Source organism: Paenibacillus sp. FSL H7-0942 (assembly GCF_045040715.1).
Lineage (GTDB): Bacteria > Bacillota > Bacilli > Paenibacillales > Paenibacillaceae > Paenibacillus > Paenibacillus amylolyticus.
Genome location: NZ_CP150279.1, coordinates 1,211,097 through 1,268,767, shown reverse-complemented (window position 1 = coordinate 1,268,767; position 57,671 = coordinate 1,211,097). Strand labels below are relative to the sequence as shown.

The 57,671-nt window shown below is 46.5% G+C and carries 50 protein-coding genes (2 of these 50 cut by a window edge); 14 read left to right on the top strand and 36 right to left on the bottom strand.

The window, feature by feature from the left end; translation table 11 throughout:
- Both MHI48_RS05630 and MHI48_RS05625 read right to left on the bottom strand, forming a co-directional pair.
- Nucleotides 1-184, bottom strand: the start of a protein-coding gene (locus MHI48_RS05630; RefSeq protein ID WP_083677547.1) for a methyl-accepting chemotaxis protein. Its footprint begins 572 nt before the window's first position; 184 of the gene's 756 nt are visible here — the first part of the coding sequence; it begins with the start codon at nt 182-184; the stop codon falls past the left edge of the window.
- Nucleotides 185-334: 150 nt separating this feature from the next.
- Nucleotides 335-1,117: a cache domain-containing protein gene (locus tag MHI48_RS05625; protein ID WP_083677546.1), complete on the bottom strand. Its 783-nt coding sequence runs from the start codon at nt 1,115-1,117 to the stop codon at nt 335-337.
- 509 nt (nt 1,118-1,626) lie between these two features.
- On the opposite strand from MHI48_RS05625, the gene MHI48_RS05620 reads away from it, so the two are divergent.
- Together MHI48_RS05620 and MHI48_RS05615 are read left to right on the top strand one after the other, a co-directional pair.
- Complete coding sequence (locus MHI48_RS05620; protein WP_245838452.1) at nt 1,627-2,127, top strand: MarR family winged helix-turn-helix transcriptional regulator; 501 nt, start codon at nt 1,627-1,629, stop codon at nt 2,125-2,127.
- A gap of 29 nt (nt 2,128-2,156) precedes the next feature.
- The gene (locus tag MHI48_RS05615; RefSeq protein ID WP_083677545.1) at nt 2,157-3,098 is read left to right on the top strand and encodes an NADP-dependent oxidoreductase; all 942 of its coding nucleotides are present in this window, start codon (nt 2,157-2,159) and stop codon (nt 3,096-3,098) included.
- Nucleotides 3,099-3,190: 92 nt separating this feature from the next.
- Here the strand turns inward: MHI48_RS05615 and MHI48_RS05610 are convergent, their stop codons facing one another.
- On the bottom strand, nt 3,191-5,191 hold the full coding sequence (locus MHI48_RS05610) for a CotH kinase family protein (RefSeq protein ID WP_076329429.1): 2,001 nt from the start codon (nt 5,189-5,191) through the stop codon (nt 3,191-3,193).
- Between the two features lie 459 nt (nt 5,192-5,650).
- Here MHI48_RS05610 and MHI48_RS05605 point away from each other — a divergent pair, with 459 nt between their 5' ends.
- Nucleotides 5,651-7,387 carry a methyl-accepting chemotaxis protein gene (locus MHI48_RS05605; RefSeq protein WP_076329480.1) on the top strand — a complete coding sequence of 579 codons (1,737 nt, stop codon included), beginning with the start codon at nt 5,651-5,653 and terminating at the stop codon, nt 7,385-7,387.
- A 131-nt stretch (nt 7,388-7,518) separates the two neighbouring features.
- On the opposite strand, the gene MHI48_RS05600 is transcribed toward MHI48_RS05605, so the two are convergent.
- Nucleotides 7,519-8,031, bottom strand: coding sequence for a hypothetical protein (locus tag MHI48_RS05600; RefSeq protein WP_076253360.1), 513 nt, complete (start codon nt 8,029-8,031; stop codon nt 7,519-7,521).
- Nucleotides 8,032-8,216: 185 nt separating this feature from the next.
- On the opposite strand from MHI48_RS05600, the gene MHI48_RS05595 reads away from it, so the two are divergent.
- The 3 genes from MHI48_RS05595 to MHI48_RS05585 all read left to right on the top strand — a co-directional run bounded on the left by MHI48_RS05595 (nt 8,217) and on the right by MHI48_RS05585 (nt 11,862).
- Nucleotides 8,217-8,705 carry a hypothetical protein gene (locus MHI48_RS05595; RefSeq protein WP_076319415.1) on the top strand — a complete coding sequence of 163 codons (489 nt, stop codon included), beginning with the start codon at nt 8,217-8,219 and terminating at the stop codon, nt 8,703-8,705.
- A gap of 314 nt (nt 8,706-9,019) precedes the next feature.
- A complete protein-coding gene (locus MHI48_RS05590; protein WP_076319414.1) occupies nt 9,020-9,598 on the top strand; it encodes a TetR/AcrR family transcriptional regulator in 579 nt (192 codons plus the stop codon).
- 77 nt (nt 9,599-9,675) lie between these two features.
- Nucleotides 9,676-11,862 (top strand): YhgE/Pip domain-containing protein, encoded by a 2,187-nt coding sequence (locus MHI48_RS05585; protein WP_076329428.1) that lies wholly within the window; start codon nt 9,676-9,678, stop codon nt 11,860-11,862.
- A gap of 130 nt (nt 11,863-11,992) precedes the next feature.
- Here the strand turns inward: MHI48_RS05585 and MHI48_RS05580 are convergent, their stop codons facing one another.
- The 7 genes from MHI48_RS05580 to MHI48_RS05550 all read right to left on the bottom strand — a co-directional run bounded on the left by MHI48_RS05580 (nt 11,993) and on the right by MHI48_RS05550 (nt 16,971).
- Nucleotides 11,993-12,367 carry a DUF4190 domain-containing protein gene (locus tag MHI48_RS05580; protein WP_076329427.1) on the bottom strand — a complete coding sequence of 125 codons (375 nt, stop codon included), beginning with the start codon at nt 12,365-12,367 and terminating at the stop codon, nt 11,993-11,995.
- A gap of 534 nt (nt 12,368-12,901) precedes the next feature.
- Nucleotides 12,902-13,657 (bottom strand): amino acid ABC transporter ATP-binding protein, encoded by a 756-nt coding sequence (locus tag MHI48_RS05575; protein ID WP_076329426.1) that lies wholly within the window; start codon nt 13,655-13,657, stop codon nt 12,902-12,904.
- 33 nt (nt 13,658-13,690) lie between these two features.
- Nucleotides 13,691-14,350 carry an amino acid ABC transporter permease gene (locus MHI48_RS05570; protein ID WP_076329425.1) on the bottom strand — a complete coding sequence of 220 codons (660 nt, stop codon included), beginning with the start codon at nt 14,348-14,350 and terminating at the stop codon, nt 13,691-13,693.
- A 112-nt stretch (nt 14,351-14,462) separates the two neighbouring features.
- The gene (locus MHI48_RS05565; protein WP_076329424.1) at nt 14,463-15,233 is read right to left on the bottom strand and encodes an amino acid ABC transporter substrate-binding protein; all 771 of its coding nucleotides are present in this window, start codon (nt 15,231-15,233) and stop codon (nt 14,463-14,465) included.
- 132 nt (nt 15,234-15,365) lie between these two features.
- Nucleotides 15,366-15,923, bottom strand: a complete 558-nt coding sequence (locus MHI48_RS05560) for a DUF4825 domain-containing protein (RefSeq protein ID WP_076329423.1) — start codon at nt 15,921-15,923, stop codon at nt 15,366-15,368.
- A complete protein-coding gene (locus MHI48_RS05555) occupies nt 15,920-16,615 on the bottom strand; it encodes a permease prefix domain 1-containing protein (protein WP_076329422.1) in 696 nt (231 codons plus the stop codon). The genes MHI48_RS05560 and MHI48_RS05555 overlap by 4 nt, the downstream gene beginning before the upstream one ends.
- Complete coding sequence (locus MHI48_RS05550) at nt 16,612-16,971, bottom strand: PadR family transcriptional regulator (protein ID WP_340027355.1); 360 nt, start codon at nt 16,969-16,971, stop codon at nt 16,612-16,614. The genes MHI48_RS05555 and MHI48_RS05550 overlap by 4 nt, the downstream gene beginning before the upstream one ends.
- Nucleotides 16,972-17,307: 336 nt before the next feature.
- On the opposite strand from MHI48_RS05550, the gene MHI48_RS05545 reads away from it, so the two are divergent.
- Nucleotides 17,308-17,589 (top strand): hypothetical protein, encoded by a 282-nt coding sequence (locus MHI48_RS05545; protein ID WP_405143344.1) that lies wholly within the window; start codon nt 17,308-17,310, stop codon nt 17,587-17,589.
- Between the two features lie 49 nt (nt 17,590-17,638).
- Here the strand turns inward: MHI48_RS05545 and MHI48_RS05540 are convergent, their stop codons facing one another.
- The 10 genes from MHI48_RS05540 to MHI48_RS05495 all read right to left on the bottom strand — a co-directional run bounded on the left by MHI48_RS05540 (nt 17,639) and on the right by MHI48_RS05495 (nt 33,621).
- Entirely contained in the window at nt 17,639-19,144 is a 1,506-nt protein-coding gene (locus tag MHI48_RS05540; protein WP_405143342.1) for an alpha-glucosidase/alpha-galactosidase, read from the bottom strand.
- Nucleotides 19,145-19,333: 189 nt separating this feature from the next.
- Nucleotides 19,334-20,347, bottom strand: a complete 1,014-nt coding sequence (locus MHI48_RS05535) for an AraC family transcriptional regulator (RefSeq protein ID WP_405143340.1) — start codon at nt 20,345-20,347, stop codon at nt 19,334-19,336.
- Between the two features lie 367 nt (nt 20,348-20,714).
- Nucleotides 20,715-23,051, bottom strand: coding sequence for a rhamnogalacturonan lyase (locus tag MHI48_RS05530; RefSeq protein ID WP_076329479.1), 2,337 nt, complete (start codon nt 23,049-23,051; stop codon nt 20,715-20,717).
- Between the two features lie 654 nt (nt 23,052-23,705).
- The gene (locus MHI48_RS05525; RefSeq protein WP_179086583.1) at nt 23,706-26,150 is read right to left on the bottom strand and encodes a glycoside hydrolase family 6 protein; all 2,445 of its coding nucleotides are present in this window, start codon (nt 26,148-26,150) and stop codon (nt 23,706-23,708) included.
- Between the two features lie 570 nt (nt 26,151-26,720).
- A complete protein-coding gene (locus tag MHI48_RS05520) occupies nt 26,721-27,797 on the bottom strand; it encodes an efflux RND transporter periplasmic adaptor subunit (RefSeq protein WP_405143337.1) in 1,077 nt (358 codons plus the stop codon).
- A gap of 28 nt (nt 27,798-27,825) precedes the next feature.
- Entirely contained in the window at nt 27,826-29,196 is a 1,371-nt protein-coding gene (locus tag MHI48_RS05515; protein ID WP_083677543.1) for an ABC transporter permease, read from the bottom strand.
- 18 nt (nt 29,197-29,214) lie between these two features.
- The gene (locus MHI48_RS05510) at nt 29,215-29,898 is read right to left on the bottom strand and encodes an ABC transporter ATP-binding protein (protein WP_036606319.1); all 684 of its coding nucleotides are present in this window, start codon (nt 29,896-29,898) and stop codon (nt 29,215-29,217) included.
- Between the two features lie 386 nt (nt 29,899-30,284).
- Complete coding sequence (locus MHI48_RS05505) at nt 30,285-31,448, bottom strand: hypothetical protein (RefSeq protein ID WP_405143335.1); 1,164 nt, start codon at nt 31,446-31,448, stop codon at nt 30,285-30,287.
- Entirely contained in the window at nt 31,445-32,911 is a 1,467-nt protein-coding gene (locus tag MHI48_RS05500; protein ID WP_076329416.1) for a cell wall metabolism sensor histidine kinase WalK, read from the bottom strand. Before MHI48_RS05500 ends, MHI48_RS05505 begins: the two co-directional genes overlap by 4 nt.
- Nucleotides 32,908-33,621, bottom strand: a complete 714-nt coding sequence (locus tag MHI48_RS05495; RefSeq protein ID WP_036606313.1) for a response regulator transcription factor — start codon at nt 33,619-33,621, stop codon at nt 32,908-32,910. The genes MHI48_RS05500 and MHI48_RS05495 overlap by 4 nt, the downstream gene beginning before the upstream one ends.
- 216 nt (nt 33,622-33,837) lie before the next feature.
- Here MHI48_RS05495 and MHI48_RS05490 point away from each other — a divergent pair, with 216 nt between their 5' ends.
- Together MHI48_RS05490 and MHI48_RS05485 are read left to right on the top strand one after the other, a co-directional pair.
- Complete coding sequence (locus MHI48_RS05490; protein WP_076253376.1) at nt 33,838-34,314, top strand: RNA polymerase sigma factor; 477 nt, start codon at nt 33,838-33,840, stop codon at nt 34,312-34,314.
- 222 nt (nt 34,315-34,536) lie between these two features.
- A complete protein-coding gene (locus MHI48_RS05485) occupies nt 34,537-37,323 on the top strand; it encodes a DUF5689 domain-containing protein (RefSeq protein WP_405144590.1) in 2,787 nt (928 codons plus the stop codon).
- Nucleotides 37,324-37,418: 95 nt separating this feature from the next.
- On the opposite strand, the gene MHI48_RS05480 is transcribed toward MHI48_RS05485, so the two are convergent.
- The 5 genes from MHI48_RS05480 to MHI48_RS05460 form a co-directional block, all read right to left on the bottom strand.
- Complete coding sequence (locus MHI48_RS05480; RefSeq protein ID WP_076329415.1) at nt 37,419-37,679, bottom strand: hypothetical protein; 261 nt, start codon at nt 37,677-37,679, stop codon at nt 37,419-37,421.
- A 318-nt stretch (nt 37,680-37,997) separates the two neighbouring features.
- The gene (gene phnE, locus MHI48_RS05475; RefSeq protein ID WP_405143331.1) at nt 37,998-38,804 is read right to left on the bottom strand and encodes a phosphonate ABC transporter, permease protein PhnE; all 807 of its coding nucleotides are present in this window, start codon (nt 38,802-38,804) and stop codon (nt 37,998-38,000) included.
- Nucleotides 38,801-39,652 (bottom strand): phosphonate ABC transporter, permease protein PhnE, encoded by an 852-nt coding sequence (gene phnE, locus MHI48_RS05470; protein WP_036672541.1) that lies wholly within the window; start codon nt 39,650-39,652, stop codon nt 38,801-38,803. Before phnE (MHI48_RS05470) ends, phnE (MHI48_RS05475) begins: the two co-directional genes overlap by 4 nt.
- On the bottom strand, nt 39,649-40,446 hold the full coding sequence (gene phnC / locus MHI48_RS05465; protein ID WP_076253378.1) for a phosphonate ABC transporter ATP-binding protein: 798 nt from the start codon (nt 40,444-40,446) through the stop codon (nt 39,649-39,651). The genes phnE (MHI48_RS05470) and phnC overlap by 4 nt, the downstream gene beginning before the upstream one ends.
- A gap of 177 nt (nt 40,447-40,623) precedes the next feature.
- Nucleotides 40,624-41,622 (bottom strand): phosphate/phosphite/phosphonate ABC transporter substrate-binding protein, encoded by a 999-nt coding sequence (locus tag MHI48_RS05460; protein ID WP_405143329.1) that lies wholly within the window; start codon nt 41,620-41,622, stop codon nt 40,624-40,626.
- Between the two features lie 258 nt (nt 41,623-41,880).
- Here MHI48_RS05460 and MHI48_RS05455 point away from each other — a divergent pair, with 258 nt between their 5' ends.
- Nucleotides 41,881-43,485: a bifunctional metallophosphatase/5'-nucleotidase gene (locus tag MHI48_RS05455; protein ID WP_405143327.1), complete on the top strand. Its 1,605-nt coding sequence runs from the start codon at nt 41,881-41,883 to the stop codon at nt 43,483-43,485.
- Between the two features lie 92 nt (nt 43,486-43,577).
- On the opposite strand, the gene MHI48_RS05450 is transcribed toward MHI48_RS05455, so the two are convergent.
- The 4 genes from MHI48_RS05450 to MHI48_RS05435 form a co-directional block, all read right to left on the bottom strand.
- Nucleotides 43,578-43,913 (bottom strand): hypothetical protein, encoded by a 336-nt coding sequence (locus MHI48_RS05450; RefSeq protein WP_405143325.1) that lies wholly within the window; start codon nt 43,911-43,913, stop codon nt 43,578-43,580.
- Nucleotides 43,914-44,187: 274 nt separating this feature from the next.
- Nucleotides 44,188-46,026, bottom strand: a complete 1,839-nt coding sequence (locus tag MHI48_RS05445; protein ID WP_405143323.1) for an ABC transporter ATP-binding protein — start codon at nt 46,024-46,026, stop codon at nt 44,188-44,190.
- On the bottom strand, nt 46,007-47,809 hold the full coding sequence (locus tag MHI48_RS05440) for an ABC transporter ATP-binding protein (protein WP_405143321.1): 1,803 nt from the start codon (nt 47,807-47,809) through the stop codon (nt 46,007-46,009). Before MHI48_RS05440 ends, MHI48_RS05445 begins: the two co-directional genes overlap by 20 nt.
- A gap of 245 nt (nt 47,810-48,054) precedes the next feature.
- Entirely contained in the window at nt 48,055-49,113 is a 1,059-nt protein-coding gene (locus MHI48_RS05435) for a CotH kinase family protein (RefSeq protein WP_405143319.1), read from the bottom strand.
- A gap of 338 nt (nt 49,114-49,451) precedes the next feature.
- Between MHI48_RS05435 and MHI48_RS05430 the strand changes: the two genes are divergently transcribed.
- From MHI48_RS05430 to MHI48_RS05415, 4 genes are read left to right on the top strand one after another with little or no spacing between them, the layout of a single operon-like run.
- Complete coding sequence (locus MHI48_RS05430; protein ID WP_405143317.1) at nt 49,452-50,210, top strand: hypothetical protein; 759 nt, start codon at nt 49,452-49,454, stop codon at nt 50,208-50,210.
- Nucleotides 50,211-50,263: 53 nt separating this feature from the next.
- Nucleotides 50,264-50,401 (top strand): hypothetical protein, encoded by a 138-nt coding sequence (locus MHI48_RS05425; protein WP_161799422.1) that lies wholly within the window; start codon nt 50,264-50,266, stop codon nt 50,399-50,401.
- Nucleotides 50,402-51,748 (top strand): arsenic transporter, encoded by a 1,347-nt coding sequence (locus MHI48_RS05420; protein WP_101314696.1) that lies wholly within the window; start codon nt 50,402-50,404, stop codon nt 51,746-51,748.
- A 13-nt stretch (nt 51,749-51,761) separates the two neighbouring features.
- Entirely contained in the window at nt 51,762-52,424 is a 663-nt protein-coding gene (locus tag MHI48_RS05415) for a DUF2642 domain-containing protein (RefSeq protein WP_101314695.1), read from the top strand.
- 64 nt (nt 52,425-52,488) lie between these two features.
- Here MHI48_RS05415 and MHI48_RS05410 read toward each other — a convergent pair whose 3' ends face one another.
- The 6 genes from MHI48_RS05410 to MHI48_RS05385 all read right to left on the bottom strand — a co-directional run.
- Entirely contained in the window at nt 52,489-53,055 is a 567-nt protein-coding gene (locus MHI48_RS05410) for a hypothetical protein (protein WP_405143314.1), read from the bottom strand.
- Between the two features lie 138 nt (nt 53,056-53,193).
- Nucleotides 53,194-54,297 (bottom strand): toxic anion resistance protein, encoded by a 1,104-nt coding sequence (locus tag MHI48_RS05405; RefSeq protein WP_036606281.1) that lies wholly within the window; start codon nt 54,295-54,297, stop codon nt 53,194-53,196.
- A gap of 11 nt (nt 54,298-54,308) precedes the next feature.
- Nucleotides 54,309-55,061, bottom strand: a complete 753-nt coding sequence (locus MHI48_RS05400) for a hypothetical protein (protein WP_340902427.1) — start codon at nt 55,059-55,061, stop codon at nt 54,309-54,311.
- 147 nt (nt 55,062-55,208) lie between these two features.
- Nucleotides 55,209-56,258 (bottom strand): ATP-grasp domain-containing protein, encoded by a 1,050-nt coding sequence (locus MHI48_RS05395; RefSeq protein WP_405143311.1) that lies wholly within the window; start codon nt 56,256-56,258, stop codon nt 55,209-55,211.
- On the bottom strand, nt 56,259-57,107 hold the full coding sequence (locus MHI48_RS05390) for an HAD family hydrolase (RefSeq protein WP_237176922.1): 849 nt from the start codon (nt 57,105-57,107) through the stop codon (nt 56,259-56,261). It lies immediately after the preceding gene.
- Nucleotides 57,107-57,671 carry the final stretch of a cysteine protease StiP family protein gene (locus MHI48_RS05385; RefSeq protein WP_405143309.1) on the bottom strand. The gene runs 587 nt beyond the window's last position, so 565 of the gene's 1,152 nt are visible here — the last part of the coding sequence; the start codon falls outside the window, past its right edge — the gene reads right to left on this strand; the stop codon is at nt 57,107-57,109. Before MHI48_RS05385 ends, MHI48_RS05390 begins: the two co-directional genes overlap by 1 nt.

Sequence of the window (57,671 nt, the reverse complement as noted above, 5' to 3'; positions counted from 1 at the left end):
CTTCCAGCATACGAATAACTTCATCCGTTGTGGTAACGGAAGATTCAATTGTAGACATCTGCTGAACGGTAAGTTGCACCGCTTCACCTCCTGTTTCAGCCTGTTTGCGTGAATACAAAGCAGAATCCGAGATGCTGGAGGCCTTGTCCGCCATGTGTTGTACGGCTATCGCCACTTCTTCCATGGCCTGCAGATTTTCTTCTGTACTAATTGTCTGACTCTCGGCTCCTTGTGCGACTTGTTCAACGGAGGATGCAATCTGCGCCGATTCTTTGGACGTTTGGTCCGCAATCTTCAGTAGCAGCCCAGTCGATTGCTCTGCTTTCTCCGCAGCTTAAAGTCCTCCTTGAATGATGACCTGGAGATTACTTCTCATCTCATTGTATCCCATGCCCAGCATGCCAATCTCGTCTTGGACGTTGTCCACAACTGGCTGTGTGAAATCGCCCGTACCCGCACGTTTAATCGCTACGGATACCCGTTCGATTCTTACTCTCACCCTGCGAACGTACAGCAGGATCAGGGTAATTGCGACTAACATTGCAAGCAGGAATACGATCAGGAATGTCTTAAGGAACGAGGAGATAATCACATCAATTAACGATTGAGAAGCGCCAACATAGAAAATTCCGATAATCTCTCCGGATGCGTTCTTGATTGGTTCATAGGCCGTCTGATATTTCTGACCCACAACCACGGCTTCACCGAAGTATTTTTCCCCTTGCTGCAAAACGGTCTGGGCGACCTCGTCCGATACCTTCGTGCCGACAGCACGCTTTCCGTCCACCATGACATTTGTTGCAACACGTTCGTCACCTCGGAAGATCGTCACTGTGTCCCCAGAAGCTTCTCCAATCTCATCCACCAGTTCGAAATTGCCTTCCAGCGCGGTATCTCCCTTGAATAATTGTCCGTCCTTAATGGTCCAATCTCCTGGATGCTTATATGTAATGATACTATTCGCCATCTTCAAATCTCGCTTTGCCTTCTCTGTAGCAAATGTCGTGATCCCCTGCTTCATCTCCAGGATTACACTTACCGCCACGGCTGAAGAGAAGACGATAAATATACTGATAACGATCAAACTGATTTTGGTACCGATGCTCATGCTTCGCATGTGTGTGAGCCACCCTTTTCCCTATGTAATTGTGGGGATATTCAAGCCAATTTCGATTCCGTTTCGAATATCACTATAGTCTTATCGGTAGGAGAATTCACAATTTTTATAATATTTCAGTGACTTTTATCACAGTAATCGAAATTAAAAATCTAATATTTTACGCATTATCCGTAATCATGTAAGAATGTTCTGCTGTCTGGAAATTTAGAGGAGCTGTATAAGTTGAACTAAAGAATATATACCTGGATACTCCGATGACAGAACAACCTTCCGATCGCTGTTATCCCCAGATTTTTCGATTCCTTTTATAAAGGGGTAGATCCGGGGATAACATATGCTTCCGATGCAGCTTGCTCAGAAAGCTTTTAGGCGAACGTTCCGCTTCTTCAGGTTCTTTCTGTCCTCTACGTTTCATGTAGAAGTGTTTAGTTCAATTTATGTTGCCAACCACATATTCAAGTGTTATATTTATGTTGCCGACAACACAATTAAGAAAGTTGAGGTACATGATGACAGCCAAAGATGATTTCAAAAAGCCTGATAATCTCCAGGAATTAAATAATGAGGAATTCAGTGCAGTAGCGCAGTATCCCATCAGCTTTAGCATTTTTGCTCTGGCACGCTCTCACAAGGGTCTTGCTGCGCAGTTGATTCGGGATACCGGGCTTTTTCCCGGTCAAGAGATTATGCTGATGCAGTTATATGCACAAGACCATCAATCCCAAAACTCATTGGGTCGCACCCTTCGCCTGGATCACTCAACCGTAGCCAAGTCTGTTCGCCGTCTGGAAGATGCCGGTCTCGTTACTCGGAGTCGTTCCAAAACAGATGGACGGGTGACCATTGTATCCCTAACAGAAGCCGGACGCGCACTGGAGGATCAAGTGAATAACGCCTGGCGCCAAGTGGAGCAGATCACCACAGCTGGCCTCTCCGAGGAAGAAAAGAACTTACTGTTATCTCTTTCACAGAAAATTACTGCACAGATTGATTCATCCCTATCCTAAATTTGCTTAACGAATGGAGCGTGTGCACAATGCATACATCTAAAATGAAAGCTATTCAGATTCATCAATACGGAGGACCCGATACATTACAGTTCGAACAGGAAGTCCATAAGCCCCAGCCAGCTGCCGGCGAAGTTCTGGTACGCATTCAGTATGCTGGAGCCATTCCACTGGACTGGAAGATTCGTAACGGCTGGTTGCAAAACGTGTTTGTCAAAGAGCTGCCTTATACACCCGGAACGGCCATGTCAGGCATCGTTGAATCCGTGGGAGAAGGCGTCGATACCTTCAAGCCGGGAGATCGTGTTTTTGGTAATGTGAAGGGTAGTTATGCCGAGTATGGTATGGCTCCTACTACGGATTTGGTGCATATGCCAGACGACCTGAGTTTTGAGGATGCTGCGACCATTAAAGGCGGAGCTGAAGCAGCATGGAAAGCACTGTTCACCGAAGGTGAGTTGGAAGCCGGGCAAACCGTTCTGATCCACGCTGCTGCGGGAGGTGTCGGACAATTCGCAGTGCAGCTGGCAAAATGGAAAGGCGCTCATGTTATTGCTACCGCGTCTGCTGCAAATGTTGATTTTGTTACTTCATTGGGTGCCGATCAAGTGATTGATTACAAGACAGCCTTGTTTGAAGAGCTGGTAAGCAATGTAGATCTGGTTGTTGAAGCTGTTGGTGGAGAGATCGAAGATCGCTCATGGGGTGTTCTGAAACCTGGGGGCAAACTGGTATCATTAACTCAACTGCCTTCTGCCGAAAAAGCAGCGCAGTATGGTGTTACAGCCAAGTTTAATTCCAAATTCCCGACATCAGAGGATCTGTACACAATCGCTCAGCTAATCGCTAACGGTTCCCTCCGCTCAGAGATTGATTCCATCTTCCCTTTAAGTGAAGCGAATCAAGCGCATGCCAAAAGTGAGGCCAGACATGGACGAGGCCGGATTTTGCTGGATGTTCGCTCCGTCTAACCTGAAAAGCAGAACAAAAAGGGGTTCGATCTGACCATCGAATCCCTTTTCTTATTCTCCATACAACAACGTTGATCTGCAGGAGATATTTCTTATTTGGATGTAAGGCTTACTTGTGCAGCGGTTTGATCCCAGTCCACGGTAAGTCCCAGTCCTTCTGAGATGAAGCGTACAGGCACAAGTGTGCGACTGTTTTGAATGATCGCTGGTGCATCAATTTCAAGTGTCTCTCCATTTACGGTTGCGGTGCTGCTCCCGATCTTGAGCACAAGGGTCTGGTCATTCAGAACAGCTGTTACCGACTTCGCCGTTTTGTCCCAAGTCACTTCTGCACCTAGTGCTTCGAGAATTGCGTTCACAGGTACCATCACTCGGCCACTTTGCTGCAGCGGGTCCTGATCCGGGAATGTGATCAATTTACCATCGAGAGTTACGGTAATGGTTTTGTCGGTTGTTCCAGATGAGGTGTTCGAACCTGTCTCTTCCGAAGTCTCAGGCAAAGGCGTTACTTCACGTCCAAGTTGCTCTTGCAGATTCACAAGACGGTTCAGTGCAAATGTCGTCAGTGACCCGGCTGCCATGGAGCCCATGCCTCCGCCCCCACCGCCAAAGTTACCACTAGGGCGTGTCTGGGTATTGTCTGTACCCGTTGTTGCATCTGTTGTACCGTTTCCAGTTGCAGCACCCGGCTGAGTCGGAGGTGTTGTTCCATCTGGAGGAGTCATTCCTTCAAAACCTTCAGGCGGCGTCATGCCTTCCATACCTTCGGGTGGTGTCATGCCTTCAAATCCTTCTGGTGGCGTACCGCCCATACCACCTGCTGCGTCTGCATTTGCAGAATAAGCGATGTTGGATTCGAACTGTTCTGTCGTATAAAATTTCGTGGGATCTGCTTCCACATAAGGACGAATCTCATCGGCAAGGCCAGTGATACGATCCTGAATGCCTTCCATGTAGTCCGTCAGTTCATTGACGTAGCTCAAATATTTTTCCTTATACTCTGGCACAGCAAGCAGGTTGTTAATCATCGGTACATTTTCCATGTTAATGCCCAGTACCGGCTCGTCCACAGATACGTTCGTTGCGTTGGTGTTGGTCGTGGTTGATCCGGTTGTTGTGCCACGTCCACCTCCACCCGAGTACCCGTTGAAGGACATGTTGAAGTCCCAAGGAACAACGGTGAACTTGCCCGCGGCATCACTGTAAAGCATGTAGTTGTGTCCTTTGTCGCCGTTATAGCTGTCATAGTTGCCAAAAACCATGTTGCCTGCAATATATTGAAGCGCTGAATCCACGTCCAGTACACTTTCAATATCACCTTTTTCACCTTCTGGCATCTCGTTAAGCGTTTGGATGAAGGTTTTGAGTTTGGCTTTGTCCTTATCCGTACCCAAATCTTTGGTGATTGTACTGTAGTCACTGTCCTCTTCATATTGAAGATAAGTCTTCTCATCCGTATCATAGAGGACACCTTCTTCGTAATCCTCACCGTAGTTGCGCTCCAGATAGCTATCATCCACCGCTTCAACGCCAGTATAGAAACCAACAAGCTCGCCGTTAACGTACAGATTAACATAGTTCGTCATCGGTACATCCATGCCAATGCTCCGCAGTGCTTCGTAGTGAAGTACCTCACGCATATACGATGGATCGGCGTAGTTATTGTTCAGTACCATTTTGTCCAGTCCAAGTAGGGTTTGTGTTTTGTCGTATTTATCAAACTTCAGTCTGAAGCTGTAACGGTCCGAATCTTCCATTGAGGCTACAGCTTTAAGGGTCAGATTGCCCTTGGTGGAGAAACCGACATTGTCCAGCTTGTTGCCGTCCACTTCCACACTAACATTCTTATAATCCTTATCCAGCGGACTTTCGAGCATGCTCTTCCAGTCTGCATCATCAATCGTTACATTCACATCAATAACGTTATCCGTCTGGAACAACGATTCATAAGCTTGCGTCACACCTGCACTCGTGGTTGTCGCTGTACTCTCTGCTGCAAATGCCGCATTCGGACTTGCAATCAGACCAAAAGATGTCGTTACCATCGTCACGGACAATGCCATTACTGCAGCTTTGCGTAATAAAATATTCAAATGATGAATCCTCCTTCTTGGTTTCTCTGTTAAGCAACTGAGGCTTATGTAACCATGGTAGGGGACGAACCTTTAGTGAATCTTAAACGCGATCAAAAATGATATGTATCACTATGAAATTTTCATGGATATACAAGAAATATAATGAAAAAAAGCGCAATTATAACCTTGGAACCGGTTCATAAGTCCTATTTTGTTGCAAATATCTAATATTAATATGCCTATATAACGATATATCTGAAGAGTAGAACTTACCTGGAGTTCATATACGTGAATAGCAAAACCCATTACGAAAAGCTTTTAGAAACAAAAGAGAATTTGATCAGACAGGATATTAAGGGACGATTTCACAGTTTTTAAGTCAACAATTACATAGCGTGTACAACACCCAGGGTAAGTCCTTCGTCACAATCGTAGAAGGAGTGAACCATCTTGTTTAATAAGCTTCGCTGGAGTACCATGCCTTTCTTTATCAAAAATTTGGTGATTTCATTCGGCAGCATCATGTTGATCGGTGTAATCCTGATTACTGCCGCGTATCAATTGCAAAAAAATATCTTGGTTGAACAGTTGCACGACCAGGCTACCGTCATTACCCAGAAATGGTACGATGATCTCGACACTGCCAAAGTGGCAGAAGCGGCTAAGGAAAAAAGCTACTCCGGTCCTGTACAGCTGGAAATGAAAGCTTATCTCGATTCCATCCATGAATTCTATCCAAACATCGCGCAAGCGTACATTTTTGGTTCAGAACTTGAGCAAGGAAACGGAACGTCCATCATCGCGATTCCAACGAACCTGTTGGAACCATTCGAGGAAGGTAACCTGCCCGCAGGTGCCATGTACCCGTTGCCTCAGAATAACGTCGTAGTGCTGGAACAGATGAAAAAGGACGGAAAGCCTGCCTTCAGTGATTTCTACACGGATGAGTACGGAACCTGGACCACTCTGATCTATCCGATTAATAACGCAGACGGCTCCATGTATGCTGCTCTTTACTTCGATGTAGATGCAAGTGCCGTTCCAAAAGGCCTGAATAAACTGCTTACGTACGGTTTGATGTTCCTGATCGGTTTCCTGATCCTGTTCATGGTGTTGCAATTCATTTTGCTGAAAAGAACGTTGCTTCCGATCCGCAATCTGATGAAAGGGATCGAAGAAGTCAGCACGGGTAATCTGGACGTAACCATCGATACCGGGCGAGATGATCTGGGTATCATCAACGAGAAGTTTAATGCGATGATCCATCGCTTCAATACAACCATCTATAAAGTACAGAATGCTTCACATCACCTCTCGGAATCTTCCAAACAACTACTGGGCATTTCCGAGAAAAATAATGTGAACATTCAATCCATCAGCACCAATATTCGAGAAATATCTACTGGACTGGTGTCACAAGACAAAGCCACTGTGGAGAACGCACGCGCCATGACAGAGATGTCAACGGTAGTGCAGACGATCGCCAGCAGCTCAGCCGATGTGGCAGATGAAGCACTCAGCATGGAGCAGCGCTCCAGCACAGGTAATGTGGTGATGCAACAAGTCATTGAGCAGATGCGCCTGATCTCCGGTGCAGTGCAAAATACGTCAAACTCGATTCAGTCTTTGGAGAATAACTCGAACCAGATTAGCAACATTGTTAACGTGATTACGGAGATTGCTGGACAAACCAACTTGCTTGCACTTAACGCTTCAATCGAGGCAGCCCGCGCAGGTGAAGAAGGAAGAGGTTTTGCCGTGGTTGCAGGTGAGGTACGTAATTTGGCAGAGCAATCTCAGGAATCAGCGAAGCAAATTCGACAGTTAATTGAAGAAATTCAACGGGACATCATGCAGTCTTCCGAAGCGATGCAGTTGGGTTCCAAGGAAGTTACCAAAGGCTTGGAAGTTACCCAAGAGACTGGTGTATTCTTCGAGAATATTCTGACTGCTACGAATAAAGTTGCAAACCAGATTCAGGATATCTCAAGTTCTACTGAAGAAATCTCGGCAAGCACACAGGAAATGTCTGCCACGGCCGATGAACTGTCTGCCAATGTCAGCAAGGCAGCAAGCAGCAGTAAACAAATTGAGCAGTCAATTGATGAGCAGGAAGCCTCCATGGCAGCCATTGTGAGTGCCTCCGATGAGCTCTCGGTTGTATCCGAACAACTGCAAGAACTGATCTCATTCTTTAAAGTACGTGCAGAATAGAATTAATAGGATATAGATAACAAGAATACGACACAGTAAAAACCAAGGTTCATGAGTGACTACACTCAAAGCCTTGGTTTTTTGTTGTTACCAGGGTAGGTGGGTAGGTTCTAGTTCTATACTTCCCGGTATCATTTAACAGACAGTATTTCTTCTGCTCTTATCATCATCTTTTTCTCATCATTGTAGCCGGATTGTTCGGATCGAAATCCAGCATTAAGAATAAGATCGGCCTCACTATTCGATATATATTGAACCTGCTCCGGTGTAAGGGTTATTTCAACTTTTTCTGAATACCAGCTATCTTTCGTTAATTTCGTTACCAATTCTTCACTGGTACTCGACCTCGGCGGGAGAAGCGTCTTGCCATCCATTTGCAGATCGATATCAAAAAGCTGTTTCGAATGGAAAATCTCGTGGTTGACATCTTGTCCTCTATACCTTATTCCCGGTTGAAAAGTGAAGTCGTGATCACCAGATTGTTGGACACTTAATCGGAGTTCATAATCACCCAATTGTCTGGTTGCCGTCATCGTCTGTCCCTCTCTTTGAATCCGGTCTGCTGTATCGTTGCTTTCCAATGATGAATCGGAACAACCGAGTAGGACAAGACACATCATCAGGATGTAGGAGAAATATTTCAAGGTAGACCTCCTCTCATTCTAATATATAATTTGGCTCTTAGATTTTGGACGCAGGGTAAGAGTTGAAAGTTTCAATTTCTATAAATTCAATTTATTTTTATTTATGGAAATAATGATATATTTTAAAACTTTACTATGATATAGTTACTCTACATTTAGCAAATAAAACCAGAAAAGAGGATATCATGAAAAAGACATTTTTGCTCAGTTTAGCTATGTTCCTACTACTTCTCCCTTTTTCCTCAACAACATTTGCGTTCCAAGAAAGACTTACGGTTTCTGAGAACATGACCTTTACAACAAGGTTATTATCAGACAATTCTAGATATTTATTCAATTTCAATGTGCAAGGTGACGTTGAGTTGAGAAATGTTAAGAAAAAAACTTTGATTTGGAGCACCAATCTCAAGGAACGCAGAGTTGTTATGCTTGTTATAGATCAATATAACGGAAGACTGAAATTGACGGACTATAGCAATACTCCCTACTGGACATCCGACAATCAGGCATGGGCCAATGCGTGGTATGGCCCGGGAAATGTACCTGAAAATCTTGTGGGCGACCTGCTAATCATGCAAAATGATGGAAATCTAGTTCTCTATAATACAAAGAATATAGCTAAAGGATGGTATCCTGTCTGGGCCACTAACACAGGTGGAGGAATACACGATTAATCCATCCTATTTGAGCCGTGAACATTAAAGATCACAAGACATCTAACATATCTGTATGTCCACCAAGGCATGTGTGATGACCAATAATATGGTTATCACACATGCCTTTTATTTTTAACAATTTATTTTGAGAAATAATCCCTTGCCCTCTTGACCCGCTTACCATCCCCCATTCATACCATGACAATGATCACATCCATCTCCCCTGTTCAAGTGCTACAGTTGTTAACGACCAACTGACCATAATAGTAAAATAGTCAATACAGGACTTACCTTACCATTATCCTTTCAACCTACAAGGAGGTGTATATGCGATGAAAACGATAGATCGAAGGCAACAGGTGATGGATTCTGCCGAGAAATCCTTTGCCTTGTTTGGCTACAAAGCCACTACGATGGAGCAGGTTGCGAGACTTGCCAATGTGGGCAAGGGAACGATCTATACTTTTTTCAATAATAAAGAAGAACTGTTTAGCGAGATTCTGCGCTCAATCATTGCGGATATGAGACAGATTACAGAGCAGACGGTGAAGGAAGAGAACTCCTTTCTGGATAACGTGCATATGAGTATGGATTCTTTGCTGGAGTATCGGGAGGAACATGAGCTGTTGATCAAACTCTTTCAGGAGGTCAACGAGTTCGGTACGCCACAGGCCAAGGAAGGTTTGCAGAAAGTGGAGACAGCCATTCTTGAATATCTGGAGCGTCAGGTGAGCCGTGCCATGGAATTAGAGCAGATTCGCAGAGACGATCCCAAGCTGGTTTCTTTTGTCCTGTTGAAGCTGTATGTCACATTAACCTCGGATTGGAACAAAACGCATCCTACGCTGCATAAGGATCAGATCAAGGATTTTGTGGCCCTCTTTCTCAAGAGTGGCTTATCCCCCATCTAGAGAAAGGTATGCCCCTAGTTTCAACACATAATAGAGATAGAACAAACGGATTAGCGTATGGATAGGGAGAGAACATGATGAAATCATTCCACGTGTTTGGGCAGGATCTGAAGTCCGCCTTTAAAAAACCAAAAGTATTTATTCCGATTCTCGTTGTACTGTTCATTCCGGTGCTGTATAGTGGCCTGTTCCTGAACGCATTCTGGGACCCCTATGGCAAAATGAATGAATTACCTGTAGCCGTGGTCAACACGGATCAGGGTGCAGTCTACAATGACAAATCACTCGAGGTCGGTCAGAATCTGGTCGATGAATTGAAAAAAAGTGATGATTTCGACTGGCAATTCGTGACTCGTGAACAAGCAGAACAAGGTATGCAAGACAACACGTATTATATGACGATTGTGATTCCGGAGGACTTTTCCACCAAAGCAACAACCCTGATGGATGAGCACCCTGAGCCGGCAGACCTGATCTATGAACCCAATGAAGGATATAACTTCCTCGCGGGTCAGATTGGCGGCACGGCGGTCAAACAAATTCGTTCCAAAGTCGCTGCCAAAGTCACAGAATCGTACACTGAAACGCTATTGGATCAGGTCGAAGAAATCTCTGGTGGTTTGGCAGATGCCGGGGATGGAGCAGGTCAGATTCATGATGGTGCGATCACGCTGGATAAGGGTGCTGCTACATTAAAAGAGAACCTGTCCAAACTGGCCGCAGGAACCGATAAGCTCGAAACGGGCGTAGTTACATTAAAAGAAGGTACGTCCACTCTCGCCCAAGGCACAGATGATCTTCATACTGGCGCGAGTGCCCTGTCCAATGGATTGTCCCAATTGGCGGCAGCAGGCACGAAGCTTGGTAACGGTGCATTGCAGGCTGAAGCGGGTGGAAAACAGTTACAGGCTGGCCTTCAATCTGTTCAGGAAGGCACAGCTAAGCTGGATGCAGGACTGGCGGCTTCCGAGGAAGGCAGTGCAAAGCTGACTGCTGGGCTGCAAAGTTCTGTTGAGGGCAGTGGCAAAGTTAGCGAGGGTGCCAAAGCGGTTGCGCAAGGTCTTGCCCAATTAGCCGAAGCGAGTCCGGAACTTGCCGCAAGTCCTGCTGTGCAGCAACTCCTGGCAGCCAGCCAAGCCGTAGCTACGGGCAGCGAACAGGTGTATCAGGGCGGGCAGCAATTGGTTGCAGGCAGTCAAAACCTGTACGCTGCACAACAGCAACTGCATCAAGGCAGCAGTCAGTTGGTACAGGGTCAACAACAACTGGTACAAGGAGCTGCGCAGTTATCCGCCGGACAAGAAAAGCTTGCGACTGGTCTACAACAGTTCAATTCCAAATTATCCGAAGCAACCGCTGGAGGAGCCAAACTTGCGGATGGTTCAGGTCAATTGAATGCTGGTGCAGGCAAGTTGGTTGCGGGTGTAAGCCAGTTCTCAGACGGCATCTCAACCCTTGCAGATGGCTCACATAAGCTCGATAACGGTGCTGGTCAATTAAAAGAAGGTACGCTTAAGTTAACAGATGGCTCTGGTGAACTTGCCACCAAGTTGAATGAAGCGGCTGAGCAGACGGGCAGTGTGAAAAAGACGGATGAGCTGGTAACCATGTATGCAGAGCCTGTTCAGGTCGATGAACATAAATATAATGAGGTACCTAACTACGGTACAGGATTCTCGCCATACTTCCTGTCACTCGGGCTATTTGTCGGCGCATTGATTGCCACACTGGTTGTACCCACACGTGGCAGCACAGTTAGCCAAGCAAGTGGCTGGAATCGTTTTGTGAGTAAAACGCTGGCTTTCACACTCATGAGTGCAGCGCAGTCCCTGCTTGCTTCATGGCTGGTCTTATACGGCTTGGGTCTGGATGTTCAGAGCGTTCCATTGTTCCTCTTGTTCAGCTTTGTTACCAGTCTAAGCTTCATGTACATCATTCAGGCACTGGTGACTTGGCTGGAGAATCCGGGACGATTCCTCGCGATTCTGATGCTGATCTTCCAGCTCACCACCAGCGCAGGCACCTTCCCGCTCGAACTGATTCCAAATTGGCTGAAAGTATTCAATCCATGGCTGCCTATGACCTATTCGGTTACGGGGTATAAAGCAGTTATCTCAAGTGGACAGTTCGGTGTAACCTGGGATCAGATCGGGATTCTGTGCATCTTCGCCGTGATTGGTCTTGGAGGAACCTTAACGTATTTCTTGATGCATGGCACCCGTGAGGTTGAGGACGTTAGTGGTAAGGTCGTACTTCATATGTAAAAAAGTAATATAAAAAGCAAAGGCGTGTACCTAAGCTCCACCCACTTCTGGACAACAAGGGGTGTCGGCTAAGGTACGCCTTTGCTTTTTTTAGTTTTAGATACAATCTAAGTTTGCTAACTTCATTTTTCTAGTATGTAGAGTAAATTTCAGAACTTGAGATAGCGAAACTAAACAATAGTACGAGCAAAATAAGTAATACATAAATGGCTGTACCTATGATTCCACAGACAAGGCCAGCAATCGCTAACCCTTTTCCTTGCTCCATGCGAACTCTGATCTCTTTGAAGGCCAAAGATGCAAATATAATCGCGACGATTCCGATTAAAATTCCCACGTAAGGAATCGTGACGGATAGAATCCCCAAAACTAGTGATACAATTGACTTACTATTGGTCTTGGGTATTACATAAGGCGGTGGTGGCAATGTGTCGTTAAAATAACGATCCACATCATTTTCGCGATGTTCCAAGGTGAATCCTCCCTGTTCTTTAAGTATGTTCATTATAATTGATTAATAGGAAAATTAATATCCACATTATGTTAATTAAGAATTACTTTTAGATTTATTTTATTCCCATCATCCCCGGATACATATCTACATCCATAAGCTTATAGATTGTACTTCAAGGATATGAATTTAAGAACCGTTTATCCATGTAATGATATAAATCAAGAATACCTCTAACATATAGATATTATAATAGTTGTAATACTTTTCTGAATATCTTTGGGGGATCGCTACGATGAGAATCGATAAAGCCATGAATATACTTATGATTTTGATGCTTGTACTATTGCTTTTTATCAAAATAATGTAGCTGTATTATGTTTTAGTATTGTTTTGTTTGGAATCATGAGTTATACGACTTTTAGAAATCGAACACGTTGGAATATAGTAACTTATATCGTGTTGACACTAGTATTGATTGCCTGGAACATATATCTGTGGACATAAGCCATTATTTCAAAAAAAGAACGCAATCCCTTATTAATCAACGGATTGCGTTCTTTCACATCATATAATTTGAGGTTTCTTCTACCTCTCCACTTCCACCCGCTGCAAAAATGTCCGAGTACGTGCAAGCTTTGGATTGCCGAAGATCTGTTCTGGCGGCCCTGCCTCTGCGATCTCGCCGTTATCCATGAAGAATACGCGATCCGCAACGTCACGGGCGAAGCCCATCTCATGCGTGACAATCATCATCGTCATGTTTTCCTGTGCAAGTTGTTTGATTACGCGTAATACCTCCCCGGTCAGCTCTGGATCGAGTGCCGACGTCGGCTCATCAAACAGGAGAATGTCCGGCTGCATCATCAGTGCCCGGGCAATAGCTACACGCTGTTTCTGTCCACCGGACAGATTACCAGGGTAGACATCGGCCTTGTCCGACAGCCCTACTTTGCCGAGTAATTCCAGACTACGATATCGAATGACGCTTGAGCTTTCTTTTTTCAAAGTTTTCGGTGCAAGTTCCAAATTATCTTGTACAGTCAGGTGCGGGAACAAATTGAAATGCTGGAACACCATACCCATACGATCCGTCATCTTGCGAATATCTGCGGCACCCGCGTAACGGCCATTATCAACCAACGTTTGATCCTGAATGCGAATCGTTCCACCCGAAATATCCTCCAGATGAATCAGGCTGCGCAGCATCGTACTTTTCCCCGAACCCGAAGGTCCGATGACGGCAATTACTTCGCCTGGTTCCACGTTAAAAGATACCTGTTTCAGTACATCAAGTGCACCGAATGATTTTCTCAACTGATTTACTTCTATTATATGTGTCATATGCAGACAGTCCTTTGATTGATCAGATTTAATTTATTCAAATGAAAACCGCTTCTCCAGTGCCTTGAACAGCACGGTGAGTACGAGTGTCATGAGCAGATACATAACCGCCGCCACGAAGAAAGGTGTCAGCTGTAAGTCGCGATTTACCGCCGCTTGGGCGTAATACAACAGCTCAGGTACAGCCACGGCATAGAGCAGTGCCGTATCCTTGATGAGCGTAATGGATTCATTGGCCGTTGCGGGCAATACTACACGAATCATCTGAGGAATAATGACTTTAGTCATCGTTTGCCACTTTGTTAACCCCAGTACCTTCGCTGCCTCATGTTGCCCTTTATCAATGGAAAGCAGTCCGCCCCTGAAGATTTCAGCGAAGTACGCCGCATAGTTCAGGATGAACGCAATCCCCGCTGCAACAAAACGATCAAACACCAGATACTCTCCAATCACCGGAAGCAACGGTAAACCGAAGCAGAAGAATAGAATTTGGAGCAGTAGCGGTGTTCCTCGCATCACATATACATACGTATGGGCAATCCACGCCAGCAGTTTAATATGGCTTCTCATCGCAAGCGTGACCGCAAATCCAAGCGGTACAGATAACACGATCGCTAGCAAGAACATGAAAATGGTGGTCTGTGCACCCTCTAGCATAGGTTTTAAAATGGTCGATAAATAATCCCAACTCATTGTGTTGTCTCCTCTAATCTGTTAACCCCGCATTCCTCTGGGGCATAAATCGCTCCAGCATGGAATACGGGGTCCGTTTTGTTTCTAACTATATAACAGGTGTGTAACCTGCCTATTTCAGAACCTTATCTTCACCCAACCATTGGGTGGAGATTTTAGCAGCTGTTCCGTCTGCATTCAGCTCATCCAACGCTCTTTGCAGCTGATTCAGAAGCTCTTCATTGCCTTTTTTGATACCAATGCCATATTGTTCCGGTGCAAGAGATTCATCCAGCAGTTTGAATGTTCCCTCTTCTTTGGACATGTAGTATCTCGCTACCACTTCATCAATGATGACCGCATCCAGACGTTTTGTCTTCAGATCCGTTAGTGCAAGCACGTTATCCTTAAATTCGGAAGCTTTCACTTTATCCTTCAAAGGACTTGCTGCCAGTGCATCTGCCGCGGAGGACAGCGCCTGCAATCCCACATTTTTACCATCAAGTTCATCCAGCTTTGTGATTGGCGAGTCTGCCAAGGTAATAGCTACTTGACTGTTTTCCAGATACGGCTTCGTGAAGAGTACTTTCTCTTTACGCTCATCCGTAATGGTGTACCCGTTCCAGATCATGTCGATCCGGCCACTGTTCAGCTCTGACTCTTTGGAAGACCAGTCGATCGGCTGGAATGTGATTTCTTTACCCATTTTCTCCGCTGCAGCTCTTGCGTAATCAATATCAAAACCAACAATTTCATTTTGCTCGTCCCGGAAACCCATTGGAGCAAACTTGTCATCAATTCCTACAACAATCGTGTTATCGTCTTTGCTTGCGGAACTGGAACAACCAGCCACAATCAATACACATATGCTAATGAATAATAGTAGAATCGCTTTTTTTCTCATCTCTCGAACCCCTCCATGTCTATAACCAAAACCCAAACGCTTTAGTTCGTTACCACGTTATCAGAGATTTATAATAACATAGCATGGGAGAAGAGTCGAGTCTCTTGCCTATTTCCTTCTATTTCATGCAGTTTAATTGTCAACAATCTGTGAAAAAGCCTCTTTCACTTGTGCCGGTTCTACCAGCTTCTCGCGTACAGTCGAATTCCATAGCTCCGGGTTCTGAAGTTCCTTTAATTCCGTACCTGTCCATTGTTGGGCAGATTCACGACGTAAGGTATGGCTGGTATTCTCAAACTGGTAGACGATCTGCTCCAGATTATCGATCATAACAAAGTTCGAAACCGCATTATATACAAGTATCCGCTCAAGTTCCTCTGTATCCATCTCACGCGTATCCAAGCTATAATTCACTTGGACCGTGAAGGTCTCCGGATACAGTTGGTAACCATTCAATCTTTCACGTAAAGGTAAAGCCTGATTCAGATGACTAAGGTTTGAATTATCACCCATGTAGGGACTGCGATATTTGGCTAAAGCGGCAAAATCATGTGTCAGCGGATTCTGCTGCTCTTCCTCGTACCGAGCCTGTTTCGCCTCGATCTTCGGATTAACGAAGCCCTCAACAATCACTAAGCCACTGATGCCCAACACAACAAGTGTTATAATCCATATGTTTCTAATTCTCATAACGCATCACTCACTTCATACTTACTAACGATCCGATACGCGCGATGCACAACCAAAGGAATAATAACACTTAGTAATGGGATGGCAAAGGCAATGACGATCACTGCAAACTGATAGGGTCCATCCACCTGAATGGGTCGATTAAACCAGATGTTGCTTCCGAATCGTAACGCTGCCTGCGTTCCCCATAGTACGAGTATTAATGCTGCCCACAACCACCATATCCTGCGATTCCACTGCACTAAGGCAGGGATTCGAATAACCGTGGTTTTCACGGAGGTTGCAGAATCGTTCGTCTTGTTGATCAACAGATACAATACATACATGCCACCAACAATGAGACTCACGATCATAAGCAGATTGTTTATGGCGGAGCCTTGCATCAGCACTCTCATTGGAATGGTAATGATCCAGGCTATGAGGCTATAAATCAGAGCAGACTGCAACAACGCTGTCCAGTAAGGAACACGTTGTACCCTTCGATGGTCACTCATCACTTCATCCATACCAGCGATATGCTGAATGGCGGTCTGGAACGCCTTCTCTTCACTCATACCCTGCGAGATATAATCGTCAATCCGCGCAGCGAGATTGCTGTGAATCTCTTCTTTTAATTCTCGATTGTCTAATGTATCTTGTGCGTGAGCGAACAAACGATTCACATGACGGGTGATGCGAGCATCCAATCTCATAGGTCTTCATCTCCTTTTTCTCCAGTGACAATCATGCAATCAATCAGTGCCTTGGCTGCTTGCCAAGCATGAACCTGCTCTCTATAGGCTTCAAGGCCTTGCGTTGTAATTCGGTAATATTTGCGTCGTCCTCCCTGCGTCTCTCCCCCCCAGTAGGACTCCACATATCCAATCTTCTCTAGCCTCTTCAAACTGGAATAAAGCGTAGGTTCCTTCAATTCAAACTGCTCTCCGCTCTTGCGATAGATCTCCTTAATAATGCTGTAGCCATAGTTATCAGCGGGTATAAGTACACTCAGAATGATGGGGTCAATATTGCCCCGAATCAGATCACTGTTAATCACTTGCACATCCATCTACGAGTTTCACCGACTTTCTTCCGTCCTGTGTATACTATAAGACACATTACTATGTCTGTAAAGGTAATATGTATCACATGGTAAATATGCATCGCAAGAGTAACACTAGCAACATTCCTCTCTTGCAAATAAAATTCTTCAATACGATAAGAACATTGACCACATTGGTATTTCTTTCAACTTTGCTTATATTATCCGGCTGTAATCCTACTCCAAGTCATAGTACAAACAAAACTGCCTACACTAGTGATACAGACTGAAAGTGGCACTCCTATTCCTGCTATACAGGGCAGTTATTGCTGGGAAAGTATGTGTGCAGACTATGCAGGTGATATGGAACTGTTGGAAGGTCAGGTACCTGTCTCCGTGTTGGTAGGCGAGAATATATCTATTCATCTGGGTACAAATGTACCACCTGACGAGTTAACTCTTGTCGAATATGTAAATGGAGTGGCACGTCCCATCTCTTTACGAGAAGGTTCATTCCAGTTAGCGCAGGAAAAAGGTACTCATTATTATGGAGCCTTTGCCCGCTGGACTTCCCCTCAAAATTCGCAGGTTTCCATGGGTGATACCTCTTTTGCCTTTGTTATCCGTGGTGTCGAAAAAAAATAGAAATAAACAGGGCCCCTCCAATTTTGGAGAGGCCCTTACGCATTTTTATCTATTGCTGCACTTTCTCGCGATCTTTCCCTTTATCGGATTCACCCGCGTTTTTGTTCGCGGCATCGCGATCCTGCTGCATCTCTTCAACGGTTTTCACCTTGAGACGCGCAGCACCTTCATATTCCTTCGTTGGAATAAGATTTCCAGCAGCGAGTCTCGCTTCTGCGGCAGCGATAGCGTCACCATACTGTGGCAACCACTGGGCCTGTGCAACCAGCATCTCGTCGACCATCTGCCAGATTTCTTTTGGATTACATACGGCACCCACGAGCGGGTCCATCATGAACGCCTGACGAAGTAATTTATCATCTCCGTTGACCGCTGCTTCAACCGCGAGGCGTTGCACGGAAATACTCACATTACATACCGCAGCCGGACCGAGTGGCAGATCGCCTACACGTGGCATGGAGATGCCGTTGCGGTCCACATATCCCGGTGCTTCAATAATCGCATCATCCGGCAGGTTGGAGATGACTCCATTATTAACGGTATTGAAATGTCCGCGATAGACGCGTCCGGTCTCCAGTCCCTCGATAATATACGAACCATGCTCCTCGCCCCGTTTTTCCGGAATGAATTGCATCGGTTCATCCTTCATCCAGTTTGGAAAATCAGTTTCAAACCAGTTGCGCCCCTCGGTACACACCCGCAAATATCCACCCGTCTCTCCGTTGATCCAGTTGCCGAGGTCGATCCATTCGTTAATCTCTTCCGGACGTTTGCGGTACCACGGCACATATTCACTCATATGACCATTCGATTCTGTACTGTAATATCCAAAGCGTCGCAGCATATCGATCCGCACTTTCTCGGTGCGGCTGTATTCCGGATGTTTCTCGAAGGCTTCGAGCAGATCTCCTGTAAGGTCTTTACCTTCATGAGAAGCCTGGATATACCAGGTCTGATGGTTAATGCCGGCACAAACAATATCCACTTCACTCTTTTTCAAGCCAAAAGCTTCCGCAATCTGATGATGACCATGCTGTACGCCATGACACAATCCGATCGTCCGTACACCACCGTACTTGTTGCATGCCCAAGTCAGCATCGCCATCGGATTGGAATAGTTCAAGAGCAGCACGTCAGGTGCGCTATGTTCACGAATATCTTTACAGATATCCAACATCTCAGCGATTCCGCGTTGTCCATACATAATGCCACCTGCACACAACGTGTCACCGACACACTGATCTACCCCATATTTCAGTGGAATATCCACATCGGTTGCAAATGCTTCCAGTCCCCCAACACGAATCGTACACAGTACATACTTTGCATCTTTCAACGCTTCTTTCCGATCCGTGGTTGGCTGAATCTGAATATTCAATCCATTCTCACGGATATCCCGCTGACACAGCTCAGTCACCATGTCCAGATTGTGTTGGTTAATATCGCAGAACGCAATTTCAATGTTGTTAAACTCGGGTACCGTCAGCAAATCCCTTAACAATCCCCGTGTAAATCCGATACTTCCTGCCCCGATAAACGCCACTTTAAACGACATGCCTATGTCCTCCCCTAATCCGAATCTTTCGCTTCGGTTAATGACTCTCTTCATGAAATCATTGTACCAACCGCAAATAGGGAAGCGTTATCAAAATCATGACCTGTTCAAGATCTTGTTGTCAAAAATCCTAACTTTTACACGTCAGTTCCACTAATCGATATGTATTCGAAAATAACTGCAATCGGCTCATTCATCCGAAGGGTACTGACTAACATGTCGTTCCATAGAGGAGCGAAATTCAACCGGCGTACGACCTGTATATTTTTTGAATAACATATGAAAATACTGACGACTGCCTACTCCAACATAGTCGGAGATCTCCGAAATCGGAATATTCGTCTGCTGAAGCAGCATCTTGGCCTTCTCCATTCGAAGCATCGTCAGGTAGTCGGTAGGTGTGCGCTGCGTGTGCTGACGAAAAATGCGATGTAAATAGCCTGGATGCAGATTGACGGCTGACGCGATATCCTTCATCTGAATGTTGCGATCCATATTGTGATGCATGAATTCAATGGTTCGTTTGACATACAGCTCCGCCTGATCTGGCGCACTCCGGCTCATTTCTCCGCGCAGACGTGCAACACGGACCAGCAATTGGATAAACAGTGTACGCACCAGTATTCCCTGTTCCGGTGACGAGAGATTCCGGGCTTCACGGTGATGTAACCTTTCCTCTGGTGGAATAATCCTCATCGGCACAGTTGATCTTCCCTGCTCCAGTAGACCACGCTGATCGAGTTCTAACACTAGACTTTTCATAATGTGGTACACCTCTTCCGGGTCAGGCAGTACCAGATATGGCGAAGCATTAGCCAATAAAACATGTACTTCTTCCTCTTCTTGCGCGAGCTGACGGATGGATAGCTGTCCGGGAGGTGAGCTTGAGAATCCAAACTCCACATTGAGCATCCGGCAAGGGACACCATCTTCCACCAGCAAACGGTGCGGGACACCTGCATCGAGCATAATGAACTGTCCTTTTTTCAAAACAGCCTGCTCCGAGCCCCCATCCGGCATCTGCACATCCACCCGGCACATTCCCGAAATAATATACATGATCTCTGTGGAATCATGATGGTGATAGGACATACGATAGTTGTCCCACTGCTTGTAATAGTACGCGTAGAAACGCGGCCCGCAGTCCTCCGTTCGCAATGCCTCCTGATACAGGCTTCCTGTCCAGTGCTTCGTAATGCTCATATCCATACCTCCATTCCTACAATGATCGATCCTCACTTTTCTCCATTTTAACAATTCTGTCGGGTGGATATAAACTGTCTTCGTTAAAAGCCTCATTGTATTATTTAATTAGATAAATACTACCGAGCATCTAAACTCCAACGATGTAAAAGAATGATGTAACACGGATGGCGGGGAAAAAGCCAAGCTCTACCCGCAGATCCTTATGTGAAAAAAGCTCTGAAACCCCATGTGCGAGACACATGGGAATTCCAGAGCTTCCAAGCTTCGATGCCAACGCTTAAAACTAACGACGCTGCGTTACGTTATATCCTGATCATGAACACATGTTATGTTGCTATTGTTAGCTATTATTACTCCGGCCTGCTTACTTTCCGCCCTTACCTGGCGTGTAGAACTTAGGTAGCGTTACTTTCGACCAGTCCATATCCGATGCCATGTAGAAGGACGGATAGGACGGCTGATTGTATCCACTGTTCTGTCCGGCAATGCCCACACGATACATCGCATCATGCATGAGCGTGTACAACTTGCGGTCCGTTTTCTCGGTACTCAGATAGATACGAATCGCGGAACTGTCCGTGGTTCTCACCAGCATCTCTTCCCGCCAATCCCCGAAGATATCAGCTACAAGAGAAGGTGTACCTTTGGTGTGATTGTTAGTCAATGTGCCTGTTGCCGTCAGCAACGTGCCACGATTCCAGTCTTTGATGGTTGGTGTAACATCAATCGCACCATCTACGATCTGTGTCGTCATATCTCCAGCCCAACGGATATTCATATTCGTTCCCGGCATTTGATCACTGATTTTCTCACCCTTAGCTGTCCACAAACCTACAGCCCATGTCTCAAGTCCACGACGAGTCGGATCAACATCACCCACCATGCCGCGTCCGGTATCTTTCCCCGTGTACCCACCATAGATTACTTCTCCGGTCTTCGCATCACGCAGGGAATAACCGTATGGCGCCCACGGACCACCCTCGTGAACCATGAAAATCTCCAGTCCCGGACGATCCGGGTCGATATCTGCCACATGAAGTGCGTCGCCATGCCCCAGACGGGCAATGGTTCCCGGCGCAGCACTCTCGGCAGGCATCAGGTCTGTTGAGCTGTACAGCACGCTGCCGTCATGATCAATCGTAGCGGAGCCATAGATAATCTCCTGTTTGCCGTCTCCATCCACATCCGCCACACTGAAATAGTGCGCTCCCTGAGTAGTAATGGAGCCGTACTGCGGATCTGTGCCATCCACACCATGCGGCCCATCATTGAACGGGTTCTTCATCGGCGTCCAACCGCTGTCCACTTTCCATTCCTTTTTCAGTTTCTTGCCGTCCCAATTGTAGGCAACCATCGTTGAACGTGTGTAGTATCCGCGTGCAAAGATTGCAGACGGCTTCTTGCCATCCAAATACGCCACGCCTGCCAGGAAACGGTCCACCCGATTCCCCGGTTCGATCCGTGCCATCGCATAATCGCCCCACATCAGGCCATCATCATGACGCTCAGGTTCATATGGGATGGTCTCCAGCTCTTTGCCCGATTTACCTTCAAATACCGTAACGTACTCGGGTCCATCCACGATAAAACCTTCAAACTTGCGCAGCTCATTGCGGTTACTGCGTTCTACCGCGTACACATCAATGAAGTAGTCGGCCAGACTCTCGGCATCCTGCTGAGATAATGGGTAATTATATTTTTTCTCGATTCCAAAAGCTTCTTCTAATGTCGCAGGCCAGTTCCCCTTCACAACCTCGTCGTGCTTATGCCAGTTTCTGAACATATCCACCATATGATCGTAGTACCCATCAGCACTTAAACGATAATCATCTTCGTTTGAGTACCCTGCCTTGCGATCCTGCTTCGGAAGTGTGATGTACTTCTCGGATGTCACTTTTCCTTTTTTGTTATATTTGATAATCTTCGTGCCCGGAGCGGTCTTGAACATCATCTCGGCCTTGCCATCTCCGTCAAAATCGTAAACTAGCATCTGTGTATAATGAGCACCTGCACGGATATTGACCCCAAGATCGATCCGGTACAACAACTGACCGTCCAAGGTGTAAGCATCAATGTAGGTTTTACCTGTGTACCCTTTTTGCGATACGTCCTTGGCGTTGGAAGGGTCCCATTTGACGAAAAACTCATATTGACCATCCCCGTCCACATCACCCACACTCATGTCATTGGCAGAATACGTATAAGCTTCTCCCGCAGGCGTCACGCCATCAGCGGGTTTTTGCAGTGGAATGTCCACATAGCCGTTCGCCCAAGGTTTGACGGATGCACTGCGTTTGCTCTCCTTGCCCTTCTTGTTCACCGCTGCCACTTCATAACGGGAAGACGATTTACCCGCGGCATCTACATAGTTGGTGCTGTCGGTGACGGTAGCGATCTTTTTGCCATCACGATAGACGTTAAAGTCCGTACCTGTCAGCCCTTTGTCGCTATACCCTGTGGCCTCGTCACCAAGCAATCTCCAACTGAGAAAAACACCTTCAGATGTCGATGCAGCCACCAGTCCCCGATCCAGATATTCCAGTTGAATCTCTTTCACGTGACTGCCCCCCTTATGTGATTGCAGGCCAGCCTCCGTCGCCCCATTACCGTTCGAAGCTTCCGCTCCCGTAACGCCAGCTGTTCCTCCAATGAGCAAAGCTACGCTGAGTGCCGAAGAGAGCACCTTGGCTGCAAGTGGCATACGAGTCTTCTTGCGACCGAATTGCCGACCTGACACCGATCCTTTATGTACCGGCGTTGTTGTTCCTGAGTTCATCTACCTTCACGCTCCTTGAGACAGAATAGGTGACGCTTATACACATTGATGATGATTAGACGTTCGATCATTCGTACAGACCTTCTTCGACGGACCAGACTCACCATAATGATTACGCTTACAAAATTAAAAAAGAGAAATCAGCTTGCCCGACTACCAGAGTGCGGTCCCCCTTCCATTCTCTTTCCAATCCGAGCGAGGGAATCCCGCCCATCGGGTTCTATTATAGACATCCTGTCTGCCAGACCCTAGGCAAATATCCGTCCAAAACGATTAATAATCAGTGTTTTTAGGAGTTATTTAGGAAATAAGTACTTGCAACTCTGAGGGTTATCCGTTCCGGTTACGAATCGTTCTTATGATCGCTGTTATCCCCGGATTTTCTTCCATCCCCTTTCCAAGGGAAAAATCCGTTGATAAAGGCGAACGCTTCGCTTCGTCAGAATCGATTTCGTCCCCTCCACTACGTTTCTCAGTTGATCAAGAACTTCAATCTAGAATGACTCTTGTAATGCATAGCAAAAAACCGCGATCCTCTAACACACTGAGGATCGCGGTTAAGACAGTTACAAATAAAGTTTAAGGCTCCATGCCCCATACCAGGTTTCCACCTTGGTGGAGTGTTACCTTATTCCAATCCTGGTAGGATGTTTTCGTTGGATCGAAAGAGTAGTCATTCGTCTCGTCAAAGTTGGACCAGTCTGTTTTGTACATGCGAAGCTGGATGTCTCCAGTCTGTCCACCAGCCTGAATGCTGCCAGCTGCAGATGTGAAGCTCAGCTCCACATACGAGTCTGTGAAGGTCCGCTGGATATTGGCTCCGCCAACTTGAGCGTAATCGATGGCAGAATCCATCGCAGCCGAACCTTCTTTGGAGAAGTAATACCGGATTTTCAGGTCACTCAGATTCACAGCAGTACTGCCCAGATTTTTGATGTTGAAATATGGTTTGATCTGGCTATCTTGAGCATTGGTATCTCCAGCACGATATTGCACGACAAGATCACTCGTTGGTACAACGACACTTTGAGGTGTCGCGGAAGCTACAGCGGAATTGGCACTTTGCCCTGCTGCATTCACTGCACTTACCACATAATGATACGTTGTGCCGTTCGTCAGGGAAGTGTTGGTGTAGGACGTACCACTCACATTCGTCGCGATCGTTGTGAACGGACCTGTTGCACTCAGCGCGCGTTTCACATCATAACTTGTTGCACCTGTAGAAGCTGTCCACGTCAGGCTCACCTGCGCATTGCCTGCAGTTGCTGTGAGAGCAGTCGGTGCAGCTGGCGCCGTTACACCTGCAACAGGTGTAGCTGTTGCTGTTGCAGAGTTAACACTTTCACCTACTGCATTTGTTGCCGTTACCACATAATAATAGGTTGTACCATTGATCAGGCCGGTGTTGCTGTAAGATGTTCCACTTACATTAGCTGCAACTGTTGTGAATGGACCTGATGCACTCAGTGCCCGCTTCACACTATAACTTGTAGCCCCTGTAGAAGCAGTCCACGTCAAGGAGACTTGAGCGTTACCGGCAGAAGCTGTCAATGCTGCTGGTGCTGCCGGAGCTGTTGTTCCGCCCGGAGGATTGCCTCCACCGTTACTTGCAGGAAGTACAGGGAATGCGTTTTTCACCAGTGCCACGAATTGATCATGGAACCAGTGACCCGATACCGGAGCATTAGGCAATGCACCTGTTAATACACCATCCCGAGTTGTGAAGGTTGGATCACACATCCGGTCAAAACCTTTGCCTTCGTTATTCGGAATTTCGGAGCTGGAGCCATCGGATTCACCCGGAGGTTTCACCCATACATAAGCATCCAGATGCGCTGGTCCTGGTGCAGCCTTAGGTGCTTCACCAATACCTGCGCCACTGGCATTACACCAGTTCCCCCGATGCTCCCGGCGATCTACACGTCCGGAGTTCACATAATCGTTGATGTTGCTGCCCGTAGCAGATGCTGGACGGTCCACCCCGCCCCACCCATTCCGGCTAGTATCAATCAGGAAACCTGTACTGCTTGGCCAGCCAGCTTGTACGAAATCGGCATACAGCGCAGCAGTGAAATCGGTTTCGTCAAAATAAGGATTCCACTCATAAAACTTGGCAGATTTAATCGGTTGTCCACCGATATTGAGATCAGGGTTAGACAGGTTCGGCTCCCCCAGCGGTGTAGTGTTTGCTGTATTTGTAATGAAGCCATCTGCACTGCTCAGACCTGCGGCTGTCCCTTGCACAACACTTGTATACAGCGCGACTGCTGCAGAACGGTTGTTATCCCATCCAAGCCAGCCGGAGTGGCCGATATCCAGATAGTTGTACACATTTGGAATGGCGTGCAGCTTGTCCAATGCATACTTCACACCCGCCTCATAGATACCTGTTGAGCTGGCTTGACCACAAGCTGGTGTACTCAGGTTGGTCACAAGGTTAGGCAGACTGTCCGGTTCAATGACAGCAATAATGCGAATATCCTGATACTTCGGATCTGCGAAGATATCTGCGAGCACATCAATATAATCCGTTTTATAGGTCTGCAGTGCCGCCTGTGTTAGTGGAAGCTCACCATTTGATGCAAGTGCATGACAATCCCGTCCGGGCAGATTGTAAATAACAAATGAAGCGGTGATTGGTGTACCCGGTTTCTTTTGAGCGAGAACGGCATCAAGATGTTGCTCTACACTTTTGCGACCAGCGTTGTCCGTACCGCCATAGATTGCAGCAATCCGGTCAACCCATACTGCGGTTGGATACGATTTGATGGTCTCCATCTTGGCCTTCAACGACGCATCGTTGGTCAGTGCAATGGATGTATCCACGAGAGCTGAATAGTCCTGATTCAGATAGGCCGTTGCCCCTACAAATGGATTATCCACATGTGCTTCAGCCGCCTGAGCCAAGCCTGGAGACAGTCCAGGGAAAATCCCCGCCGCGAGCAGCGTTGCTGCCAACATTTGCTTTACACCTTTGCGCAGGATCTTCTTACCTCTCGATTTGGTTTTCAATTTAGTCTTCATAGTTCCACCTTTCCTTTAGTTAGATTGGGTTGTACTCATGTCTGATCCTCTGTGTCATTATGATGCTTAGCACGAAGAGAACGTTCGGATGAGTTGGTTGTATCACCTCCAAAAGAAATGGTTGTATCACTGGAATCTTGAGCAAACAAATGGTGTGTGAGGGCGAATCATGTGAATGAGTATAATATGGTGGGTGTGGTTGAACGTGTGTTAGACATGAAGAAGTGTGAACAATGACTTATGGGATGTCTGAATCCTAAATCGGGTAAGCGCTTTCTTCAAACGGTTAAAAAAAAGGCCTTCGCCTATCCATCTACAAACATGATGTTCGGTGTCACCTCCTTATGTTCTGATTATACGACATGTAAATTTTACTGTAAATTGAATTATATAAATTTAATTATATTTTTTTCCATAATTCAGGCAGGAATCTGGACATCCCTTGCTCCAAAAGACACACGAGGTCCATCGTGGCAATCTGCCACAATGAACCTCGTGTTTTACAATGCCGAATTAACCGTTCGTCTAGCTAGTCATTACATATAATGTCTTGTTCTTATATTCCTACATCTAAGGCAAAACGACAATATCTCCCGGTTTCAAGCCACTAACTACTTCTGTCTTGTCCCCCGATTCCATTCCAGCCTGGATCGTCAGCGACTCGGTCTGTCCATTGCCTTTGTCTAACAGTACGTAAGGCTCGGTCTGATCCCGCATGATCGCGAGGCTTGACACTACCGTCACTTTATCCTTCCGCATTGTCTCGATATCGCCTTCCAGACTCACGCCTCCATACATTCTGGCGTCAGGCTTCAGATCAATGACCACATCAAACTGTGAAGCTTGCTTGAGGTCCGTATCGGTACTCTTGCGGGCGAATTTGGACACCTTACTCACCTTCCCGGTGAATTGCAGGTCTTTCTGCGCTGTCATTCGCACCTTAACTGGCATGCCCACCTTGAGCCTGAACATTTCTTCCTCACCAACAATCGTCATAAATTTCAGTTTGCTGATGTTTGTAATAGACCCAATCAGCTGTCCTTCCGTCACCGCACGTGTCTTGCTATCCTCTTCATTCATCTGAAATATACCGGAAGCGGAAGCATACACAACAGACTTACTTATAACTGCCTGCTTTTTCTGTATCTCCTTCTCCTTGAGGACCAACGCTTTTTGATTCAATTCATTCGTCAGGCGTTTACCTTCCCGATCTGCAAATGCCTTCTTGCGCTCCTCTTCCGTCACGCCAAGGGACTCACTCATATTCGCCTGATCCAGGGTAACCTGATTCATCTTGTTTTCCAGCTGAGCTTTCTCCAGATCACTCTGCAACTGTTCTACTTCCGTTTGTAACGTGGAAGTATCGAGGCTAAACAGGATATCGCCTTTGCTCACCTGCTCACCACTTTTCACGTGCCACTGCTTGATGTTGGAAGCATACGGAGCGAAGATATCCGTCTGATCGGTGTATACGGATTTCCCTTTCACCTGTATCGTTTGCGTCATCGTTTCCTGTGTCACATCAAAGGTAATCGGGGGTGGAATCTCTATAGGCGCCTCCGGTTTTGGCTTGTACTTTTCAAACAGCCAGTACCCTGCACCTGCCAAAAGTACAACGGTGATGATAATTTTAATCCATTTCTTCATGTGCCCAATTTCCCTTTCGCTGATAAAATTACATTGATTTGATCACAGTTAATGCATTGGTCCGAGATGCGCTGATTGCCGGATATATACCTGATACAATGCCAACTAGCACAGCAAAAACGATGCCAAGTGGCAGAGCCGACTGCTGAATAACGACGGTCATCGGACCATTCATCTGATCTGCCATCTGACTCGCCAGCAGACTGTTCACCCCGCCGAGGGCAGCAAAGGCGATCCCCACACCAGCCACGCCGCCCATTAATCCAAGCATCGCTGCTTCCGTAATAAACATCTGACGGATCTGCCACAGATTTGCGCCCAGCACCTTCATCACACCAATCTGTTTACGACGCTGATGCGTAGACATAATCATCGCTACAATAATGGATAATGAGGCCAGCAGCATGATAAAACCACCGATCCCCAATGCCGCTTTTTGGTACATCGCCAATTGACCTGCCATCGCTTCCTCTTGGAACAGATTACTCTGTGTGTTTAACGTCAGCTTTTTAATCTGTTCTTCCACCTGGGATACATAACGTTTATCCTCAACCTTGACCAGAGCCGAGTTAAGATGCTTGGCCGCACTGCTGTCGGCCTGCTGTAATCCAAGCTCATCCTGCAATGCACGAGCTGTATCGAGCGGCAGATATACTTTTTTATCGTTTTGAGCGCTCATCTCATCCATGTTGGAAGGCTTCGTCAACTCTCCAGACACACGTATAGAACCACTCATTTTGGTTTTGCTCGCATTCGCATAATCTTCATATCGGAACTGAACCAGCTGCTGAACCAACTGATCCTGCTTCGCTGACATTTCCGTAAACTGCTCCAAAAGCTCGTTGTTATATGGATCAGCATTCAACTGCTCGAATAACTTCTGAGTTACTTTGGGGTCCACGAGTCCAAATGCAGCCCCATAACTGGTTACCGCCATACGACCATCCTCTGCCCCACGTCCCTCAGCATACTTGTATCCAAACCCGCCCAGGGTCTCCAGCTGGGTACCAATGACCTCAACATACGTGCTGCGACCATCCGGAAGCACCATTTCCAGCGAATCCAGCTTTAACATGGGAGCCACGGCAACAACATGAGGAAGTCTTTGGATAATCTGAATCTTTTCCAACGTCAATGCTCCCCGTTCAAACTTCGATGTCTGACCATTCCCCTTGCCGTTGCCGGTACGAATGCCCTCATTAGGCGTAATCGTAATTTCATCCATCTTGTAATTGTCGTTCAATGTTTTCTCGCTATAGGTCTGTACAGACTGCCCCACACTAAGTGCAATGATCATGGCGGCAGAGCCGATGGACAGCCCCATCATGCACAGCAGTGTGACCATTTTTCTGCGAATGATCTGTCCCCAGGCCATACGTGCTACATCCCGTATTCTCACATTTCCTCTCCTTTTGCCTCAAACTTCCCTTACAGCCTCTTCAACCAATATTCCATGTTGCAGTGTAAGCACAACTTGCATCTGCTCCGCGACCTCTGCTTCATGTGTCACAATGACAAAGGTTGTATTCATATCCCGGTTAAGCTGTTGCAAAATCGCAATAATCTCTTCCTCCGTCTCGGTATCCAAATTTCCCGTTGGCTCATCTGCAAAGATCACCGAGGGTTCGGTAATGAGCGAGCGTGCAATACTGACACGTTGTTGTTGACCGCCCGACAACTGGGACGGGAACAATTTTGTTTTTTCACCCAGTCCAACCTGTTCCAGCAGCTTTAATGCTTTTGCTTTGCGTTTCGAAGGGCTTATCCCCATAAACACCAAGGGTAATTCTACATTTTCCCGGATCGTAAGATTGGACAGCAGTTCATAGGATTGAAAAATAAACCCGATATGACTGCGCCTGAACTCAGCCAGGCGATTTTCACTGAAACGTACAATATCTTGTCCCGCAATTAGAATCTTGCCCTGATCCGGTTTCATCAGCCCCGCCATCAGATTCAGCAGTGTGGATTTACCCGAACCAGAACTGCCCAGCAGGGCTACCATCTTGCCTTCTCCAATCGTCAGGTTGATATCCTGAAGCACCGGCACGGTTCCCTGGCCATTGCGGAACGAATGGGATAATTGTTCAACTTGAAGCATTGCTACATGTCTTCCTTTCTACTTGCTAAATATGTACAGAGGTTGTTCAAAAAAGCCCGCTTTTGCTTACGAAGGATGTCTAATGACATCATCAACATCGAATATAGAATTCAGCCGAAATGTCCGTTGCTCACGTAGTTTTCCCTACGCTCTGCTACTCCATTTCTAGCTTCATCCCATCTTCTCGGTACTGAAAACCAGTTTTTTTGAACTTGTATGTATAGATTCGTGTAGCACATTCCCTTATCATTATAGGGTGGAGATGTATCCGGGCTGGCCCGAGTTGTATCCAACTTGTAACATGTCATAACAAAAAAAAGACCTTGTCCACAGAGCAGCTATCGCTCCATCAGACCAAGGTCTTATATTCGTATACCTTCCGCAGCTTACCAGGCTCTGAAACTAAAGCGGTACATTTCACTTTTATCCACTGAGCTGCTTACAGCAAATAATTCATCGTCATTCCATTTCAGACTGATGAAGTTATCAATATTGCGATAGATCACCGTATCCGACGAAATCTTGCTGTCATTCAGGTAGGCAACATGCAACTCATTCTTCTGATTCTGACTGTCCATCGGGAAAAAGTAAGCTATTCGGGATTCATCTGCATCCAGATCGAAGCTCCAGATCGAACCTTGTAATAACAGATCATACTGCTCCTCTGCTGCATGATACCGATACAGCCCCTGTACCTTATTCATCGTTCCCTGGATGAGCATGTCACCATTTGTCAGCAACTTGTACTGTTGGATGTCTTCCATTGCAGCATACGCCTTCACTTCATGCTCATCCTCAAGCGATACACGATAGATAGCATACTTGTCTTTCAGCATCACCAGTATATAAAACTGTTGGTGATCCTCACTGACCTGCAACACATCCATAACGATAAACGTATCACTCGAACCTTTCCCTTGTTTTGGTCCTGTGAACATGCTCATCAGCTCTTCATACGTGTAGATGACATGACTCGTCCCCTGGCTCAGATCAACTTGTTTAAATAACAGATCATCCTGACCGATGTAGGATTCGTTCCCTACAAACACTCGATAATACGAGTTGTCGTACGGAAGCTTGCGACGTTCCCCGCTCTGTATTATATACTCATACGTTGTCTTCTGCGTCTGACCTGACCGATACTGGGAGTAAATGATTTTCTTGTGATCCGGGCTGATCGTTACACCGTAATCCGTATTAGCCGCAATGTTCTTCACTTCCTTATCATCCAGATGCAGAAGAGACAGCTTGAGCCCTGAATAGGAAAATTCCGGCTGATTAAATATAATCGTATTCCGGTCTAACACTTCAAAATCAAAGATCGCAAAGTCATTTGGAATCTTGGTAGCCGACTCGATCTGAATCGTACTGCTCGGTGGTGGCGCCAGACGGCTGTTGAATTGCTCACTTGGCAAAATTACTGTTCTAGGCTTGAGATTTCCGAGACTGAACAGGCTCCCAATCCCGAAAATTCCGCTGACAAATGCGATCAACAACCCTGACAGCATCAATCTGTCACGGTTTTTACGCCAAAATCCAGGATGTCTCATGCGTTCATTTCCCCCGGAAGACTGATATTCACTTGTGTCCCTTCCCGCATGATGCTCTTCATCTCCACTGTTCCTCCATGACGCTCAACGATGTTCTTCACAATAGATAAACCCAGCCCGGCACTGCCTTTCTCGGCCCTGTTAATTCCTTTATCCTGGTAAAAGGGTTCAAATACATGTTGGAGCGCTTCAGCACCGATTCCTTCCCCCTGATCACGGATCACAATAGCGATAGAATCACCTAACCGGAAGGATTGTACTTCGATAATGGAGTTCACATCACTGTACTTGACCGAATTATCCAGGATGTTGAGAAAGACCTCCTTCAACTTATCCCGATCTCCCTGTAAATACTGATGTTCCTCCAACTCATAGTGAATGCCTATATTGTACTTGCTGGCCTTAATCGACATATCCTCACAAGCTTCACGAATAATATCTGATATATCGATACGTTCGAACCGGTATGCCTGAATGACCGCAGAGGAGACCGAGACCTCCAGAATATCCGCAACCATCGTGTTGAGACGCTGGCTTTCCTTGATGATATAATTCATGCCCTTGTCAAAAAAGTCCTGGTCGGTAAATCCGTTATCCCGTAAAATCTGGGCGTATCCCAGAATCGTCGTTAAGGGTGTCTTCAATTCATGTGTCACATTGTCAAAAAAGACTTTGCTTCTGGCCTGTACTTGCTTCACTTCGTCCCGCTCTCGCTCAATCACATCAATCTGCTCCCGAACCCGATCAATCATGACGGTGAAGCTTGAAGCCAGTTCACCGATCTCATCCTTGGTTGTAATCTGAATGTCCGCATTCAGACTTCCTTGGGCCACTTCCGCAGAACGTTTCGTGAGTACACGGATGGGTTGTGTAATTTTCCGGGAAATAAAGATGGATGCGATAAATACAAATACGAAAATAACTGCTGCAAAAAACTTGATTGTATTTTGAAAACGAAGGTTGCGTTTGAACAATTCCGTGTAATCCTTCTTCATCTGTACGATTCCAATCAATTGTTGATCCATCTGGAGCGGGAAGGACAGACTGGCTGTGACCCGACCCTTATCCACAACTGTGGTGTAAGCAATCCGGGAATGTACGGCTTCCTCCACATCAGGATGGTCAGACCGCTTAGCAACGTTAACCTCGCTGCCAACAGATCCGTATGGCGAAGCATCGGGGCCATATACTACAATCTCCCCACCAACGGCTGAGCCAATCTGCTCCGCGAGCTCGCGACTCCCTGCTTCGAGCGAGTCTCTGCTCATGCGTTTGTTATGTATCAGAAAGTACTGATTCAGCGCGATGTCCAGATTTCTTTTGGATTGCACCATATCCTCATGCACTTCCCGGTACATATTCTCCTGGGCTACCTTATTGGACAGAATCAACAGGACGGAGAATCCGATAAATACAATGACCGAGAACAGCACCACCATTTTGAACTGGATCGTCCACTTCATGTCTGTACCTGAATATTCAGCTTGTACCCCACACCGAATACCGTTTCAATCATCGAAATGCCTTGCACACCACTATCCAGTTTCTTGCGAATCCGTTGTACATGAATGTCCACCGTTCGGGTATCCCCTGCAAAATCAAATCCCCATACCTTGTCAAGCAGTTCAGAACGTGTATGCACCTTGCGATGATGGGTCACGAGAAATAACAACAGATCGTATTCTTTATTCGTGAGTCCTGCCCGTTCCCCGTCTTTCCACACTTCCCGTTCATCCTTGCGGATCTCAATATGCTTGCCTAGCCTTACCACCTCATAGGACTGATTCTCCAGTGTCTCGCTGATCAGATCAATCCGGCGAAAAATCGCCCGAATGCGCGCAACCACCTCACGGATATCAAAAGGCTTCGTGATATAGTCATCCGCCCCAAGCTCCATGCCAAGTACCTTGTCCAGCATGTCCGACTTCGCAGTGATCATGATGACAGGTATCTTGGAGTTCACAGATAGTTGCCTGCACACATCAAAACCGCTCATATCTGGCAGCATCAGATCCAGCAGGATCAGATCCGGCTTCGAATCCCGAAGCAGATCCAGACCTTCTTTTCCCGTAGCTGCTTCCTTGATCTCAAATCCTTCCTTACGTAACGAATAGGACAAAATATCGCGAATGGACTCCTCGTCCTCAATAATTAAAATCTCTTTTTGTCTCATGATACTTTCGTAATCTCCCTGCTCTATGAATTTCCTTGATCTGCCTTTATTTTGTATCCCAAGCGGTATGCTTGAATAGAGGGAAGCACGAAATGTTACAACTCCGATACAACTCTGAACCTTTTGGAAACAACCACCCGATATACTTGGATCATAAAGAGACTCATACCAGACCGGACCCAAGCCTGATCTGTATCCAAGGGGGATTCACATCATATGAACAGCACACAAATTAATGATGCTTATGTCAACTATAAATCAGAAATCACAAGGTATCTATCCCATATCGTCAAACAACCGCAAGATGCAGAAGATCTGGCACAGGATTGTTTCATTCGACTAATGAACGTTACCGTGGATATCCCTGAAGATCGCATTCTCTATTATCTCAAACGCATTGCCCGTAACCTGGCGATGGACAGCTTCCGCAGGCGAACCCGTACACTCAGACGAGACAGTCGTCTGGAGGTACCTACCCATCACGTCGATACATCCCACCTTGAAATTAGCGAAGGTGTTCATGATCTTGTTTCCCATATTAACAACACCGAACATCGTAAAATATTAGAACTTCGCCTCATCCATGGATACTCCATTAAGGAAACGGCAGAGCTGGTGAATCGCAGTGAAGGCATGATTAAATCCTCTGTCTTCCATGCCGTCAATCGAATTCGGGCCAAAGTCATCTCATAAGAGATGGCTTTTTATTTGCGTAAAATCAATATGCACGCAGAAATGAATGGATTATGACGGGACCGAAATACCTATGGATATGTCAAAAGACCCAATTTTACAAATATCGAGTTAATTTTTACAAATTGTTATGACTATGTGAGATTTTCATGTGGTAGAATATGGACGAACTCATGAATCAACTAATATTTGGGAGGGATTTGGTTGGGTAAATTAACAGGTATGCGAGGAGTATTTTTAAAATCACTCCTGGCATTGTCCATGGCTTTGCCGCTTCAGGTCGGATTATGGAACGGAGATGCATCGGTTCATGCGGAAGGACCGACAGACCCGGCACCGTTCATCCAGGCAAAGGTTGTGAACCAAAATGCAGGTAAAAAAGTATTGTTCGACAACTCTCACGGCCAAACGGCTGGAGCTGCAGACTGGGTCATTGATGGAGGTTTCTCCGACTTCGGGAATGCACTCGCGAATGATGGTTACTATGTCAAAGAACTTCGCAAGACAACTCCATTTACCTATGATGATCTGAAAGAGTATAACGTATTCGTTATTGCAGAGCCTCAAATTCCTTTCAAAACATCCGAACAAGCAGCACTCACACAATATGTTGAAACGGGCGGCAGCATCTTCTTTGTTGGAGATCACTATAATGCAGACCGTAATAAAAACCGCTGGGATGGCTCTGAAGTCATCAACGGCTATCGTCGGGGAGCATTCGAAGATCCGGCCAAAGGTATGAGCACCGATGAGCGTAATTCTGAAGCGATGCAAAATGTAACCGGCTCGGACTGGTTGTCCGATAACTTCGGCGTACGTTTCCGCTATAACGCACTTGGCGATATCAACGCCAATATCGTTGTACCGGCAGATCAAGCCTTCGGCATCACAGAAGGCGTATCGGCTGTAGCGATGCACGCAGGTTCAACACTTGCAATCACCGATCCGGAAAAGGCAAAAGGTATTGTGTACCTGCCAAAAACCAACGCAAAATGGAATAACGCGGTAGACCAAGGTGTCTACAACGGCGGCGGGATTGAAGAAGGTCCTTACGTGGCTGTATCCAAGCTGGGCGCAGGTAAAGCTGCCTTCATCGGTGACTCCTCTCCAGTAGAAGATGCATCACCAAAATACTTGCGTGAAGAGACAGGCACACGCAAAACAACTTATGACGGTTTTAAAGAAGCCGATGATGCCGTGTTGCTCGTGAACACCGTAAACTGGCTTGCTACACAAGAGAACTACACAAGCCTGACTGAAGTGAACGGACTTGAACTGGACACAGCTACAGCGCTGTTGCCATTCGAAGAGCCGGCTGCTTCCACAGAACCACAGGCTGAACCTTGGTCCGCACCTGCTGCCGGATATAAGTGGTACGATCGTTCCACGTTCAAGGCTGGTTCTTACGGAGGCCCTGCATCCAGTGCGAACGCTGCATACAGCTTCGTGAAACAGGATACTCTTCCAAATGCAGAAGACTTCCAGATTCGTGTAGTTGTGGAGAACATGGTTCCGAACACAACCGTATCCGGTTATAGTGCCGGTATCTATCTGACTGGCGGAACACAGGTCGCCATGATCCAGAATGAAAGTGGTACTTGGCCAACTTCGTACGGGTATAGCTCCACATTCAGTGTAACCTCGGACAGCCAAGGTCGCGGGATCAAAGATCTGAACGTCCGGATCAAACCAGGTACAACTGGCGCTGCCAGCTTGCGTCTGCGTCTGAATGGCAGCAACCTGATCACCAATGCCGTGACTGTTGGCAATGTGCCAGCAGAACAGCTTCCGGAAGAAGAAGGACCGATTCCAGCAGCTATCACAGTTGCTGAAGCACGCACCAAAGCTGCTGGCACTACCGTAACCATCGAAGGTGTTGTGACGACAGAGCCAGGTGCATTTGGTGGACAAGCCTTCTATCTTCAAGATGAAACTGCTGGAATCTACGTATTCCAGCACACTAGCGGCTTCCATGCTGGTGACAAGGTGAAAGTAACAGCAGCAACAACCATCTATAACAGCGAGTTCGAGCTTACCGATATCGTTGCGATTGAGAAAACAGGTACGGCTTCCGTACCTGCTCCAATCGAAGTTACTGCAATTACAGATGCGAACCAGGGTCAACTGGTTCAATTGAAAAATGTAACGATTGAGAATATCATCAGTGCTACACCAGTTGGATCTTTTGAATTCGACGCGGTAGCAGCAGATGGAACGAGCACACACATCCGTGTAGACACCCGTACAGGTGTGACGGAGACTTCCTTCCCTTATGCTGCTGGTGACAAAATCGATATCACAGGCGTTTCCGCTATTTTCAAAGATGTATATCAATTGAAACCTAGAAGTTTGAATGATTTTGTACCTGCTGAAGAGCAAGGTGGCGGCGAAGTGCCTTCCACTCCAGCTGCAGGAGCACCGGGTAAACCGGTGCTTTCTTCTGATAATGGATATACCACTGGCCTGTTCGAAGGTTCGTACAACGTAAGCATGAACCTCTGGTGGGGTGAAAACGGTTCTGAGTACAAACTGTATGAGAATGGCGTTCTGATCGATACGCAGAAGTTGACTGCGGCTTCACCATCGGCTCAGTCCTCCAAAACCGCCATTACAGGCAAAGCCAACGGCACGTATACCTATGTAGCTGAGCTGACCAATGACAAAGGCACAACACGCAGTGACGTGCTGACGGTACAAGTAACCAATGCTGCTCCAGGCAAAGCTACGTTGTCCCAAAACAACTGGGATGGTGACGGCAACTTTAACGTATCCATGAACCTCTGGTGGGGTACAAATGCAACCGAATACCGTCTCTATGAGAATGATGTATTAATTGATACACAAGCGTTGAACGCGGCAACACCAGCTTCCCAAAGTGCTACAACTGAATTGTCGGGTCGCGCTAACGGAACGTATACGTACCGTGCTGAGCTGATCAACGCCGCAGGGGTAACCAGCACCGAGACAATTACGGTTCAAGTTACCAAAGCATTGCCTTTGGCTAGCTAAGTCTCAGTTAAGAAGCCTAACGTTTAACCAAGCAACTAAAAAACCGAAACCACATTGCCTGATTCACAGGGCAACATGGTTTCGGTTTTTATCATTCATTTCAAACGTTCAGGCTCATATCCATTTCTAACAAATAGAATGCTGTTCCATACAGCACAATAAGCGGCGACGGCGATGACACTAATGACAAAAATCAAGTTCATCTGTGTAAACGTATAACTGCTTCCCGTGAAAATGATCAGGATTGCACTGAGCCCAATATTTTCTCTGTTATGTTTTTTAAACTTCTGAAAGATCATTCTGTACAGCAATATCAATACCATAAATACAATCCATATAAAATAAAATATTTCCATAGGTCACCTTCCTTTTGAAAACTCACTTCTTGTATGGATATCTATGAGGAGTATTTATTAATATCCTTAATTCCCTTTATATAGAAACCTATTAATCTTACATGGATTTGGAAAATAATTCAATCATTTTCACACATATTCTTGGAATCCTCTTATTCCTCGACGGTTAACTGAGCAACAAAAACGCACCGTTGTTTATTTGCAGACACAAAAAAAGACTATCCCTGCCCATATTCTGGCACCGAATAGCCCTCTCTTCTTCCTCTATCAACTTATCTTAATTTATCATTTAATATATTCGTAGCGCCACATTAACCCTTACACCAGCTTCTTACGAATATACCCCGAGATCAAGTCAATAATCGTGATCATCACGATAATACCCAACAGGATAATACCTACTCGCGGCCAGTTCCGTGTGCTAAGTGCAAAGATCAGCGGTGTACCGATACCCCCTGCTCCAATTACACCCAGTATAGTCGCGGAACGTACATTGATCTCAAAACGATACAATGTATAGTTCAGGAATCCAGGCATAACCTGCGGCAGGATGGCAAACCACAACTGCTGCATACGGTTGGCTCCAGAGGCAAGCAGCGCCTCAGATGGGCCATAGTCGATATTTTCAACTTCATCCGCGTACAGTTTGCCTAACATGCCGATGGAGTGCAACCCAAGGGCGAGAACCCCTGCAAACGATCCGGGACCTACTGCCTTAATGAACAACAAGGCCATGATAATCTCAGGGAACGTGCGAATAAAGCTGAGTACCATTTTGCCTGCACCCGAGATGGAACGATGCCCACTCATGTTACGAGCTGACCAGAAAGCAAATGGAATACAGAGCACAGCCGAGATCACGGTACCCAGCACGGAAATCGCCAGTGTATCCAGCAGTCCTCGCAGCAGGTCTTCTCCCTCAGGCAAATATACAAACTCCCAGTCCGGTGAGAAAATTCCGGCTACAATGGCTTTCATAATCTGAGCGGCAGTTTCCTTGAAACCAGTAAACGGTACACCGGCAAGCGCCCAAGCATACACAAGGATCAGCAGTAATACAATAACCCAGCGTAGCGGGTTTTTCCGTGGTTTTGGCCGGATGCGGCTTGTTTCATTTTTCATCATAGCAATTTCTCCCGCAGCTTAGTACTTACATAATCAATGACCAGAACGATGACGAGGGTAAACAGAATGATTACGCTGGTCTTGTCATACTCCAGGAATCCAAGTGTGGCCTCATAGTAAAGCCCGATCCCTCCGGCTCCCACCAATCCCAGAATGGCAGCAGCACGTATATTAATTTCGAAGGCATACAGCACATAGGATGTGAACTGGGCAGCCAGTTGCGGCACCACGCCATATACAATGAGCTGAATCCGGTTCATACCAACAGCCGTCATCGCTTCCAGCGGCCCCTGATCAATGGTTTCCAGCGTCTCATACGTCAGCTTCGCGATCAGACCTATCGAGAACACAGCCAGTGCCAAGATTCCGGGGATTGGCCCCAAACCAAACACAGCAACGAACAAAGCAGCAAGCAACAGATCCGGCACGGTCCGAATCAGGTTCAACAGAAAGCGCGCCGGATAGTAGATCCAGCGACTTGGCATCAGGTTACCGGCACAGATAATCGAGACTGGAATCGCAATAATCGCACCAATGGTTGTCCCAATCAGGGCCATTCGAATCGTTTCAAGCATGCCTTGCACGATATTATCAAAGTAACTCCACCGGGGCGGGAACATCTCCTTCAGCAGATCCAGCATGTTGGGAAAACCTTCAAACAACTCCGTGAAGCTGGCATCCGTCTGCTTGGCACTGGCCCACAGAAGGAGCAGAATGATCACTAAGGTGAGCAAATGTTTCGTACGCCCAGGCGGTTTTGGGCGATTCACAACCTGAGCCGGGCTGGAACCAGGTTCCTTCCCCACTCCGCCTGAATTCTGAAGTGGAACGTTGGACTGCCCCTTCATACCACAACTTCTCCCTGCTCATGCACAGCCTGCTTGTCCAACAATTCGTCAGCCAGAATTGGTCTGCCGTATATTTCTGCAAAGCGCTCATCCGTTGCCTCTTCTACCGGGCCGTCGAAGACCACCTCGCCTGCTCGCAATCCGACAATACGGGTCGCATACTCTCTCGCCAGATCAATAAAGTGAAGGTTGACGATCGTCGTAATCCCAAGGTCTTGATTGATGCGTTTCAGGTCATCCATGACCTGTTTTGTTGTAAGCGGGTCAAGTGAAGCAACCGGTTCGTCGGCCAGAATGATTTTTGCTTCCTGTGCCAGTACACGAGCAATAGCCACACGCTGTTGTTGTCCACCAGACAACTGATCTGCACGGGAATAAGCTTTCTCCGAAATATTCACACGATCCAGCGCAGTGAATGCCAGTTCAATATCCTCTTTTGGAAAACGACCCATAATGGTACGCATAGTGGAATGATATCCAACCCGTCCAGCGAGTACGTTACGTAGTACACTGGACCGTTTTACCAGATTGAAACTCTGGAAAATCATGCCGATGTCACGTCTGATCATGCGCAGCCGTTTGCCTTGTGCCTTCGTGATGGAACTTCCGTTAATCAGAATCTCGCCCTCACTAATGTCGTGCAGTCGGTTAATGGAGCGTAAGAGCGTTGATTTACCCGCACCGGACAGACCCACAACAGCAATGAATTCACCCTGCTTAAATTTCAGATTAATATTATCCAGGCCCTTGGTACCGTTAGCGTAAGTTTTGGTAACGTTATGAAGCTCAATCATGACAATATCCTTCTTTCATTCATAATGATCAACCATACATGAGTCCTTGCTATAATGGCACAAGCCAGTGCAGCGTAGATCACGCTGAACTGGCCTGTCCATTGCTACGATTAAGCTGTTCCCATCCAAGAAAGCTACTACAAAGTGAACAGATCCCGAACTACTTTTAGATCAGAATTATTCACCTTTCACTTTTTCGCCATACTGACGAACGATCTCAAACTTGCTATCATCGGACTCTACATAACCTTCATGCGTATAGATTTCTTTGATGATCTGGTGACCTTCAGTATCTTTACCGATATCGATGAAGGCTTGTTTGATCTTCGCAGTCCAATCTGCATTCATGTCTGTACGAACGGCAATGGTATCGTTAGGAATAGGCTCAGTGAACGCCAGTACACGTGTATCTTCAAATACAGTCGGATAGTCTTTAGCTACCGTGTTGCGGGCATCTTGGAAAATAGCTGCTGCATCAACGTCACCGTTCAATACAGCGATAACACCTTGGTCATGACCTTTCAACGTTACAGGTGTTACATCTTTTAATGGATCAATGCCCCTGTCCAGCAACAGACCTGCTGGCCATACATAACCTGCGGAAGACGTTACGTTTTGGTAAGCCACTTTTTTACCTTTAAGGTCCTCGATGGATTGAATCGGAGAGTCTTTTTTTACAATGAACATGGATTTATAGGAATACGCCAACTCTTCGGTTGGAGCACCTGTCTCATCATTTACACCGAAACGTTGTGCTTGCAAGATAACCTGCGCAGCGCCTTTTTCTTTAGCCAGTACATAAGCTGTCGGAGGCAAGAAACCTACGTCTACTTTGTTGGAAGCCATTGCTTCAATAATTGTGTTGTAGTCGGTGGATACGCTGACTTTTACCGGAATGCCCAGTTTGTCACCAAGCAACTTCTCCAGCGGTTTCGCTTTGGCTTCAAGCGTATCTGCGTTCTGGGAAGGAACAAATTGAACCGTCAGTTCAGTTGGCACATAACCTTCGACAGCTTTCTCTGTCTCTGCCGTAGACGTACCGGATGCATTCGAACTCGAATTATCCCCGTTAGCCGAACCTGTTGTACTACTGCTAGACCCACAAGCACTCAGAAACAGAACCAAAATCAACAATGGTAAAAATAAAGCAGACTTCTTCAAACGAACACCCTCCAAAGAGTTTCTATTTTTCAGTACTTATCTACTATAGTTGCCAAATATTAGCGCGATGTGAAACGAAATTTGGAGTTTTGTAAAGTTTCCTGTCAGGCTGTCAGCGCGACTTGTATCTGTTAGAATAGGCTCATTATGGTTGAAGATATAAGAAGAACATCGGAGATAACGGCGCATACTTCGGTTCTTCAAGCTATTCATTCTTCTCCGTTTTATAGTAATTCCATATATCTGAACTTATATATTAGAGGAGATTGTAAAATGACATCCACAAACCATACGGCAAGCTTCGATATTCTGTATACCAGTGATCTGCACGGGGCGATCCGTCCCATTCATTACAATACCAATGCCTACCGCCCGGCTGGGCTTGCCCTGCTGGCCTCCCTGATTCGCAAGGAACGTGAACGTGCACCTGAATTGATGCTGGTGGATAACGGGGATCTGTTGCAAGGATCACCCTTGGCCTCCTATGCAGCTTCACAGGTTTCCAAAAACGAGGTGCATCCATTCATAACGGTACTGAATGAACTCGGTTATGATGCTGCGGTGATGGGCAATCACGAGTTTAACTATGGTCAGAGTCTGTTGCGCGGAGCAGTTGAAGCTTCTAATTTCCCCTGGCTGTCTGCCAATATTGTAAAAAATGAGCAACCAGACGTACCTGCCTTCGGTCCTCCGTATCTAATCAAAACCTTGTCTACGGGTGTTAAAATTGCCCTCTTGGGCGCAACTACGCACTACATACCGAACTGGGAGCACCCGAAAAATATTGAGGGTTTACAGTTCCTTGATGCCTTAGAGACCATTCGTAAATGGGTTAGCTATATCCATGAGCATGAACAACCAGATGTAATGGTTGTCAGTTATCACGGTGGATTTGAGAGTGATCTGGAGACAGGCGAGCCCACCGAACGGTTAACTGGGGAAAATCAAGGCTATGCCATCTGCCGGGACATCGAAGGCATCGATGTGTTGCTTACTGGACATCAGCATCGTCAGCTTACCGCTAATATTCATGGTGTAACCGTCATTCAGCCGGGATTCAGTGGAAATGGTGCGGGGCATGTAACCGTTCAGTTGGAACAATCATCGGGCGGCAAGTGGCAGATTACAGATAAGCAGGCTCGGTTGTTACTTCTGGATGAACATCATGAGGTTGAACCTGATGCAACCGTCATGAAACTGACGGAAGAGCTGGAAACTGAGGCACAAGCATGGCTTGATCAACCTATTGGCGAGGTGGATGGGGATTTATCGATCACCAATGCTACGTCCCTTCGACTCAAGGCACATCCATTCATTGCTTTTGTACATCAAGTGCAGATGGAAGCGACTGGGGCTGATCTGTCCAATACCGCCATGCTGAGTGAAGAAGCTCGTGGATTCGGACGCCATATCACCGTTCGGGACGTGTTATCCAACTTCATCTATCCCAACACGCTGACGGTGCTGGAGCTGAGCGGTCAAGATATCCGTGATGCACTGGAACAAACAGCACGTTATTTTGAAGTGAATGCTTTTGGCGAGGTGGCAGTCAATCCGGCCTATATGGAGCCCAAACCTCAGCATTATAATTATGATATGTGGGCCGGCCTAGAGTACGAGCTGGATATCTCCCAACCTGTCGGCAGTCGAGTTGTGAAGTTGGAACGTGAAGGTAAACCCATGGATATGGATGGCACATACTCTGTGGTGATGAACAGCTACCGCGCTGCTGGCGGCGGGGATTATGCGATGTATCCAGGCAAAAAGGTGCTGCATGAAGGCGCCACGGATATGGCAGCTCTGGTGGAAGATTACATCCGCAGACACCAGCCGTTAACGGTGGAGCAGGCGGACAACTGGAAAGTTAGTGGCAGTTAAATGAGAAAGAGCAGATCCTGATCACAGGATTTGCTCTTTTGTTTTCAACCTATTGCTTACTTGTTCTTGTTGAATTATCCTATCCTGTCCCTTCATCCAACATATTGAAGGATTAACTGATATAATGCTATTGAAAATCCTAAGATACTCGCTTTCATTTTAGATGGATGATTTCTTTCGCTGCGAATCAAATAAAAGAAAACCAAAATAAACCCTGCGGGGATCCATAGCTCAAAGACACCTTCTGATGTACTTTGAGAATAAATTGGCGTAATGAACGTACTAATTAAAAAGTAAAAGAAAACCGTAAAACGTCTTGTTTCTAACTGCTTGCTCCACCTTACTAGAATGAAAATAATAATGATTGCGATAATAATAATGTGAACAGGGGGTAGAAGAATAGCAGCATTCCCAAATTTGAATTCCATTCCGCATTGCCCTCCTCTCTTTTAATGCATCACATGACTGACTACAGGCATACGTGTAAAAATTCATTCTCATGCTTCAAAACCGCTGGCAACCGTCCAAAAACGGACCTATTCCAATATATCCTTATTTTAACATACAATCACAGTTCCGTTTTCCATTTTCCTTCAAGGGAATATGCAAAAAGAGCAGAATTGAGGAACATCGTGCCCTCATCCCTGCTCTTTTTACATACCTACAAGTTCTCTAATACATGTCCCATATTATCCAAAATGACTACTGAGCCTTTTTACGCAACTGACTGTAATACAGCTCGCTGTAGAAACCGCCTTGTTCCAGCAGGGCATCATGCGAGCCTTGCTCCAACAGATGCCCATCCTTCAGCACCAGAATCCGGTCTGCCTGACGGATCGTGTTCAGCCTGTGGGCAATAACAAAGCTGGTACGGCCTTGCATCAGGCGTTGCAGCCCTTCCTGAATTTTAATCTCCGTAACAGTATCAATACTGCTCGTCGCTTCGTCCAGTACGAGTATCGATGGATCTGCCAAGATTGCCCGGGCAATGGCGAGTAGTTGCTTCTGCCCCTGACTAATGCCGCTCCCATCGGCCTGGAGCACTTTGTCGTATCCATCCTTCATTCGCACAATGAAGGAGTGGGCATTCGCCAGCCGGGAGGCTGCTTCCACCTCTTCATCCGTTGCGTCCAGACGGCCAAATCGAATATTTTCTCGAATCGTGCCCTGAAACAAAAATGAATCCTGAAGCACAAATGCCATATGTGACCGCAGATTCTCACGCCGAATGGTGGTCATATCGCGACCATCTACCGTTAATGTGCCACCTGTTGGATCATAGAAACGGGATAACAGCTGAATTAATGTTGTTTTCCCCGCTCCGGTCGGACCCACAAGGGCAATCATCTCCCCCGGTTTGGCTTCGAAGCTGATCTCATGCAAAATGTTACGTCCTTCATCGTATCCAAAGGATACTTTGTCGAAACGAACGGCTCCCTCTACCTTGTCCAGAGATATCGCTGCCCCTTCATCCTTCGCTTCCTCATCTTCGTCCAGCACCTCGAATACGCGCTCAGCCCCCGCAATCGCGGACAATAACGTATTCCACTGGTTCGCCAGATCATTCAGCGGACGGGTGAATTGACGGGCATATTCCACAAAGATAATAATCACCCCGACCGTAACCGAACCCTGAATCGCCAGTATACCACCAATGCCCGCCACAATCGCAAAGCTCAGGTTGTTCAATCCATTCATCAGTTTCGGGATAAAACCAGAGATCGTCTGTGCCCAGAAACCGGAGATCCGGATGCGGGTATTTCGTTCCTCAAAACCGCGAATCACTCGCTCCTCTTGGGAGAATGCCTTAATGATCCGCTGCCCGGATAAAGTCTCTTCGATGTAACCGTTAAGTTCACCGAGATTGCGCTGCCGCTCCTTGAAGAGCGGTCCCGTTCTGCGCGTAATCCAACGCATACCGATGGCCATCAAAGGCACAACGATAAAGGTAAGCAGGGTCAGTAACGGGCTGAGCCAGAGCATAACCCCAAACGTTCCGAGCAGTGTTAATACACTCGAAAAAATCTGGATCGCCGAGCTGTTCAACGTACCGCTGACATTCTCGATATCATTGGTCACTCGGCTCATAATCTCACCCTGCTGGCGTTTACCGAAGAATGGAATCGGCAGCTTGTGCAGATGGGAGAACAGATCATACCGCATGCGGAACACAGTTTCCTGTGCAATTTCGATCATCCATATATTTTGTAACCAAGACGTAAGAGAGAACAAAACGTACACTGCGGTTAATCCAATCAGAAACCGAGTCCAGCTTGCGCCGGCTTCGCCCGCGATGAAATCATCTACGGCCACCCCCACCATGTAGGGGCCAAGCAAAGCGAGTGCGGAACTGGCAAACACCATCAACAGTACCATGGACAGCTTAACCTTGCGACGTGCCAGATAGGCCCAGATACGACCTAGCGTACCTGACCAATTCTTCGCCCGTGCCTTGGGTTTGCGACCACCACCTGATCGTAACGTCTCCGGATCAATCGGAGGCGGTGGCTGACGGAAAGGCTCAATGAATGCTTTGAACATGCTGTGCACCCTCCCCGTATTGTGATTCATGAATTCGACGATACAGCTCTGACGACTCCATCAGGTCTTCATGTTTTCCTTGCCCAATGAGTTGTCCATCATCAAGCAGCAGAATCAGGTCCGCCGAAGTGGTTGAACTGATCTTCTGGGTGATGATAAACGTGGTACACGACAATTCCTCCAGCGCATCGAGCAGTCTTCCTTCTGTAGCCACATCCAGCGCACTTGTGCTATCGTCCAGAATCAAAATTCTTGGTCTACGTACCAGTGCTCGTGCAATGGAAAGTCGCTGCTTCTGTCCACCGGAGAGATTCACTCCCCGTTGACCCAGCAATGTATCATAACCGTTTGGTAAATTCTCAATTGTTTCATGGATCTGCGCGCGCTTTGCGGCTTCCACGATCTCATCCAAGGTAGCATCTTCCTGACCCCAGGCAATATTCTCCCGGATGGAACCGGTAAACAGGACAACCTCCTGCGGTACATAACCAATCGCACCACGCAGTATGGACAGATCCAGCTCTGATGCATCGGCACCATCAATCCGTACCTTTCCTTGATCTTCTGTGTATAAACGCGGAATAAGCTGTACCAGCGAAGATTTGCCTGAGCCTGTTGCTCCCATAATGGCAATACGCTCCCCCGCTTTTGCCGTAAATGTGATGTTATCCAGTACTGTAATTTCACTATTCGGATAACTGAAGCCTACACTGCGGAATTCGACCGCTCCCTGAACAGCGCGCTGTTTCTTCACTGGGTATACAGATTGCGGAAAATGTGAAGATTTCATAGATCCAGCAGATGGTGCAGACGTTGATATCGTCTGTTCAGTCTCCGACGTGTCCTCTGTATTAAACACTTCATTCAGCCTTTGCGCCGAAGCGCTTGCTCTGGAGAAGGTTACCAGAATCCATGACAACGCAGACATGGCACCAATTGTGCGAAGCAGGTAGTTAATGACGGCGACCACTTCACCCACGGTTGCATTACCGGAGGCAATGTCGACTCGTCCAAACCATAACACGGCGATGATACAAACGTTCATCATCAGCAACATGAACGGCATCGTGGTCTCCGTCAAGCGCAACGCGGAAATTGTGCCTTTCATCAGCTTGCCGCTGAATCCGGCAAAGCGTTCGATCTCATGGCTCATCCGTACGAAGACACGGATCAGCCGAATGCCTGTCAGATTCTCCTGGATGACTCCATTGACGGCATCCAGTCTGCGCTGCACATTGCGGAACAGCAGCGCTGCCTTTTTGATCATCCACACTACAACAATGAGCAGTACAGGCACCATGACAACCAGCAGCAGACCCAACCTCGGGTTCACGATCACTGCCATAATCATGCTACCAATCACCACCAGGGGCACACGTGTCATGAATCGCAGACTCATGAAGACGGTGTCCTGAACCTGGGTCACATCCCCCGTTAATCGGGTAATCAGGGACGACGTCGCGAACCGGTTAAAGACGGCATAAGAGAACGTTTGCACTTTCTCATACAGCTTCTCCCGCAGATCGTATCCAAACCCCAGACTTGCATGGGATGCAAAGAACGAACTCGCAATTCCGGCAACAAAAGCCACAACAGCACTGCCAACCAGCACACCGCCCCACAACCAGACGACAGAAAGGTCTCCCTGCTGAATCCCATTATCAATGATCTTGGAGATCAGATAAGGCTGAGCCAGCTCCACCGCAAGCTCAATTAACATCATGACCAGGGCTGCAATCGCGGCAACTCGGTACTTCTTCAAGTAGTACAACAGCTTGATCATAAGCATTCCTCCGGCTCGGAGCACCCTAAACCGATAACACGTTCCAGCTCAGAGCCTCCATTAGACATGTTGTTTTCTCCACAGCGTCCAATATGTAATCATTTCTATGTACACATATGGTTATTATAGCGTATTTTACAATGCCGCTTCTATTCTTATTACCCTACTTTTCCCAATACAATAAACTTCTCTTCATTTTGGCAGTAAAAAAAGGAAGGTCTCCCTTCCTCACACTAGTTAAGTGCTTACAGCTGACGTAGTTTTTCACTTAGATACTCCCGACGTTTCAGCACATATTCGCGAATTCTTTCCGGTTCACCTGCAAATACATCCATGGGCCATTTCATGTAAGGATCTTTGTTGACATCTTCACGAATCCCATTGTGCAATCGATGGACTAGAGGCATAATTCGCTTCTCTGTAAAAGCATTCATCAGATGCTGCCGCAGCAGCTTTTTATATTGTTGACGGAAACTACGAAATGCCAGCAATCGTCCGGTAAGTCTGTTATACCCCTGAATACGAACAAGATTGGGATCAACTCGTGTTCCATAACAGTTCCTCCCCCAAGTACCCTCATAATCCCAAGGCAGGATGCCATATTTTCCGCTTTTGATTTTCTCATACCATGTGTAATTCTGATGAAATCCGTCGAAGTTCCCTGTAAGCACAGCTCCACTTAACCAGCGTAAATAATTGTCTGTATCCACCCTCGACTGTAAAAAACGAAACAATTCCAGCCTGGACTTTATGTTCAACTGCTGAATAAAGTTACGTAGCCTTGTGCGATCCACATCTTTACCACGAATTAAGCTGTACCCTGACAATAGATCGGTACTTGTTGAAGAGGAATTCGAATTTATCATAAAACCAGCATGATCATTCACCGCATAGAAGATACTGCGCACAGGGATTTTCCGTTGGCGAAAAAAGAAGGATTTCACTCCTTCGATCCTCAGGTATACACCCAGAAGCTGCCCGTTCAGATAGAGTACGCAGTGTTGTGTAGACGGTGCGGGTACACGAATCGACTCAAAAAAACGAAAAGAAAGTGCATTGCGCAACAACGAAGGATCATCATACTCCGCATTAAAATGATACGTTCGGCTGGATGTACGAATCTCAAATGATTTTTTGGGATAACCGCGTGTATGTCCTCCACGGTATCGAAGCCGGATCGGAAACGGCTTACCGTCCATCTGCATCGTGCTGTTCACAAACGTCTCTGACCATATATTGGACGTTAACTGTTGATATTCGGTTGGAGACAAGCTGATATGGTAGACAGGTAGAGCCATTTCCATCCGCCTTTCGAATACCTGTAAGATTCGCCCGTAGGCTCTTACATCATCCTATGCAGATGCACAGAAAGTCGTACGGGCGAATGCACAGTCCTGATACTTATCACATCCAAATTCACTTGTCATAATGCGGAATAACCGAGTTATTAATCTATAAATTTACATCATTTTCATAGATTATAGCCGAAATGGTATAAATATAGTTAACTGGCTAGTCCCTCCAAGAAGCATGTCACATATGCTTAAACTACAGACAGACACGAATGACGAATGGAAGGGATCATAATTACATCCACCATTTCTGTCCATCTGAACTTATATCATGGAAGGGGTCAAACACAATGTCTATGAATGGTCAAGGAATAAGAGGTTTGTTGGGAAGAGAGATTAAGATTAACCGGGGAGGACCTGATTCAATACAAGGTACACTTACGGACGTACGCATGGACTACATGGCAATGAACTGCAAAGAAGGGATTGTCTACGTTAATGAACCACATGTCAAAAGCATAACAGATACAGGCCGTTCCGGTGGTAACCGAAATGCAACCATGGGGAACCCTATTCCTTCCAACACGTTTTTGGGCGTTATGCAAGCACTCCGCTTCCGCCATGTTCAGATTAACCGGGGAGGACCTGAAAAAGTGGAAGGCATCCTGGCCGATGCCAACCAGAACCAATTGATCATGACTTTGAAAAATCAGGAGATTGTTCGTATTCCGATGCAACATGTGAAATCTGTATCCCTCGTACGTGGTGGTGGGAACAACAACAACAACAACAACAACAACAACAGCAGTAATAATAAAAGTCAAGGAAACCAAGCAGCCCAAGGTAATCAGGCGGCTCAAGGCAACAAATCGCGTGGCAATCGTTCTCAAGGGAACCAAGCAGCTCAAGGCAACCAAGCTCAGGGGAATAAGTCCGGCGGCAACAAGTCGCGGAGCAGTCAAGGCAATCGTTCTCAGGGGCAACGAGTTCAAGGCAACCAATCCCAAGGCAATAAATCAGGTGGCAACAAGTCGCGAGGCAATCAAGGTTGCCAAGGTTGCCAAGGCAATCAATCCCGTGGTAACAAATCCGGCGGTAAAAAGAAGTAACTGAAATAAACTGACAACTTAAGTTATCTACCAGCTTAAAGGGGGGAATTATCATGTTGATCTTCGTCGCATTAGTCTTGATTGGTGTGCCTTTTTACTGGATCGTTGCACCCGGAAGGCCCACTCCATCCCATGAACATCTGCTTCAGGCTTCGTCAGGACTTCTCCCCCTGGGAGGTGAATCACAGTAAATGCCTGACTACCAGTTGTGGTTAACCTTCGGGGTCTTTATCATCACTGTCATTTTCCTGATGTGGCGTCCTGGCGGATTGAATGAATCTATACCCACCTCGCTTGGCGCCCTTCTTCTTATTTTAACTGGAGTGAGCAGCTATGCTCACATTGTTGGAATCTTCGGGATCGTATCTGGTGCAGCCGTAACAATCCTCTCTACCATTGTCATGTCGATTATTCTAGATAGCATCGGTTTTTTTCGCTGGATCGCTTTGAATATGATTGAGAAAGCAAGAGGTTCCGGCTTTCGATTGTTCTGGCTAATTCTATTACTTTGTTTTCTCATGACCATCTTCTTCAACAATGATGGCAGTATTCTGATCACAACTCCGATCATTATTCGAATCTGTTCTATACTTCGTCTGAAAATGCATCAACAGTTACCCTACCTGATCTCCGGTGCGCTAATCGCTACGGCTTCCAGTGCGCCAATTGGACTTAGTAATCTGGCAAATCTGATTGCTTTGCAAATGGTTGGCTTAAATCTGAATACTTATACTCAGATGATGTTTGTGCCATCCATGCTTGCGATCATGGTGATGACCGTACTGCTGTTCTATTATTTTCGTAGAAGTATTCCCAAAGTTATTCATCATTTCCCTGTATCCCTGCAGTCTTCATCAGGTTCAGGATATCATCCGCTACAGACGACTGAATCCGAGAATAAAGTAGACTGGTGGCTGTTCCGTGTCTGTATAGGCATCGTTGTATTTATCCGTGCAGGATATTTTCTAGCTGAGCAAGTTGGTATACCCATGGAGGTAGTTGCAATCACTGGTGTTATTCTCATGCTCGCTGTGCGTTGGTATCGCACCCGGACTGGACTCAAAGATGTGATAACACAAACGCCTTGGCACATTTTACTCTTCGCCTTCAGCATCTATGTTATTGTAGATAGTCTTCACCGAGCAGGCATGACCGCATGGATCATTCAGTGGATGAAACCGATAATAGAAGGAGGAAATGCCAGCATCATTGCTGTGTCGGGGTTAATGCTCACTCTGCTTTCCAATCTGTTCAACAATCTGCCCTCCGTGATGATTGGGACCTTTGCTGTTACAGACCTTCCACTAAGTGAATCCCAACTGCATCTTGCGTATCTTGCTAATATTCTGGGAAGTGATATCGGAGCCTTGCTGACGCCTATTGGCACCTTAGCAACGTTAATTTGGATGTATATATTAAAGACCCATCATATTCGAATCTCCTGGAAACAGTATATGAAAGTTACCTTTATTGTGATACCGATAAGTCTAATTGTTAGTCTAATTTCACTATATATTTGGACGTCTATAATCTACTGAGAGGAGGTATACTGTGGAACTTCTTACGCATTGGCTGGGTAAATCCGTCGAATTAGAGCTGTCTGGCTGTAAACTACCGATCCAGGGTGAGATCATTGATGTAGGCCAGGATCTGATTGTAGTCTACGGAAATCAGCGATTTGTTTATATTCCGCTTCATCATGTTCAATCCATGCATGTCAGCACAGCAGATGATTCAAGTATAGTTTTGCCAACACCTGACCCCGAGATGGATCACACCAACATCTCTTACCGCAAAATGCTGATGAACGCCCGTGGACGATTCAGTGAAATCTCCATCGGAGGGAAAACATTGCATGGTTATATTACAAATATTATGAATGACTACTTTATGTTCTACTCTCCTTTATATCATTCTATCTACGTTTCCATTAATCATCTGAAGTATATTATTCCTTCCCCTACTAACAGCACACCCTACTCCCTTAGTAAGCAACATTTCCCTATGCAACCCTCGTCCATGTCACTCTCCCGTACACTCGATCAGCAACTTCATAAAATGATAGGTGAACTTGTTGTACTCAACCTCGGTTGCAAGCCTTACCGAGCAGGGTTATTGAAGAATGCAGACAACCACTTGCTTGCATTGGTAGAAGCAGATGGGACTTCTTTAATTATGCATACCGATCATATCCAAACCATTCATCTCCCTTGAGTATCAGAAGAACACAAAGGTTCATCTGCCTATGGCTGATGAACCTTTTTTTCAACTTTACATCCTACCATCTTCTGCGTCCACGATCACCCCGATAGTCATCATTCAACTCGCCCAGGCGATCGTACGTATCCTTATATATCCGAATCACGGCCTGAGCTTTGATAAAATCAGCATCTTCCGGTCCAAGTCCCTCCATAAACATTCTCTGAATGATCTGTTGGAAGAATTGCACTCTGGCCTCAATCTGTTCTTGCTCAAGCTGTAATATGTCTTCGAAACTGTGGTTCCCTATGTAATCCATCAACTCATCATCAGGACTGGAATAATCTGCGTTTCTCCGATCTGCTACCCATTCATCTGGCTCATCGGACTGGAGGTTAACACTGGTGCGTAATTGGGATAAGATGATTTTCTCTTTAGCCAACATGACATGAAAATCTTTGTTACGGAGCAGTTCCGATACAATCAGACTGCACATTTCACGATTTTGGATCAGTATGCCGTCAAATGGATGCAGCGTCCACTCCCCGTTTGCATAATACAGGTTAAAGTTAAAGAACTCACTGCCATATTTGTATTGAATATTAATCTTGGTCTCATCAATAATCTCGAATGAAAAGTCCAGCATGTTCAACAAGCTCCTTCGCACAACCCCAGATTTTACCTTCATTCTATCAAATAAATGAAACAAAGAGACGCACTCGGCGTCCCTCGTAGAAAATAAAACCATGTAGCAATCTCGATACGATATGCAGCGAGTCCTACCCTAATCCAGGAAAGATCCTAATGCACTGGAATCCGGTTTGTTTTTCTCCGGAATGGCAGCAGCCTTCGGCCCTTCCAGACCCAGTCGATCGCTCATTTTGGCGTTAAGTGTTGTCATCTTGTTGGTATAGTCATTACAGCTCTCAATGATCCGGCGATTAGACTGCTCGGACAGATCCAGCGCAGACATTAGATCACCCATCGCCTGATTGACGGCTTCAAGGGACATGGCCGGTTTGGACAACAGTTCATTTGTTTTCTCAGTCGTTGTCTTCAGCAATCTGGCGTTTTCCTTGAATTGATCTTCAATCGTCTTGTTCGTAGCTTCCACAGCGGAAATAACCTTCTCCTGATCATTAAGTGCCATCGCAATCATGGCCGAAACGGTGATCAGATTCGCTGTTTTATCAATGGCATTATTAACGGAATCAATCAGCTTGTCATTGTTATCATTAATGATGTCGGTAGCTGCAATTGCCTGATTGTACAGCATGATCATCTCTGTCATGGATTGGGTACGTGTTACCACTTTGCGCAACCCACGCTCCAGATGTGCTTTACGATTCTCGTTCTCAGGCTTGGCAATCTCGGTTTCGAACAATGCTTTCAATTGATTACCAAAAGAGATTTTGGTCTGCAGATTGTAGATCTCCTGAATGGAGGAACGTTTCAATTGGCGCATATTTACGATGCTTTCTTCCAGGTTGTCCTTGCCGTCCCGCAACCCGTTAATGATCGCATCAATGTTCGTGCGAACAGATTGATAACGGTATACATAGTTTTTCAGCGGGCTTTTACGTAACAACTTCCCGACAAAACTCACATTTTTACTCTGCTGCAAACTCTCACATTCATCACGGAGCTTCAGGATCATGTTGGATACCTCTGCCCGGTTCCCGGACATCAATTCATTGACTGGGCGATCAAGCAACTTGAGAGTCTGTCCTGCTCTCTCTTGTGTTTTCACGCCCAACTTGCCGATATCATCCATTAAGGTATCCAGATGAGCCGGATCACTTTGGGACACTTTCTGAATAAGCTGTGTTGCTTCCTGGTTAATCCGTTGCTCATCTTCCTGCTTCAACTGAGCCCATTCCGTTGCCATGCCAATCCCTCCTATAATTCAGAGCTGTTATACCGTTGATGTATTAGTTCCGCTTTGTTCTGGAGCTCCATTAAGTCTTTATGTTCAATCGTTGATACAATATCCGATATCTTGGAATCCACGTCTCGAAGACCATTCAGCAGCATACGCCGATTGTTGCGTTTGGCTTCTCCACTTAAACGTAAAAATGGATTAATAAAACCGTTCAGGTCTTTTAAAATCAGTCTGCGCACCGTATGGTTAATATCCCCGTTGTTTAACTCCTGAAGGGAAGGAATCACACGCTGAAGACGGGCAAACAACGCCAATGATTTCTCCACGATCTCATTATCCAGCTCGTTCTTCTGACCTTCGGAGATGATCATGTCCTCCAGAACCTCCAGGTACTCAATCACCGGATCAAATACAGGATCTGGTTCGGTCCGGGAAGGCTTCGCTTGTTCTGTGCCCGCATGCTGTGCGGGAGTGGAGCTCGGTTGGGGCTCTGCCAGAGAAGCTTCTCGTGCCCCTGTTGGCACTGTGCTCGGTGCTTGTCCACCATTCAAGCGGGATGGTTCATTTCCGATATCTGTAATGGGTACAGGGGCTGATGACGAACCCTGGACCTGTGTACGTGGCGTGGAACGTGAAGGAATCAATCCTCCGACCACAGTTGCCAGTGCCGGAATTGCCCACGTGATGACATCCGGTAGAAAGGGACTCGAGATCGCCGCGAGACCATAACCGACCAATGCGCCTATACCTATCTTCGTTTTCCGTAACATTACTTGTCCTCCTGCCTTAACAACACATACAGTGCATATTCAAAAAGTCTGATTTTCAGTACCGAGAAGATGGACTTTTTGAATAACCTCTCATCCGTATTGTAAAAAAACCATCCAGAAGGTGTCAATGTTGAGGGAAATTCTCAGCTAGACGTGGTGTACTCCGCTTACCTTCTGAACGTCGATTATAAATGGCTGTTCGATATGACTTCCCAGTAAGCCAAACTTCGGATGTAGTGGTCCAATATCATGGCCAAGTGCAGACTTGACAGCCAGATACGGGAAGTTCACGCCCGACAGACAAGACATGTGCAACCCACCAGACATACGCGGATTAATCTCCAGTAGCTTCGGTGTATCCTTGCGATATTTCATCTGTATATTAAAATTATAAGGAATCTGATATACCTCTGCCACATTGCGGGCAATCGCCAGCAATTCCTCGTTTTCTTCGAGCAAGCGTAAACGTCCTCTTTCTTTTCTACGCGGGATAGCCGTTATAAGTTTCCCATTGCGATCCGAAAGACAATCAATGCTGTATTCATATCCTTCCAGTACCTCCATCACCATGACATTTTGAAAGGACGGAGCAGAAGAGAACGCACGCAGGGCATCTTCATACGAAATGGAGTTAAGCGCGTATCCGAACAACTCCTGCAACGGATCACGTTCATTATTAATCACTCGGAATCCCATACCACCCTCACCATTACATGGTTTGAAGCATACATCGTGTCCACGTGCACGTAGCGCCTCATAGGCTTGCTGGAATTGTGCAGCATTACTGACCGTGAAATAATCCGGAATCTCCATAATGCCCTTCTCACGCACCGATTCATAGAACCGGTCTTTCTCCATCAATTGTTCCAGCAATTCCGTGTCCGAGCATACGATAACCCGTGTACCGATCTCTTCGAACAGGGAGATATGTCTGCTGATGTCAAGCATGTTCCAGCGTGGAATAAACACATCAATCTGATGACGACGGCAAAAGTCGAGGCAAAAATCAACATACTCCCGGCCCGTTAGACGCGGTTCAACTTCTGCAACATCACAGCCCTGTAATGCCATATGTCCCGGATCAGGATGAGTACCGTAGATCTCAAATTCCATACCGTCCTCATTGTCCCGAATCGCATTCATATAATGATACGTTACAGAGAACCAACGGTTGAAGTAAATCTTCATTTTTTTCATTTATACGGTCTCCCTTATCTCGGCATGGTCTATCTGGGTCTGTTGATCGTTATGAATACGGTGAACGTAATCGAGAATCTCATCTGCTGCAAAAGCACCGAATTGTTCCGTAAATTGATACGGCACCAGCTCAGGTGCACGCTGTCTCTCCACATGTAACTCTCCGTGGGACGGAGCAATGGCATGCTGCGCAAAGTCCAGCAAACAGCGATCCAGCAAGGAATCGCCCGAAGCAATCACAGGCACATCGCCAATGCGTTGCCTAATATGCTCCACTGCAGCTCGTTTGTTCACGGCTGAAGGTACCAGATAGAGCTTCCGACCCTGGATTGAACTCTCCCATCCCAGCGTCTCTAACACCCGAATCTTTTCCGCAATACGCTCCATCGGAAGCTTGTCACGTTCGATCAGTAATGCAAAAAACAGCTCATCACACAATCGCTGATTAATCACCCACTCCGGGCTCAGTACATCGTCAAATAAATCCAGGATCTCTTCAGGAGCAGCTGCCTGCTGACGAAGCAAAGAACGAATATGCAAGTTCCATTCATCGTCTACCTGTCCGTCAACAATGATGTTGCCACCATTACTCGTCACCGCATATTTCGGAATACATTCGTTCTGAAAAATATGAATGCGCCGGTACTGCTCCACGGTACGTGTCGTCACAGGCATAAATACAATGTCTTGTGGCAAAGACTGCAACCGCTCCAGTGCATATGCTGACATAAAAGCGGACAACTTGCCGTTAATCCACTCTGCGGGAACAAGTCCCGGTGTATCTTCGGGAATACGGAGCGCACGACGGGAGTACACCAGCGTCTGGTCCAGATCACTTGCGTAGATCATCATTCTCCTCCACCTCCCAGGGATTGAATAATGCCGCAACAGGAATAGGTTAGTCCCGGATATACCTCAACCGGCACATTTCTGTCTCTGGCGAGCATCATGATATGTTGCAAATCCGGATTATCCAATCGATCCACAAGAATCTTCCAAGGAACCCGGCGTAATAACACCCGGGTTGTTTCTCCGATCCCAGGTTTGATCAGATTGATGTTCGCAATGCCAAAGGATTGCTGGATGGACTCGATATCCTGCCAACCTTTCCAGGTAATTTCCGAAGTACCAGTAGCATTGTCCTCCGTTTGAATCTCCGCTAGATCTATCATTTGCGGAAAATGCTGAGCAATAGTATCCACGTATTGGGTCGACACATCCGCAGAGGACCATTCACGATACCATTTGGCTCCGTGAAAATCTGTCGGCCCAATCAGATCATCGCGAAGTACTGTGCGGCTCACCAGTCCAGAGACAGTGGAATTCAGACAAGCGCTAGGAATGAGATAATCTTCCCTTGTCCCAAAGGTGCCTGAGCATTGCCCCGGATCGGCCAACACGGCAAGATCATCA

What these genes read in the sequence shown, in the direction of transcription:
- MHI48_RS05430 (WP_405143317.1), top strand. Translation starts at nt 49,452, where the DNA reads ATGTCTATGAATGGTCAAGGAATAAGAGGTTTGTTGGGAAGAGAGATT.
- MHI48_RS05545 (WP_405143344.1), top strand. Translation starts at nt 17,308, where the DNA reads ATGGAACTGTTGGAAGGTCAGGTACCTGTCTCCGTGTTGGTAGGCGAG.
- MHI48_RS05535 (WP_405143340.1), bottom strand. Translation starts at nt 20,347, where the DNA reads ATGAGCATTACGAAGCACTGGACAGGAAGCCTGTATCAGGAGGCATTG.
- MHI48_RS05590 (WP_076319414.1), top strand. Translation starts at nt 9,020, where the DNA reads ATGAAAACGATAGATCGAAGGCAACAGGTGATGGATTCTGCCGAGAAA.
- phnE (WP_405143331.1), bottom strand. Translation starts at nt 38,804, where the DNA reads ATGATGAAAAATGAAACAAGCCGCATCCGGCCAAAACCACGGAAAAAC.
- MHI48_RS05490 (WP_076253376.1), top strand. Translation starts at nt 33,838, where the DNA reads ATGAACAGCACACAAATTAATGATGCTTATGTCAACTATAAATCAGAA.
- MHI48_RS05420 (WP_101314696.1), top strand. Translation starts at nt 50,402, where the DNA reads ATGCCTGACTACCAGTTGTGGTTAACCTTCGGGGTCTTTATCATCACT.
- MHI48_RS05440 (WP_405143321.1), bottom strand. Translation starts at nt 47,809, where the DNA reads ATGATCAAGCTGTTGTACTACTTGAAGAAGTACCGAGTTGCCGCGATT.
- MHI48_RS05505 (WP_405143335.1), bottom strand. Translation starts at nt 31,448, where the DNA reads ATGAGACATCCTGGATTTTGGCGTAAAAACCGTGACAGATTGATGCTG.
- MHI48_RS05405 (WP_036606281.1), bottom strand. Translation starts at nt 54,297, where the DNA reads ATGGCAACGGAATGGGCTCAGTTGAAGCAGGAAGATGAGCAACGGATT.
- MHI48_RS05520 (WP_405143337.1), bottom strand. Translation starts at nt 27,797, where the DNA reads ATGAAGAAATGGATTAAAATTATCATCACCGTTGTACTTTTGGCAGGT.
- MHI48_RS05555 (WP_076329422.1), bottom strand. Translation starts at nt 16,615, where the DNA reads ATGAGATTGGATGCTCGCATCACCCGTCATGTGAATCGTTTGTTCGCT.
- MHI48_RS05495 (WP_036606313.1), bottom strand. Translation starts at nt 33,621, where the DNA reads ATGAGACAAAAAGAGATTTTAATTATTGAGGACGAGGAGTCCATTCGC.
- MHI48_RS05480 (WP_076329415.1), bottom strand. Translation starts at nt 37,679, where the DNA reads ATGGAAATATTTTATTTTATATGGATTGTATTTATGGTATTGATATTG.
- MHI48_RS05500 (WP_076329416.1), bottom strand. Translation starts at nt 32,911, where the DNA reads ATGAAGTGGACGATCCAGTTCAAAATGGTGGTGCTGTTCTCGGTCATT.
- MHI48_RS05540 (WP_405143342.1), bottom strand. Translation starts at nt 19,144, where the DNA reads ATGTCGTTTAAAGTGGCGTTTATCGGGGCAGGAAGTATCGGATTTACA.
- MHI48_RS05425 (WP_161799422.1), top strand. Translation starts at nt 50,264, where the DNA reads ATGTTGATCTTCGTCGCATTAGTCTTGATTGGTGTGCCTTTTTACTGG.
- phnE (WP_036672541.1), bottom strand. Translation starts at nt 39,652, where the DNA reads ATGAAGGGGCAGTCCAACGTTCCACTTCAGAATTCAGGCGGAGTGGGG.
- MHI48_RS05485 (WP_405144590.1), top strand. Translation starts at nt 34,537, where the DNA reads ATGCGAGGAGTATTTTTAAAATCACTCCTGGCATTGTCCATGGCTTTG.
- MHI48_RS05615 (WP_083677545.1), top strand. Translation starts at nt 2,157, where the DNA reads ATGCATACATCTAAAATGAAAGCTATTCAGATTCATCAATACGGAGGA.
- MHI48_RS05525 (WP_179086583.1), bottom strand. Translation starts at nt 26,150, where the DNA reads ATGAAGACTAAATTGAAAACCAAATCGAGAGGTAAGAAGATCCTGCGC.
- MHI48_RS05390 (WP_237176922.1), bottom strand. Translation starts at nt 57,107, where the DNA reads ATGATCTACGCAAGTGATCTGGACCAGACGCTGGTGTACTCCCGTCGT.
- MHI48_RS05395 (WP_405143311.1), bottom strand. Translation starts at nt 56,258, where the DNA reads ATGAAAAAAATGAAGATTTACTTCAACCGTTGGTTCTCTGTAACGTAT.
- MHI48_RS05530 (WP_076329479.1), bottom strand. Translation starts at nt 23,051, where the DNA reads ATGCCACTTGCAGCCAAGGTGCTCTCTTCGGCACTCAGCGTAGCTTTG.
- MHI48_RS05580 (WP_076329427.1), bottom strand. Translation starts at nt 12,367, where the DNA reads ATGAACATACTTAAAGAACAGGGAGGATTCACCTTGGAACATCGCGAA.
- MHI48_RS05450 (WP_405143325.1), bottom strand. Translation starts at nt 43,913, where the DNA reads ATGGAATTCAAATTTGGGAATGCTGCTATTCTTCTACCCCCTGTTCAC.
- MHI48_RS05510 (WP_036606319.1), bottom strand. Translation starts at nt 29,898, where the DNA reads ATGCTTCAAGTTGAACAATTATCCCATTCGTTCCGCAATGGCCAGGGA.
- MHI48_RS05455 (WP_405143327.1), top strand. Translation starts at nt 41,881, where the DNA reads ATGACATCCACAAACCATACGGCAAGCTTCGATATTCTGTATACCAGT.
- MHI48_RS05445 (WP_405143323.1), bottom strand. Translation starts at nt 46,026, where the DNA reads ATGTTCAAAGCATTCATTGAGCCTTTCCGTCAGCCACCGCCTCCGATT.
- MHI48_RS05595 (WP_076319415.1), top strand. Translation starts at nt 8,217, where the DNA reads ATGAAAAAGACATTTTTGCTCAGTTTAGCTATGTTCCTACTACTTCTC.
- MHI48_RS05585 (WP_076329428.1), top strand. Translation starts at nt 9,676, where the DNA reads ATGAAATCATTCCACGTGTTTGGGCAGGATCTGAAGTCCGCCTTTAAA.
- MHI48_RS05565 (WP_076329424.1), bottom strand. Translation starts at nt 15,233, where the DNA reads ATGAGAAAAAAAGCGATTCTACTATTATTCATTAGCATATGTGTATTG.
- MHI48_RS05410 (WP_405143314.1), bottom strand. Translation starts at nt 53,055, where the DNA reads ATGCTGGACTTTTCATTCGAGATTATTGATGAGACCAAGATTAATATT.
- MHI48_RS05575 (WP_076329426.1), bottom strand. Translation starts at nt 13,657, where the DNA reads ATGACACATATAATAGAAGTAAATCAGTTGAGAAAATCATTCGGTGCA.
- MHI48_RS05605 (WP_076329480.1), top strand. Translation starts at nt 5,651, where the DNA reads ATGCCTTTCTTTATCAAAAATTTGGTGATTTCATTCGGCAGCATCATG.
- MHI48_RS05620 (WP_245838452.1), top strand. Translation starts at nt 1,627, where the DNA reads ATGATGACAGCCAAAGATGATTTCAAAAAGCCTGATAATCTCCAGGAA.
- MHI48_RS05435 (WP_405143319.1), bottom strand. Translation starts at nt 49,113, where the DNA reads ATGGAAATGGCTCTACCTGTCTACCATATCAGCTTGTCTCCAACCGAA.
- MHI48_RS05570 (WP_076329425.1), bottom strand. Translation starts at nt 14,350, where the DNA reads ATGAGTTGGGATTATTTATCGACCATTTTAAAACCTATGCTAGAGGGT.
- MHI48_RS05560 (WP_076329423.1), bottom strand. Translation starts at nt 15,923, where the DNA reads ATGAGAATTAGAAACATATGGATTATAACACTTGTTGTGTTGGGCATC.
- MHI48_RS05625 (WP_083677546.1), bottom strand. Translation starts at nt 1,117, where the DNA reads ATGCGAAGCATGAGCATCGGTACCAAAATCAGTTTGATCGTTATCAGT.
- MHI48_RS05550 (WP_340027355.1), bottom strand. Translation starts at nt 16,971, where the DNA reads ATGGATGTGCAAGTGATTAACAGTGATCTGATTCGGGGCAATATTGAC.
- MHI48_RS05400 (WP_340902427.1), bottom strand. Translation starts at nt 55,061, where the DNA reads ATGTTACGGAAAACGAAGATAGGTATAGGCGCATTGGTCGGTTATGGT.
- phnC (WP_076253378.1), bottom strand. Translation starts at nt 40,446, where the DNA reads ATGATTGAGCTTCATAACGTTACCAAAACTTACGCTAACGGTACCAAG.